Here is a 47,861-nt window from a genome sequence, read left to right on the forward strand (position 1 = left end):
GCGGCCGTCCGGGGCGGCGAGGGTGAGGGTGCGGCCCCGCACCGTCCAGGTGAGCGGGCCCGTGCCGAAGAGGCCGGTCAGGGCCCGTTCGACCTCGCCCGCCGGGCCCTCGCAGGCCATCCGGGTGCTGGTGACGGGCCCGAAGGTGACGGTGGCGCCCTCGACGGCGACCGGGGCACTGAACCGGTTGCAGCCGAGGCTGCCGCCGGCGGTGCCGTCGGGGGCGAGGCTGAACCGGGCCCGGCCGGCCGCCCCGGCGGGGACCGGCACGCCGTCCAGGGCGGTCACGGTCCATTCGGTCGCGGTCAGCGGGGCGTCCGCCACCGGGGGCGTGGCGGAGCTCTGCACGGTCGCGGCGGTGTCACTCCCGTCCTGCGGGGCGGCGGTGCAGCCGGCGAGGGCCAGCAGGAGGGCCAGCCCCGCTGCGGCGGGCCCGGCGGGGAGCCTGGGGATGCGCATGCCCCTGGGACGGTCCCGGCCCCCGTCGGGTTCCCCCCTCAGCTCATCAGCGGCAGCAGCCCGGACAGGTCGGCCCGGTCGCCGCTGGCGCTGACCCGGGCGTCCGCCAGGGCCTCGGCCCAGCCGGTACGGCCCGTGGCGAGCCGGAGCCAGGTGAGCGGGTCGGTCTCCACCACGTTGGGCGGGGTGCCGCGGGTGTGCCGGGGGCCCTCCACGCACTGGACCACCGCGAAGGGCGGGATCCGCACCTCCACCGACCCGCCGGGCGCCTTCACCGCGAGGGCGTCGGCGAGCAGCCTGGTGCAGGCGGCCAGGGCCTGCCGCTCGACGGGGATGTCCAGGCCGGCGGCCCGGTTCAGGTCGTCGGTGTGGACCACCAGCTCCACCGTCCGGGTGACCAGGAAGTCGGCGAGGGTCATGTCCCCGATCCACAGGTCCATCACACGGCTGCCGGGGTTCGCCTCCAGGGCCTCGGCCAGCCGGGCGCCGGCCCGTGCGAACAGCTCGGGAACCGGAGCGCCCGTGAGGGTCTCACGGGCGGCCTCGGAGATCTTCCCGGCGAGGGAGGCGGTGGCGAAGGGCCACTCGACGGCGCTCAGCTCGGCGACGGCGGCCGGCGGCCGGGCCAGCCCCGCGGCGAGCGAGTCCGCGATCCAGGCGATGTGCCCGGCGAGGTCCCCGACGCTCCAGTCCCCGAGCCCACTGGGCAGCCCCAGCTGCTCGGGCCCCAAGTCCCCCACACCTTCGGCGACATGCCCGAACTGCGCGGTGACGGCCGCACGGATCTTCGCCTGGTCGTAGGTGCGCTGCTTCTTCTTGGCGGGCGACATGCCCCGACCCTACTGGGGCGGGGCGGCTGCCCGGCACGGCTGCCGGCACACGCGCCGAGGCCCCGCCCACAGGGTGTGGACGGGGCCTCGTACAGCCGGGGCGATCAGGCCAGGAGGGCCGGGATGGTCGCCTCGTGGGCCTCGCGGAGTTCGGCCAGGGGGAGGGTGAACTCGCCCTGGATCTCGATCTCCTCGCCGTCCACCACACCGATGCGGGTGGCGGGCAGGCCGCGGGCGCCGCACATGTCGGTGAAGCGGAGCTCCTCGCTGCGCGGGACCGACACGATGGCACGGCCGGCGGACTCGGAGAACAGGAACGTAAACGCGTCCAGGCCCTCCGGGACCACGATCCGCGCACCGTTGCCGCCCTTGAGGCAGGACTCGGTGAGCGCCTGGATCACGCCGCCGTCCGACAGGTCGTGCGCCGCGTCGACCATGCCGTCGCGGGAGGCGGAGATCAGGATCTCGGCGAGCAGCTTCTCGCGGCCCAGGTCCACCTTGGGCGGCATGCCGCCGAGGTGGTCGTGGACGACCTGGGACCAGGCCGAGCCGCCGAACTCCTCGGAGGTGTCGCCCAGCAGGTACAGCAGCTGGCCGGCCTCCTTGAACGCCATCGGCGTGCGGCGGTTGACGTCGTCGATCACACCGAGGACCGCCACGACCGGGGTCGGGTGGATCGCGGTGTCGCCCGTCTGGTTGTAGAGGGAGACGTTGCCGCCGGTCACCGGGGTGCCCAGCTCCAGGCAGCCGTCCGCCAGACCACGCGTGGCCTCGGCGAACTGCCACATGACGCCCGGGTCCTCCGGCGAGCCGAAGTTCAGGCAGTCGGAGATGGCCAGCGGCTTGGCACCGGTCGCGGCGACGTTGCGGTACGCCTCGGCCAGGGCAAGCTGCGCGCCCGTGTACGGGTCGAGCTTGGCGTAGCGGCCGTTGCCGTCCGTGGCCATGGCCACGCCGAGGTTGGACTCCTCGTCGATGCGGACCATGCCCGCGTCCTCGGGCTGCGCCAGGACGGTGTTGCCCTGCACGAACCGGTCGTACTGGTCGGTGACCCAGGACTTGGAGGCCTGGTTCGGGGAGGAGACCAGCGCCAGGACCTGCGCGCGCAGCTCCTCGGAGGTCTGCGGCCGCGGCAGCGCGTTCGCGTCGTCCGCCTGGAGGGCGTCCTGCCAGTCCGGACGGGCGTAGGGGCGGTGGTAGACCGGGCCCTCGTGGGCGACGGTGCCCGGGGGCACGTCCACGATCTGCTCGCCGTGCCAGAAGATCTCCAGGCGCTCGCCTTCGGTCACCTCACCGATGACGGTGGCGATGACGTCCCACTTCTCGCAGATCTCCATGAAGCGGTCGACGTGCTGCGGCTCGACGATCGCGCACATGCGCTCCTGCGACTCGCTCATGAGGATCTCCTCGGGCGAGAGCGTCGCGTCGCGCAGCGGGACGGTGTCCAGCTCCACGCGCATGCCGCCGGAGCCCGCGGAGGCCAGCTCGGACGTGGCGCAGGAGAGCCCGGCGCCGCCGAGGTCCTGGATGCCGGCGACCAGCTTCTCCTTGAAGATCTCCAGGGTGCACTCGATGAGGAGCTTCTCCTGGAAGGGGTCGCCGACCTGGACGGCGGGGCGCTTGGTGGGCTTGGTGTCGTCGAAGGTCTCGGACGCGAGGACCGAGACGCCGCCGATGCCGTCGCCGCCGGTGCGGGCGCCGTAGAGGATGACCTTGTTGCCCGGGCCGGAGGCCTTGGCGAGGTGGATGTCCTCGTGCTTCATCACGCCGATGCAGCCGGCGTTGACCAGCGGGTTGCCCTGGTAGCAGGCGTCGAAGACGACCTCGCCGCCGATGTTCGGCAGGCCCAGGCAGTTGCCGTAGCCGCCGATGCCCGCGACCACGCCCGGCAGGACGCGCTTGGTGTCGGGGTGGTCGGCCGCGCCGAAGCGCAGCGGGTCCACGACCGCGACCGGGCGGGCGCCCATGGCGAGGATGTCGCGGACGATGCCGCCGACGCCGGTGGCCGCGCCCTGGTAGGGCTCGATGTACGAGGGGTGGTTGTGCGACTCGACCTTGAAGGTGACCGCGTACCCCTGGCCGACGTCGACGACGCCGGCGTTCTCGCCGATGCCGACGAGCATGGCGTCGTTCTGCGGGACCTTCTCGCCGAACTGCTTCAGGTGGACCTTGCTGCTCTTGTAGGAGCAGTGCTCGGACCACATGACCGAGTACATGGCGAGCTCGGCGCCGGTGGGGCGGCGGCCGAGGATCTCGCGGATCCGGGCGTACTCGTCCTCCTTGAGGCCGAGCTCCTTCCAGGGCTGCGCCGCGTCCGGGGTTTCGGTGGCGTTCTTGACGGTGTCGAGGCTCATGCGCTGACCAGCTTCTTCAGGACCGACGTGAAGAACGGGAGGCCGTCGGTGCGGCCCGTCCCGATCAGCGGCTCGACCGCGTGCTCGGGGTGCGGCATGAGGCCGACGACGTTCCCCTCGGCGTTGGTGATGCCGGCGATGTCGCGCAGCGAGCCGTTGGGGTTCACGTCCAGGTACCGGAAGGCCACTCGGCCCTCGGCCTCCAGTTCGTCGAGCGTGCGCTCGTCGGCGACGTACCGGCCGTCCATGTTCTTGAGCGGCACGGAGATCTCCTGGCCGGCGGTGTAGTCGCCGGTCCACGCGGTCTCCGCGTTCTCCACCCGCAGCTTCTGGTCGCGGCAGATGAAGTGGAGGTGGTTGTTGCGGAGCATCGCCCCCGGCAGCAGGTGGGCCTCGGTGAGGACCTGGAAGCCGTTGCAGATGCCGAGGACGGGCATGCCGGCCCTGGCCTGCTCGATGATGGTCTCCATCACCGGCGAGAAGCGGGAGATGGCCCCGGCGCGCAGGTAGTCCCCGTAGGAGAAGCCGCCCGCGAGGACGACCGCGTCGACCTGGTGCAGGTCCTTGTCGCGGTGCCACAGCGAGACCGGCTCCGCCCCCGCGAGGCGGACGGCGCGCAGCGAGTCACGGTCGTCGAGCGTTCCGGGGAACGTGACGACACCGATGCGAGTGGTCACCCTCAGGCCTCGACCTTCACGGTGAAGTCTTCGATGACGGTGTTGGCGAGGAACGTTTCGGCCATCTTGTGGATGCGGTCGAGGGCGGCCTGGTCGACCGGTCCCTCCACTTCCAGTTCGAAGCGCTTCCCCTGGCGGACGTCGGCGATCCCCTCGAAGCCCAGGCGCGGCAGTGCACGCTGCACCGCCTGGCCCTGGGGGTCGAGGATCTCCGGCTTGAGCATGACGTCGACTACGACGCGTGCCACTGGCACTCCCGATGAGGTGGTTGGTGCAAGGCGGTTCCCTCAGCGTACCCGTCCGAAATTTCTACGCGGGTAGATATCGCCCGGGGTCACCCGGGCCGCGGTTTCGGCTTCACCAACGCTTCGCAAAATCCACCGGAAAACCACTCGCCCGGCATTGCGGCGGGACACGCGGGAGGAATTAACTGGGCTTCGCAATTCAATGGGAATCGCGGTACAAAGGAATCAGCCGGGGCCGTAACATTTGCCGCCTCACGGCGGGGACGGTTTGCCGTATTCCGCCGAAACCTCCACACAGGCGACATCACCGCACGTCAGCGCGCGGCGAGGCGCACGAAGGGACCGATATCCGTGGCGCAGCGCGTAGTAGTCACGATCTCCGACGACCTCGACGGCGGGGAAGCGGCGGAAACGGTGACGTTCGCCCTGGACGGTAAGTCCTACGAGATCGACCTCAATGTGGCGAACGCAGAGAAACTGCGGAAGAGCCTGGAGCCCTTCGTGGCCGCCGGCCGCCGCCAGTCCCGCTCGGGCAAGGCCTTCAAGCACACCACCGTCGCCCCGGACCCGGCGGTCGTCCGGGCCTGGGCCCGCTCCCACGGTCACGACGTGCCCCCGCGCGGGCGCATCCCGAAGGCGGTCTACGCCGCCTACAACGACGCCCACTGACCCCGGATTTGCCATGCACCCCCTCTGATCGGCTAGTGTGTGGATCACGCCGAGGGGCCAGGCCGAAAGGCCGGGAACCGAAGTCGTGCGGGTGTAGTTCAGTAGCAGAACACCCCCCTTCCAGGGGGGAGGCGCAGTGTGCAATCCCTGTCACCCGCTCTGCATCGCTTTACCGACCACGGTCGTGGATCAGGTAGAGTGAGGCACACAGTGAACGGCCCACAAGCCGTCGCTGGACATGCGGACGTAGCTCAGTTGGTAGAGCACCACCTTGCCAAGGTGGATGTCGCGCGTTCGAGTCGCGTCGTCCGCTCAGACGACAAAGGCCCCGATCTCCGATCGGGGCCTTTGTCGTTGCGGCGTACGGTCACGCCGATGTGGCGCAGCCCACTCCCGATGACAAATGTCATCGGGAGTCGTGACAGCGCGCACTGCTCCCCCGCCCGGCCCGCCGGGAGCCTTGGAACATGACCACCGACACAGTGATCCAGGCGCGGGGCCTCCGCCGCGGCTACGCCGGGGGCTTCGAGGCCGTGCGCGGCATCGACTTCTCCGTCGCCCGCGGCGAGGTCTTCGCCCTGCTCGGCACCAACGGCGCGGGCAAGACCTCCACCGTCGAACTGCTGGAGGGACTCGCCGCCCCCACCGGCGGCGAGGTCCGCGTGTTCGGGCTCGACCCGTACGCCCGCCGGGGTGAGGTCCGCCCGCGCACCGGGGTCATGCTCCAGGAGGGCGGCTTCCCCTCCGACCTGACCGTCGCCGAGACCCTGCGGATGTGGGGCGGGGTCACCACCGGCGCCCGCCCGGCCGGGGAGGTGCTGGAACTGGTCGGACTGGTCGCGCGGTCCTCCGTGCGGGTCAAGCAGCTGTCCGGCGGCGAGCGGCGGCGGCTCGACCTGGCGCTGGCCCTGCTGGGGCGGCCCGAGGTGCTGTTCCTCGACGAGCCGACCACCGGAATGGACCCCGAGGGCCGCCAGGACACCTGGGAGCTCGTCCGGGAGCTCCGGGCCCAGGGCACCACCGTGCTGCTGACCACGCACTACCTGGAAGAGGCCGAGTCCCTCGCGGACCGGCTCGCGATCATGCACGAGGGGGAGCTGGTGCTGGCCGGCACCCCCCGGGAGGTCACCGCGACCCGGCCGTCCCGGATCCGCTTCACCCTGCCCGACGGGGTGCCCGCCGGACGGCTGCCGCTGGCGCTGCGCGCCGCCGCCGACGGCCCGCACGTGGAGATCCGAACCGGCCGGCTCCAGGCCGACCTCACCGCGCTGCTGCGCTGGGCCGAGGAGGCCGGGGTCGAACTGGCCGGGCTCGACGCCCGCCACGCCTCCCTGGAGGAGGCCTTCCTGGAGATCGCCCGGAGCCGTCGCGGCGCGGCCGCCGGCGCCCACCGCACCGACGACACGACGGCGGGGACCCGATGAACGCGCTCGCCCTGGACCCCCGCCGGCTCGCCGCGCTGGGCCGGTCCGAACTGACCCTGCTGGTCCGCAACCGGGCCACGCTGAGCGTGGCCGTGCTGATGCCGGCGTCGATGGTCCTCGTCCTGCGCACGATCGCCGGCGGGGACACCGCGGCCGCCGTCGCCGAGGCCACCCTCACCGGGGGCATCGGGATGGTGCTGGTCCTCGTCGTCTACATGAACCTGGTCTCCGCCTACGTCGCCCGGCGCGAGGAGCTCGTCCTGAAGCGGCTGCGCACGGGCGAGGCCGGCGACCTGGAGATCCTCACCGGGACGGCGCTGCCCTCGGCGGTGATCGCCCTCACCCAGATCGCCGTCCTCGCGGTGGCCGGGGCCGCGGTGCTGGGCGCCCCGATGCCGCAGCACCCGGCGCTGCTCGTCGCGGGCGTCCTCGGCGCCCTGCCGCTGCTCGCCGGACTGGCCGCGCTGACCAGCGCCTTCACCCGGAACGTGGAGACCGCGGGACTGACGACGCTGCCGCTGTTCCTGGTGACGGCGATCGGCTCGGGGCTGTTCGCGCCGACGGACTCGCTGCCCGACGTCGTGGCCTCGGTGTGCGAACTGCTGCCGCTCAGCGGGGCGATGGCGCTCGTCCGGGCCGGCTGGAGCGGCGGGGCCGGGGGCTACGAGCTGCTGGGGGCCGCGCTCACCACGCTGGCCTGGATCATGGTCACGGTGTTTGCTGTCCAGCGGTGGTTCCGCTGGGAACCGCGCCGTTAGACGAGGGAAGAGCCGGGGGGACGGGCCGTGTCGAAGCTGACCGGGTGGTGGAAGAACCGCAGCAGTGCGGGCAAGGTCGAGGTGTACACGCGCTGGTCGTTCCACTTCTTCGTGCTCGTGGAGATCCTCTCCTTCGGGTCGATGGCCTTCACGGTCCGCGACCCGGCCTCCCCGAAGCCGCTGGCGCCCGCGGTGGCGGCCTTCCTCGCGGTGTGCGCGCACGCCCTGCTCGTCGGGTTCCTGTCCTCCAGGGCCCTGGACGGGGTGACCGGCCGGCGCGAACGGCCCGTGCGGCTCGCGGTGGCCACCTCGGTCGTCACGGCCGCCACCGTCCTGCTCCTCCTCGGCCTGCGCCGGTTCGGCTGGCTCCACGAGGCCGCGACGCCCGGACTGGTGGTCGGGGTGAGCTGCTTCGGCTGCGGATCCCTCGTGCTGACCCTGCAGAAGGTCCGCCACATGAGGCTCGTCCCCCTGGCCGCCGCCGTGGGGACCGCGGCGGCCGTCGCCGCGCTGGGCCTGCCGCTGGAGGAGGCCGTCGGGTACTTCATCGGGGTTCTGCTGACCTGCGCCTTCCTCGCCTTCACCTGCGGCTTCTCCGGATGGCTGCTGCGCACCGTCTACGAGCTCGACCAGGCCCGCGAGGTCCAGGCCCGGCTGGCGGTCGCGGAGGAGCGGCTGCGGTTCGGCCGGGACCTGCACGACGTGATGGGCCGCAACCTGGCGGTGATCGCCCTCAAGAGCGAGCTGGCGGTGCAGCTGGCCCGGCGCGAACGCCCCGAGGCCGTGGACCAGATGATCGAGGTGCAGCGGATCGCGCGGGAGTCGCAGAAGGAGGTGCGCGACGTCGTGCGCGGCTACCGCGAGGCTGACCTGGCCGTGGAGCTGGAGGGTGCGCGCGGGGTGCTCAGCGCGGCCGGGATGGACTGCCGGGTGGAGTTCGCGACGGCCGGGCGGGAGCTGCCGGGCGAGGTGCAGTCGGCGCTGGGCTGGGTGGTCCGGGAGGCGACGACGAACGTGCTGCGGCACGGGGACGCCCGCAGCTGCCTGATCCGGCTCACGGACCGGGAGGCTCCGGGCACCCTGACGCTGCTGGTGGAGAACGACGGGGTGCCCGACGCCCCGGCCGGACCGCCCGGATCAGGGCTCGCGGGCCTGCGGGAGCGGCTCGCGGCCGTGGAGGGGATCCTGCACGCCGGACCGGCCGGGGGCGGCCGGTTCCGGCTGCGGGCCGAGATACCCCTGGACGCACGACGAGTGGAGGTGCGGGCGTGAGCCCCGTACGGGTACTGCTGGCGGACGACGAACACCTGATCCGGGGCGCACTGGTCGCCCTCCTGGGTCTGGAGGACGACCTGGCGGTCGTCGCCGAGGCGGCCTCCGGGCCGGAGGCCCTCGCCATGGCGCGGGCGCACCGGCCCGACGTGGCGGTGCTGGACCTGCAGATGCCGGGGGCGGACGGTGTGAGCGTCGCCACGTCGCTGCGGACCGAGCTGCCCGACTGCAAGGTCATGATCGTGACCAGTCACGGGCGTCCAGGGCACCTGAAGCGGGCCCTCGCGGCGGGGGTGCGGGCCTTCGCCCCGAAGACGGTGTCGGCGCAGCGGCTGGCCGAGCTGATCCGTACGGTGCACGCCGGAGGCCGTTACGTGGACCCGGAGTTGGCGGCCGACGCGATCAGCGCGGGGGACTCCCCGCTGACGGCCCGCGAGGCGGAGGTGCTGGAACTCGCGGCCGACGGGGCGCCCATCGCGGAGATCGCGGAGCGGGCCCGGCTGTCGCAGGGGACCGTGCGGAACTACCTGTCCTCGGCCGCCATGAAGCTCGGCGCGGAGAACCGTCATACGGCAGTGCGTCTCGCCCGGTCCCGGGGTTGGGTATAGTAGGCATCGCGCTGAGGCGCACAGGCGGACATAGCTCAGTTGGTAGAGCACCACCTTGCCAAGGTGGATGTCGCGCGTTCGAGTCGCGTTGTCCGCTCAGTGAACGAAGGCCCCGATCGGTTGATCGGGGCCTTCGTCGTATCAGCTCCAGGTCTGGCCGGTGAGGCGCTCGTAGGCCTCGACGTACTTGGCGCGGGTCTGCGCCACGACGTCCTGCGGGAGGACCGGCGGCGGGAGCTCGCCCTTGGAGTCCCAGCCGGAGGCCGGGGAGGCCAGCCAGTCGCGGACGTACTGCTTGTCGAACGAGGGCTGCGTGCGGCCCGGCTGCCACTGGTCGGCGGGCCAGAAGCGGGAGGAGTCCGGGGTGAGGACCTCGTCCGCGGCGACGAGCGTGCCGTTGTCGAAGCCGAACTCGAACTTGGTGTCCGCGAGGATGATCCCGCGCTCGCGGGCGATGTCGCGGGCGCGGCCGTAGACGGCGAGGGTGGTCTGGCGCAGCAGCGCCGCCGTCTCGGCGCCGGTGGTGCGGGCGACCTCCTCGTAGGAGACGTTCTCGTCGTGGTCGCCGACCTCGGCCTTGGCGGCCGGGGTGAAGATCGGGGCGGGCAGCTCGGAGCCGTCGACGAGGCCCTCGGGAAGGGCGAGTCCGCAGACCGTGCGGGACTGGACGTACTCCTTGAGGCCGGAGCCGGTGAGGTAGCCGCGGGCCACGCACTCGACCGGGACCATGTCGAGGCTCTTGCAGACCAGCGTGCGGCCCTCCCAGTCGGCGGGGGCGCCGGCGGGCAGGTCGGTGCTGATGACGTGGTTCGGGACCAGGTCCGAGAGCTGCTCGAACCACCAGAGGGAGAGCTGCGTGAGGATGCGGCCCTTCTCCGGGATCTCGGTGGGCAGCACCCAGTCTGCGGCGGAGATGCGGTCGCTGGCGACCATGACGAGGTTGCCGTCCTCGCCGCGGTAGAGGTCGCGGACCTTGCCGGTGTGGAGGTGGACGAGGCCGGGCACCTGCACCGGCTCGGGCTTTTCGACGAATCCGGGCACGGGGTCTCCCTGTGGTTCTGTACGAGCGCGGGGCGCGGGACCATTCTCCCGCACGGGGTGCCGTGCCCGGGGCAGGGGGGGGTGGGCCGGTCGTGGGGCCGGTCCGGCCGCTCCGGGGTCGGGGCGTCCCGTCAGTCCCGCTTGCAGATCCGGTCGAGGAGGTTGGCGGTCGCCCGCTGGATCCGCTCGTCCACGTGTCCGGGGCGGTCCAGGGCCGGGGACCAGGCGAAGGTGCCGGAGGCGAAGACGAGGGCCCCGCCGGGGGCCCGGTAGAGGGAGGTCTCCTGGTGGCGCTTGGCGCCCTCGCCGTCGAGGTACGGGGAGTGGGCGAGCAGGATCCGGTCCTGGTGCTCGGGGAGCTGGGTGCGCGGGAAGTACCGGTCGGCCTCACCCGCGACCAGGCCGTCGAGCTCGTCGTTCTCGGCGGCGCCGGTGGAGTCCCAGAGCCAGTGCGTGGCGTTGCGGACGATCAGGGGCGCGGGTTCCGGGACCCGGCCCGCGTACTGGATGCCGAGCAGCTGCTGTTCCGGGCGGTCCACCTCGCGCCACAGGCTGGGGCGTCCGGGGCCGCGGCGTTTTCGGCAGGTCAGGAGCCGGTCGGGCACCCCGGAGGGGGAGGGGGCCAGCTCGACCTGCCAGTACATGGTGTTGGCGGAGAGGAAGACGAGCGAGGTGCCGCGGTCGCGGGCGCGCTCGACGGTGCGGCGCATGGGGAGCGACCAGTACTCGTCGTGCCCGGGGAAGACCAGGCCCCGGTAGCGGGTGGGGTCGACGCGGCCGGCGTGGAGGTCGCGGGTGTCGGCGTAGGCGAGGTCGTAGCCGTAGCGCTCGGCCCAGCGGATGAAGTCGTAGGCGTGGCCGACGTGCAGGGGCAGCCCGGCGCCCGCGTAGGGGCGGTCGAAGGAGACGGTGATGGCGGCGTCCCGCTCGCCGAGCAGCCGGCCCTCCTCGTCCCAGGCGTGGTACAGGCTGGCGCCGGTGTGACCGTCCTCGGGGTAGAGGTTGTAGGCCTGCCAGGTGATGTCGGGGAGCAGGAGGAGCAGGTCCGCGGGATGGTCGTCGCGGACCGTGAAGGGGATGTGGGAGCGGTAGCCGTCGGCGGTGGTGAGGACGGCCACGTACGCGCCGACGCTCCAGTACGAGGGGATCTGGAGCCGCCAGGACTGCCACCAGTGGTGGCAGGAGACCGTGCGGTCGGCGGTGAGCGGGGGCGGCTGGACGATGCCGGACAGCCGGGGGCTGGTGGTGATCTTCGAGGCGCCGTCGCCGCCGTAGTGGCCGATGCGGTAGACGTCGACCTGGAACTGCTGGGGCGGGTCGACGGTGATGTGGAAGTCGATGGCCTCGCCGGGGGCCACGGCTCCGGTGGAGCTGAAGCCCTTGATCTGCCGGCGCACGTCGTCGGCGGTACGGGGGCCGCCGCCACGGTGGGCACCGGGCTTCTGGCCGGGCGCCAGGGCGGGGTCCACGTACCAGGGGACGACGTGGCCCGTGTCGTCGAAGTACAGCTCGCTGCCCCGGAACCAGGGCAGCGGGCCCTGGCCGAAGGGGTCGTTCACCGCGTGCGCGAGCGCACCCGACTCCCAGCGCCGGATCTGGTCCGCACCCATTCCGCTCCCCTCCCTCGCTCCCCCGAACGCGTTCTCGACACGGTGGCGCGGGCCGGGTTCGGACACCCGCGTCGCGACCGGTCCCAGCACATCACATAACGCACTCACTCCGTCACCGTTCGTCGTGAATTGACGGGAATGGAACCTGAGGCGCCGCTTTGCATGGCGCGGCGGGTTGGCGCCGGGGTGGCCCGCGGTGGCGCGGAGCCCTTGCCCGGCCGGGCGTGCCGGCGGGCTCGGCGGCGTACGGGGGCACCTGCCGCCGGAGCGGTACGGCGGGCGGGCAGGGCGGGGGGATGGCCGGGACCGGCGCCGGGGCGGGGCGACGGGCGGCCGGGCCGGGGGATGACCGGGACCGGCGCCGGGGCGGGGCGACGGGCGGCCGGGCCGGGGGCTGACCGGGACCGGCGCCGGGGCGGGGCGCTCAGACGAGGCGGACGGGCTTCTCCGGGCGGACGCCGAGCTCGGCGAGCCATTCCCGCAGGGGCTCCGGGTCCCCGTCCTCGACGAGGGAGAGCACCCGGGCGGCGAGGTCGGCCCGCCGCTCGCCGCCGACCAGCAGCACCGGGCCGTCCAGCCAGTCCAGTCCGGGGTCGGCCCCGGCCGAGTCCACGGCCGCGCAGCAGACCAGCGCGGTGACGTGGTCGGCCAGCAGGTCGCGGCCGCTGCGCGGGGGCTGGAGCGGGAACAGGGGCAGGGTGTCGGCGCCCCCGGACCGGCCGCCGGTGCCTGCCGTACGGGCTCCGGCGGTACGTTCCTCCCGCGCGAGGTCCCCGCTGAGCCGGCCGGCGAGGGCCTCGCCGGCGGCGCCGTCCCCGGCGGGGTCCGTGAGGTAGCCGAGCACCCGCTCCAGCGTCGGCCCGCCGAAGGCGTCGGCGGTGGCGGGCGGCTTCGCCGGGGCGGGCGCGGAGGGGGCGGAGTGCGTGGAGGGCGCGGGCCGGGCGGCGGCCGGAGCGGGGGCCGCCGACTCCGGGCGGGGCGTGCCGGAGGCGGCGGGGAGGCCCGGGCCCGCCGGGACGGACAGGGCGTCCAGGGCGGCGTGGAGGCGGGCCGCCTCCGTACGCCACTTGCGGTCGACGACCTCCTCCGGGTAGGCCGCCCAGTCCACCGGCGACCAGTCCGGGCCGGCCTCGGCCGGACCGCCGTGGAACAGCCGGGCCGCCAGCAGCGAGGCGGCCTCGTCGATCATCCCGGGCTGCTCCAGCAGGTCGCAGGCGGGACGCTCCCCGAGCCGCGAGGCGAAGCCTTCCGCCAGCCGGTCGCGCCGGGACAGTTCGGTCAGGGCGGAGACGACCCCCGCGTCGAGGTGCGCGGGCCAGCGGCCCATCCGCCAGGCGGGCAGCGCGACCCGGGTCAGCAGCCGGTCCCAGCCCGCGTAGGCCAGGCCGACCTGCTCCTGGGCGACGGTGCGCATCCCCTGGTCCACCCCCTGTGCGCGCTCCGAGGCGGCCGCGGCCACCCCGCGCTCCATCTCGGCGGCGTCCTGCCCGCACAGCCGCAGCAGCAGCCGGGCCGGGCGGCCGACGAGCCAGCCCAGTCCGGGCCGGCCGCCGACGTCCGCCGCGGCGTCGAGGCCTCGTACGAAGCCGCGGGCGTCGGCTATGTCGGGGTGCGCGGAGGGGCCCGTACCGGCGACGACGGGGGCGAGGAGGGCGCGCAGCTCCGCGACGCGCATCCACCACAGGAACGGCGAGCCGATCACCAGCACGGGGGCCGCGCCGGGCTCCGACTCCGGGCCGGCGGATATCCCGCCCCGGCGGTGCGCGCCGTGGCTGCGGTCCTCCAGCCAGCTGTCGCAGTCGGGGGTCAGGGCTATCGCGGAGGGCGCGGGCACGCCCATCCGGTCGGAGAGGTCCCGTACGAGCCGGTACAGGTCGGGCGCCGCGGCCTCGGGCAGCGGCACGGTGGGCGTCACGGCGGGGCTCGCCCGCAGCACCACGGCGCCGAAGATCCCGCCCGCCAGCAGCACGAGCACGGCCACCGCGCAGACGGCCAGGGTCACGGAGGGCCAGGGGTCGCCGGCCAGCCGACCCGTCAGCCGGGCGGTGACCAGTACCACGGCGAGGGCGGCGGGCAGCAGCACGGCCGCCATCGCCCGGCTGCGGACCCGCAGCACGGCGAGGGCCCGGGAGCGCGCGGACGGCACGCCCACTTCTGCGATCGAACCGGTTCCGGACATGGCCGGACCTCACCCCCTCTGCCCTGCGGCGGCTTTGCTCACTCCCCCACTGTGACACCCGCCACTGACATCGCAATGCCGGTGGGCCATGTGCCGGAATGCTTGCGCCGCACCCTAGTTGGGGCGCACGCGGCCGTCAGGCGGACAAGGGGACCATCACCCGATGGAATGGCTTTGGGTAAAGGTGGGTGCACTCGAGCGCCGCTGGAGGCAGGCGCACGCGGGCGCACGCGAGGGCCCGGCGCGCGCGGTCGCGCACCGGGCCCCCGGTGGCCCACAGGCCTGCTGGTCAGCGCCCCTCGGCCGCCTTGGCGGCGATGTCCGTGCGGTGCTGCGCACCGTCGAGGCGGATCCGCGCGACGGCCTTGTACGCCCTCTCGCGCGCCTGCGCCAGGTCGGAGCCGGTCGCCGTCACGGACAGCACGCGGCCGCCCGCGCTGACGACGGCGTCGCCCTCCTGCCGGGTCCCGGCGTGCAGCACGTAGGCCTCCGGCCCGTCCTCGGCGGCCACCTCGGCGAGGCCCTCGATCGGGTCGCCGGTGCGCGGGGTGCCGGGGTAGTTGTGCGAGGCGATGACCACCGTGACGGCGGCCTCGTCGCGCCAGCTCAGCGGCGGCAGCGCGTTCAGGGTGCCGTTCGCGGCGCCCAGCAGCACGCCCGCGAGGGGGGTCCGCAGCCGGGCGAGGACCACCTGGGTCTCGGGGTCGCCGAAGCGGGCGTTGAACTCGATCACGCGGGTGCCGCGGCTGGTGAGGGCGAGGCCGGCGTACAGCAGCCCGGAGAAGGGGGTGCCGCGGTGGCGGAGCTCGTCCACGGTCGGCTGGAGGACGGTCTCCAGGACCTCGTCGACCAGCTTCGGGTCGGCCCACGGGAGCGGGGAGTACGCGCCCATGCCGCCGGTGTTGGGGCCCTCGTCGCCGTCGAGCGCGCGCTTGAAGTCCTGCGCGGGCTGGAGCGGCAGCACGGTGACGCCGTCGGTGATGGCGAAGAGGGAGACCTCGGGGCCGTCGAGGTACTCCTCGATGACCACGCGGTCGCATCCGGCGGCGTGCGCCCGGGCGGCCTCGCGGTCCTCGGTGACCACGACGCCCTTGCCGGCGGCCAGGCCGTCGTCCTTGACCACGTACGGGGCGCCGAAGGCGTCGAGCGCCGCATCGACCTCCTCGGCGGTGGTGCAGACGTAGCTGCGCGCGGTCGGGACGCCGGCGGCGGCCATCACGTCCTTGGCGAAGGCCTTGGAGCCCTCCAGCTGCGCCGCCGCGCCGGACGGGCCGAAGACGGGGATGCCGGCCGCGCGGACGGCGTCGCCGACCCCGGCGACCAGCGGCGCCTCCGGGCCGACGACGACCAGGTCGGCGCCGAGTTCGCCGGCGAGCGCGGCGACCGCGGCACCGTCGAGGGCGTCGACCGGGCGCAGCTCCGCCACCTCGGCGATGCCGGCGTTGCCGGGGGCGCAGTACAGCGCGGAGACGTCGGGGTCGAGGGACAGAGAGCGGCACAGGGCGTGTTCGCGGGCGCCGCCGCCGATGACGAGGACCTTCACGCCGCCCAGGGTAGCCCGGACGGCGTGGCCGGTTTCGTGCGGCCACCCATATACCGGGCGTCTACTCGTTCGTGTATTCCTCCACAACGGTCGCTCCGAGCTCGCGCACGATCAGGTCGTGTCCGGTCAGGGCGCTGTCGACGAGGTCGGGGTCGTCCGCCTCGGGTACGTCGTCCTCGGGGGCCACCGGCGGGGGCGCCTGCTGCGCAGGGGGCTGCGGCGCGGGGGCCGCCTGCGGGGGCGGCGGCTGCGGCGACTGCTGCTGGGGCGCGGGGGCCTGCGCCGGCGGCGGGCTGTACGCGGGCGCCGGGGGCGGGCTGTAGGCCGGGGCCGCCGGGGCTCCGTAGGAGGGCGCCGACGACGCGGGGCCCCCGCCGCCGACGACGGCGTCGATCTTCCAGTGGACCTGGAACTGTTCGGCCAGCACCGCCTTGAGGACGTCCTCGCTGCCGCTGCTCGCGAAGTTGTCGCGGGCGCCGGGGTTGGGGAAGCCGAGCTGGAGGGTGGTCCCGTCGAAGCCGGTGACCTGGGCGTTCTGGCTGAGCAGGATCCAGGTGAAGCGGCGGCGGTTCTTCACGGCCTCCAGTACGCCGGGCCACATCGCCTGCACCTGGCCGACCCCGGCCGCCATCTCGGGTGAGGGCGCGGCGGGGGCGGGCGCGGCGGGACCGGCCTGCGCCGGGGCCGGGGCGGGCGCGGGGGTCCGTACGGGGGCACCGCTGCCGGGCGCGGCCGCGGTGGGCCAGGCCCCGGCGGCGGGCGCGGCGGCGCCCGCACCGGCGCCCGGCCAGGCCCCGGGAGCGGAAGCGGAGGGAGCGGGAGCCGCAGCGGGGGGAGCACCGGCGCCGGGCTGTGCCGCCCCGGGCCACGCCCCGGGCGCCTGCGCGGGGGCACCGCCGCCCGGCTGGGCGGCGCCGGGCCAGGCGCCGGCCGCCTGCGCGGGAGCGGCCGGAGCCGGGGCCTGTATGGGCGCCGGGGCCGGTACCGGGACGGAAGCGGGGGCGGGGGCAGGAGCCGGAGCCGGTACGGGCTCTTCCGCGGACGGGCGGACGGCGGCGCGCGCGGCGGCGACCCCGCCCGCCGGGCCGGCCGGGGCCATGCCGTGCGCGTCGGGCGCGGGCACGTAGCCCATGGCGGGCACGGCGGCCGGGGCCGCCAAGGCGGCGCCGGCGCGCGGGCCACTGCGCTCCAGCCGGTCGAGCCGGGCCTGGACGGACCGCTCGTCGTCGAAGGCGGCCGGGAGCAGCACCCGGGCGCAGATCAGCTCCAGCTGGAGGCGCGGCGAGGTGGCTCCGCGCATCTCCGTCAGGCCGGCGTTGACCAGGTCGGCGGCGCGGCTGAGCTCGGCGGCGCCGAACACCGACGCCTGCGCCTGCATCCGCTCCACCACGTCGGCGGGGGCGTCGATGAGCCCCTTCTCCCCGGCGTCGGGCACGGCGGCCAGGATCACCAGGTCGCGCAGCCGCTCCAGCAGGTCGGCGACGAAGCGGCGCGGGTCGTTCCCGCCCTCGACCACCCGGTCGACGACCTCGAAGGCGGCGGCCCCGTCCCCGGCGGCGAAAGCGTCCACGACGGAGTCGAGCAGCGACCCCTCCGTGTACCCGAGCAGGGAGGTGGCCATGGCGTATGTCACACCCTCCTCGCCCGCGCCGGCGAGGAGCTGGTCCATGACGGACATGGAGTCACGCACGGAACCGGCACCGGCGCGCACGACGAGCGGGAGCACCCCGTCCTCGACCGCCGCCCCCTCGCGCCCGCACACGTCCCCGAGGTACTCGCGCAGTGTCCCGGGCGGCACGAGCCGGAAGGGGTAGTGGTGCGTACGCGACCGGATCGTCCCGATGACCTTCTCGGGCTCGGTGGTCGCGAAGATGAACTTGAGGTGCTCCGGCGGCTCCTCGACCACCTTGAGCAGGGCGTTGAAGCCCGCCGAGGTGACCATGTGGGCCTCGTCGATGATGTAGATCTTGTAGCGGCTGGACGCAGGCCCGAAGAAGGCCTTCTCGCGCAGGTCGCGGGCGTCGTCGACACCACCGTGCGAGGCGGCGTCGATCTCGATCACGTCGATGGACCCGGGGCCGTTGCGCGCCAGGTCCCGGCAGGACTGACACTCGCCACAGGGGTCGGGGGTGGGACCCTGCTCACAGTTGAGGCAGCGGGCGAGGATGCGCGCGCTGGTCGTCTTTCCACACCCGCGCGGCCCGCTGAACAGGTACGCGTGGTTGACCCGGTTGTTCCGCAGGGCCTGCATCAGAGGGACAGTGACATGCTCCTGCCCGATGACCTCGGCGAACGACTCGGGGCGATAGCGGCGGTACAGCGCAAGGGACGACACGTCTACGAGGTTATCCGGGCCCACCGACAACAGCCGCCCGCCGCCGCCCCCGGAACGCAAAGGGCCCCCCACGCACCCGCCAGAGCCCACTTACCCTTGCTGCCTTCCGGCCCTGGGGGAGTTGGGTGAGATAGCGCCACGTGAGGGGCTGGGCCCCACAGTAGCGGATGGAACCCCCCGGAATCGAGCCCGCCCCGGCCGCCCTCCCCCGACCCGACCCCTGATCCGGATCGTGTTCGCGAGCACCCCTCAACGTCTTGTATTGTTTGCGGCGGAGGATTCGCCTAGAGGCCTAGGGCGCACGCTTGGAAAGCGTGTTGGGGGCAACCCCTCACGAGTTCGAATCTCGTATCCTCCGCACTCGCCCGCCAGGGCAAACGAAGGACCCGACCGCTCAGCGGCCGGGTCCTTCGTCGTTCCGTGGTTGCAGTTTTGGTTGCAGTTCCCGGCTAGCGCCCGTCGAGGACAGCCCGGCACACGTAGCAGTACATGGCGGCGTTCCGCCCGTAGCGCCGCATCAGCTGGCCGCAGCCAGCGCACAGCCCGAGCTCCCACGGCGGACACCCCAGCGCTGCGGAGGCGGCGGCGCGTTCCACGGTGGTGATCCGCATCGGGTCGCGGGAGCGCTGGACCGGCATGCGGGGAAGCGTGAAGCCGCCGGTCGGCTGGTCGAGATAGCGGACGGGTCGGCCGTCGCTGACGAACCAGCCCTCCTCTCCGGCTCGGCAGGCGCGGTCGATCTCCTGCTCGGCGAAGGTGATCACGTCGTCCTCGTCCTCGGCCGGGGCCGTCGGGAGAGGAGTCTTCTCACCGATGAGCTCCTGCCACAGCGCGCGGCCATCGGCCGAGACCCACATGTGCCGACCGGCGCGGCCTCTCCCTCGGTTGGGCACGTAGACCGGGACGCTGTCGCCCGTCGCGCTCTGCAGGACCAGGTCCTCGATGTGGACGGGCTTCCGCTGCGGGAGACACAGCGCGGGCACAAACCAATCCGCGTGAATCGCGCCACAGTGACCGGCGCCCTCGCTGATGACGCAGTGGCGCTCGCTGCTCGGGACACACTTCTGACTTCGAGGTGCCTGTAGCCACCGCGGATCACCATCTCCTTGCCGTCGGCGATGTCCTTCCACGGCATGTCGTCGACCCGCGCCCAGGGAGCCCGGTCGATCAGGGAGACCGTCCGGTCCTTCGCCACCCAGAGCGGGGTGATGCCGTGCTCCCTGGCGTTGACCGAGCGCCGGTGGACGCTGCTCGGACTGAGGTGGTGGTACTGGATCTCCCAGCCGATCCGTATGCCGCCGGGCCCGACGACGACGGCGTCCGAGACGCTCCGCCGGTTGGCCATGGGAACCTCGGCCTCGGCGCCCAGGCCGTACCGCGCGGCGGTCTCGACGACCCGTTCCTTGGTCGCCTTGTGTTGCGCGCTCTCCGCCGGGGTCGCCTTATGCGTGATCGGCAGGTGCGAGGCCACGAGCGGCCGCCGACCCCCGACCCGGCCTCGGCGGATGAACATCCACGGCGACTTCCCGCCGGTCTCCGACAGGCATTCCCGCCCGTCGTGGTGCGCGAGACATTCGAGCAGCTGCGGGTCGCGGTCAGAGACCCTGGCGGTGATCTCCCGCAGCAGATCGGGACGCCCCGGGTGACCGAGGTCAGGCAGGGACAGATTGATCTCTAGGCCATATCCGGTGTGCCACACCCCATTTGCCATCTCTCCACCATAGGAAGGACCACTGGTACTCCAACAGGGCGCATGCTCAGAGGTGTTGGCAGCACTTGCCCTGCACTACCGACCAGCCCGGAGGCGAATCGAGCAGCCGGAAGGACCTTCGAACTCCCAGGTGGACAAAGGCTCCGCGACAACCTGCCTCAATCCCGCCGAGTCGTGCGTGCGGATGTCCGAAACCAGCCGCAATGACTCCACGAGCGTGAGTAGGATCACGCTTCATTCGCGCGGCCAGGCAGGGCCGCACGTAGTGTCTGCTCACCCGCTCTCCAGGTCGTGAAGGTGGATGGATGACGGCTCCCACAATCGGGACGTTGCTTCTGCAGAACAGGTACGAGATCACCGCGGGTCCGCACACAGGTGATGGCGAATCCCAGGTCTGGGAGGCTTTCAGCGACGGCTACACGTACCTGCTCAAGACGTGGACGTACGAGGGTGACCAACCGGACAGGGTGCAGCGCGCCCTCTGGGACCACGAACTGCGCACCCTATACAAGATCGCGAGCAGTCCCAGGGCAGACGACGCCCTGGTCGTGCTGAAGGACGCCGGCCTCGACCGGGGACACAACTGCTTCGTCATGGTCCTGGAGGCGCCGGGCTACGAGCGCGTCGCCACCGCGCTGCGACGCCGGGCACGCTACCCGTGGCTCTCGAACCGCGGGACAGCCGCCCGCGAACAGTTGTGGAACGGCTTACGGCGCGTCGCCACAGGGCTGAACCTGCTGCACGAGCGACAGGTCCTGCACCGGGGCGTGGACCTCGACTCTCTCTTCTTCGACGAGGACCTCGGTGCCGAGTCCCTGCGACTCGGCGGCTTCGAGTGGTCCGTCAAACTGGGCCGTCCGGTGGGGACCCAGCCCCCTGTCGGCTGGCCGGTTCCACCCGAGCGCACCACGGGGGGCGTGACTGCCTGGCGTCAGGACGACGACTGGTTCGCCTTCGGCATCCTCTGCGCACGGCTGCTCCTCGACCTTGAACGCTTCACCACCAATCCCCCGCCCGAGCGTCACGCACGGGTGCTCAAGACCATCGACACCGCCAAGGCCGAGCTGACCGAGGCCGAACGTAAGCTGCTGCTGGACCTCGTCGCCGAAGACCCGCTGGAGCGCCTGACCGCGCCATACGACATCATCGGCCGGATCCAGGACATTACGCGGGCCCTGGCGAACCCCCTGCGCACCCAGCAGGAAGATGCCCAGTACGTCCTGGCCCTCGATCTGCGGCGGCCGGAGTTCATCGATCACCTGATGGACAGCGGGCTGCGCGACCACCTGCGCCTCGACCCCATGGGGACCTTCATCCCTGGGGACCCGATCCACCGGAAGGAGGCGTGCGAGTTCGTCCGTCAGGACCTGCAGAAGCCCCTTCTGTACGCCGTCCCCAACAGGCCGTACTTCATCCTCGTCGGCGGCAGGCTCAGCCTGAGGATCACGCCGCACCGGGGGAAGGACGGCACGTCCAGCTGGCAGGTCGCGGACTGCCGGTCCGCCCAGCCGCTGCTCTACAGCGAGGGCGACGACAGCTTCCGCGAACTCCCACCCGGCCGCGTGTTCGCCTATGCCAGAGACGAGGTGGCCCGCGACCGTACGATCGCGCAGAACGCCACGTCGTGGGAGCTCGCGCTACCGAAGATCGATCGCAGTGCCCAGGTCTCGCGCGAGCTCGGCCGCTTCCACGAGTTCGTCCGAGTGAGCAATCAGATCGAGCTGCTCCTCCTCGACTCGCAGATCTTCCCGTACGAAGTCGTCCGCGCCCCGTGGCAGGAGGACGGCGTGGAGCGGGCCGTGGTCAAGGAGCGCGCGCGCCCCGAAGGACACGAGATCTTCGAGCCGTTCCGCGTGGACCTGATCGACTTCCTGCAGAAGGAGGTACGGGGCAGCGACCGCAAGGTGATCCTGTCGGGAGCCCGCGACGGCGCCCGCCTCAAGCTCCCGCCCCGGGACCCCCAGTCCGACGACGACGGCAACGTGTGGCAGGTCGACGACATGGACCAGGCAACCGAGTGCATCACCCTCAGCCGCCCGGGCCTGAGCAAGGGTCGGGTGAAGCTGGAGAAGGAGGGGTTCCTCCGCAGCGCTGGCATGCCCGGGCAGATCAGTCTGTTCCGGCGTCGCAAGAAGGCCATCGACGCCCTCGACCAACACGGATACCTCCTGCGCTCGCTGGCCACCCCGAGCCACGTCCGCATGGACACCGGCGCCTCCGAGCTTCCCGTCGAACTCGATCACGAACGGGTCGACGAGCCCAAGCGGGCCAGCATCGAGGACATCCTGCGGGTTCGCCCCATCTACACGCTGCAAGGGCCGCCAGGCACGGGCAAGACCACCCTCGTCGCCTGGCTGCTGCGCGAGATCATCACCGAGGATCCCGTCGTCCAGGTGCTGGTCACGGCCCAGGCCCACGGAGCCGTCGACGTGCTCAGGTCGAAGGTGGGCGAGGCGTTCCAGGACGTACCCGAGGCCGACAGGCCGCTACAGATCCGGCTGCGGGGCCCGCACAAGGCCGGAACCACCCTGCCGGAGGACGGCGTCGAGGGCGTGGCCAGGCAGGTGCTCCAGCGCAGCATCTCCCAGCTCGAAGCCATGAGTTCGCCCAGCGAGGTGCAGCTCGCCTGGCTGGACGACGCGAAGGCCATGGTCAGCGAGATCAACATGATGCAGGAGCAGGGGGACCTCGGCCCCCGTTCGTCGGACTTCGTCGAGCTGGTCAAACGCGGCGCGAACCTCACGTACTGCACCACCAGCGCCGGCGACCTGGTCGCCCTCGCCGCTGGTCAGGCGTTCGACTGGTCGATCGTCGAGGAGGCGGGCAAGGCGCACGCGTTCGACCTCGCGCTGCCACTGCAGGCAGGTCATCGCTGGCTGCTGATCGGTGACCACAAGCAGCTGGACCCCTACCGATACGAGGACTACCACAAGGGAATCGACAAGCTGGACCCGGTGGCGCACATCCTCGGCCGCCTCAAACCACGCGCGTCCGGCATGCTCGACCAGGAATGGCTCGACTCGTGGGAGCGCCGCAGCCAGGCGGACCGGGACGAGTTCCGCGAGTACTCCAAGGAATGGCTGAAGACCTTCCACCGTCTGTACGAGTACTGCGCCGTGGCCACGGGTGCGGACCGTCTCGTCACGGACACAGAGGCGAAGGGAGCGTCTGCGGGGCAGTTGATCGGCCAACACCGCATGCACCCGGACATCGGCCGGCTGATCTCCGAGGCGTACTACCAGGGGCGGTTGATGAATCGCACCCTGGACAAGCAAGGCGAACCGGTCGAGCGGGTGCGTCACGGTTTCCACACCCCGAGCGGCCTTCGTGACCGTGCCGTGGTCTGGCTCGACGTGCCGTGGTGCCGCGACGATGCCACCACCCATGAGGTAGGTCCGAACAGCGGCCAGTCGAAGTACACCAATCCTTCGGAGGCGCGCGCGCTCGCCAACTTCCTGCAGACCCTCGGACCGGACGGCGGGTGTCAGGGCAAGCTCGCGGTGCTGGCGCCGTACTCACGGCAGGTGAGCCTGCTCAGCAAGCAGTTGCGGGACACGCCCCTCCCCGCTGGACTGCAGGTCCAGCTGGGTCTCAAGGCCGAAGCGGACAACAGCAACCGGTTCCCCGCCCACACGGTCGACTCCTTCCAGGGCAACCAGGCGGACGTCGTCGCCATCAGCCTGGTCCGCAACAACGAGAAGGAGATCGGTCACGGCCTGGGATTCCTCGACGACCCGGGCCGGATGAACGTGCTCCTCTCGCGGGCGGAGCGCCTGCTGATCCTCGTAGGGTCCTGGGACTTCTTCCTCCACCAGGTGCAGGCAGTACGTCTCGAAGACGAGTCCCAACCCCTGTGGTCCTTCAAGAAGATCGTCACCCTGCTCGACGAATGGTTCCTGGATGGCAGGGCTCTACGTATCCCGGCTGACCTCAGGGAGCACTCGTGATCGTCCTCGTACCCGTGAGCATGTTCAGCGTCAACTTCAGCGTGGCCCGGGGCCGCCCGTACAGCCGTCTGGAGCGGCGGGTTCTGGAAGAGATCGCCGCACAGGCAGGTGTCGCCCCCAACCAGGGCGCGACACTGACCTCTCTGTGCGACACCTTCCGCGTCCACGAACGGCTGATGGTCGAAGCCGTGGTGACCCTGGTCGGTGCGGGGTGGGTCGCCGTCACCAGCGGCCGGGAGGCCACTTTCGTCCTCACCGACGAAGGGCAGCAGGCGTGCTTGTCCGGCAAGGACCCGGCATCGGTCGTCGTGGCCCCTGCCGCGCCCTGCACCGTGGTCCTCGATCGCACGGCAGGACAACTGGCCAGGCGAGGTGAAGTGCTGACCGTCTCGAAGCAGGAGGCACGGCCGGACCTCAACCCGTCCACACCCTTGCGCATCGTGCGCAACGCACTGGACGAGTCCCAGATCCAGAAGCTACTGCCCCGAAATAGCGGCGAGTGGGTGCGCAGCATCGGACGGCCCCGGCTCGTGACGGTCGACCGATTCCTCCCCGTGCGCGTCGACCTCGTCGACCGGTTCATCACGGGGCTCCCGCGGGGCTGGCACCAGGCTCTGTCAGCCGAGATCCTGGCAGTGGCACAGGCCAGGAAGGAGGAGTTGGAGAGCGTCCCGGACGTCCAACCGGCGCCACAGGCGATCGCCGTGAAGGTGGCGCCTCCGGCACAGGCCCAGGTGCCGGCCACCGGCCCCGGGCGCCGGCCGACACCGCTGAGCATCCCGGGGCGAAAGCCTGCGGCCGCCGCGCTCGGGGCCGCAGCGGTACCCCAGACAAGCGCCTCCTTCCCATGGCTCTACGGCACCGAACCCTTCGGAAGCAGCGATGACGGCCCCACGGACCAGTCGACCGAAGCGGCCCTGTTCTCGGAAGTGTCCGGCGAGGAGGCCCACCAACTCGTGATCGCCGAGGCACTGGCCACGGCGGCGAACCACGTCCTGATCGCCTCACCCACGGTGAACATGGAGAGCCTGTCGAAGCTCGGCGACGCCATCCAGGCTGCGGTGGCGCGCGGGGTGCGCGTGGACATCCTGTACGGCGACACGGACGAGGGAACCAACGCGCAGAACATCGTCGAGCTGCTACACCGGATCGGCTACCACGCCGCAGAACGACTGGGCAGGGATCTCCTGAAGCCGGCCAGGGAACGAACGGGCAGCGGTGCGAGCCTCCTGATCTTCGATGGGAGGGACGGAGCGCTCGAAGCGGTCATCGGTAGCTACGCATGGGTCGGGTCACCCGGATCGGGGCAGGCACGCTCCGTTCACATGGGCGGAACCGAGTTCATGGCCCAAGTGGCACGGGCAGCCGCAGGTCTGTGGACGTGGAGCGGCGATCCGGATTCCGCCGACCGCTGGCGACATGTGGCGGACCGCTGCCAGGACGACACCGCCGTCTCCGCCGCCCGGGGAGACCGTTTGAAGGATCACGTCCTCGCCGAACTGATCGTGGACGACGAGCATGCACGGGTCGCGCAGGGCTCCGACGACGGTGCCTTGCGGGTTGGCGGTGCTCGCCGACACAAGAGTGGGTTCGCTGCAGGCTTCCGCGGAATCTCGGCGGTGATCCGCCGCCCGGATACCTTGGCCATGCCGTAAGAGCGGTCTCCCACGTCGCTGTGCCATCACGGAGGCGTTGGGGCTCCTCACGAGGGGCGGCGGCCCGCGAAGTCGCATGCCTGGGAGCTGATCTCCCCCCACGGAGGGTGCCGGAAGGAAATCCGGCACCCTCACGGGCACGGCATTGGCTTGTCCAACATCACCACTCGTCGGTGTCGCCGTACTTCCCCGGGTTCCGGGCGCGGTCCACGGCCTGTGCACACGCCTCGGCGAAGGCCGCCTCCACAGCGGTCTTGTCCGTGCCGCGCACCTGGGCCTCGACCTCCTGGCCCGTGCCGGGCCGTCGGGCCGTGCGCCAGGCTGAGGCGCGATCGGTGTAGCGATCGGTCTCGAAGCCCCAGGCCGGCACCGACCACTGCTCCGGGACCCCGGTCGCCGCGCGTTCCCCGCCAGGGAGAAACAGAGCTCGGGCGTGGAAGACCACCGCCCGCTCGGGTACCCGGTCGCGGATGGCGCTCGCACCGCCGGGGCCATGTTGTTCCCAGCGCCAGCGATCCCATTCCTCGACCTCGGCAGGGTGGTCGGGCCAGTCCTCGCTCCACCGTGCGACGACCTCGTCGGCGTGCTCGCGGTGGAGGAAGGGCACGGGCCGCTCGCCGAGGCGGGCAACGTGGACCACCAGCTCGGCGGGAACGGGGCTCTGGCCGGCCTTCGGCGCGGCAGCCGCCTGGCCCGTGCCCCACAGGAGGCCGCCGATCTTGTCTGCGGTGTCCTTCAGGACGCGGCTGGTTAGGTGTTGGTAGCGGCGGCGCATCCGGGCGGACTTGCCGGGTTCCCAGCCCATGATGGCGTCGACGACCGCGTCCGGAACGCCGAGGATGAGCAGGACGGTCGCCGCGGTGTGGCGGGCGTCGTGGAGGCGAGCGTCGCGAACGCCTGCGGCTTTCAGCAGCTCCTTCCACTTGTGGTAGTCGGTGTTCGGGTTCAGGGGCTCGCCCGTGGGCGACGTGAAGACGTACCCCTTCTCGGTCCACAGGTCTCGGGCAAGGGCACGCTCGCGGGCCTGTTCCTCCTTGTGCTGGCGCAGAAGCTGGAGCAGCTCGTCGGGGGCGCCGATGGGCCGCTGGCCGGCGCGGGACTTCGCGTTCTTCGTCTCCCGGCGGGTGTTGATCTTCTGCGGGCAGAAGCCGGGCTTACGCCCGCAGCGGTCGCCGCAGCCGTGCTTATACCGGGGCCGCAGCCGGCCACGGCGAACGCGGATCACGCCGAGCTTGAAGTCGACGTCAGTCCACTGCATGCCCAGGACCTCGCCCTGGCGAAGGCCGAGCGCCAAGGCGATGACCCAGCGGGCGGTGTTGCGGTGCTTGGCGGCCTCGGCGAGCAGGCGCTGGACCTCCTCGACCGTGTAGGGCTCGACCTCCTCCTCTTCCAGCCGCGGGGCCTTGGCGATCGTGGCCGGGTTGACCGTGAGGTGGGCGCGGCGGACCGCTTCGTTGAGAGCGGTGCGGACGGTGCGGTGGACCTGGTGGGCGGTGCCGGCGGCGCTGCCGGACTCCTGCATCTTCTTGTAGAAGCGCTCCAGGTGCTCGGGCTCGAGCTTCGCCAGACGGTGGGCACCGAGGCCGGGTATGAGGTGGTGGTTCACCGCGACGCGGTAGCCGTCGATGGTGTTCTCCGAGACGTGCGCGGCGGCTATGTTCTCCACCCAGTGCATCAGCCACGTCTCCAGCGTCCAGCTCTGACCGACCTTGCGGACGGCTCCCTTGTCACGCTGCCGTTCCAGCTCGCGTACGAGCTTGGTGACCTCGGTGCGGGTCTTGCGGCTGACGTGGCGCCGGTCGGGATTGCCGTTGTCCTTGGTCCCGACGGTGACGTAGCCGTGCCATCGGCCGTCCTTGCCCTGGAAGATCGACGAGGCGCCGTTGGGCTGGCGGGACTTCGGTGCGGAGGCTCGCGTCACGCGGCGGCCCCGAAGTCGGTCGCCGACAGACGACAGGCCAGGAAGTCGTTCACCGCCTCTGCTGGGATGCGGCGCAAGCTGCCGATCTTGACGGAGTCGATTGCCCCTGACGAGACGTATTCGTACAGCTTGGTCCGGCCAATGCCGAGGCGACGTGCGGCTTCGGCGACGGTGAGGCCGACGAGGGTGGTGTCGCCCTGGTCGCTGCCGCGTGCGGCTATGAGCGCGCGGAGCGAGTCCTCGGGGACGTCGAGGAGCTGAGCGATCTGTGCAAGGGGCAGGGAGTGCTGGGGCAAGGGTGTGCTCCTCCTCCGGCGCACGCGGTCACAGGGGCGGCAACCCTCGCGGACCAGGCCGGTGGTGATGTTCAGGGATGGGCAGTGCTGATGCGGTAGGGCATGGGGGCACGTTTCTCGGCCACTGCAGCCCCGAGGCGTGTCCCGCCGAAAGCCGGACGTCACGGGCCTACCCGCGCGCTCGGCCTCGTGGCCCCGCTCATTCAGGGGTGCTGGCGCCTCCACGCGTCTTCTTCGCGGTGCATCAGCTGTTCGAGTTCGGCCTTCTGCTCATCGCCGTAGCTGGCGAAGTGCTTCAGCTCGAACTCGATGTGGTCGAGCTCGCGTTCCAGGATCCGCGCGTCACGCTGCACACGCGTGAGCGCAGCCCGCTTGGCAATGCGCTCGCGGACAAGACCGCGGACCACCGCGTCGGCATGCTTCATGGGCGGCGCGGTCAGCTCGTCCATGGTGAGGCCGAATACCTGGCAGAAGCCGAGCGCCTCGTCGAGATTGACCCGGCGTCGCGGCTTGCCGCTCTCGATGCGCCAGATCGCGGCCTGGTTAACCGGGTGACCGGCCTCGGACATCTTCTCGGCCAGGGCGACCGTACTCCAGCCTCGCGCCTCACGTTCCTGCTTGATGCGATCGGCGACGTAGTCCTCAGGCACAGGCCGGTCCGGGCCCGCTGCGCGCGCCGTGCCGTCTTTGCTGCTCATACCCACCTCCTCCCTTCAGGGTGACCCCAGGAGCCACTGCGACCACGGTCAAGAGTGAACACCGTTGCGGAGCCGAATGCAAGTCATTGCATTATCGAAACTCCTGGGTATGCTGTCCGTCCACCCCCGAACGCCGGGGAACGCAGACGAACATGAAAAAGCCCCCGGTGCTGCGAAGCACCGGGGGCAAAGCATGAACCCTCGAAACCGCCCATCCCTGAACGATCGAACCGGCCCGCCGGGGTTGCCGCCCCATATGGCCAGCCGGGTGAGGAGCTCTATGCCCCAGGGTACGACCCTGCCTCCCCAGACGCCATCCCACTTCGACGAGGACCCCTCGCCGCTGGAGCCGCCCTTCAACGTCGACGCCGAACGCGCGGTCCTCGGCGCCTGCATGCACAAAGCCGACGTCATCGACGCGGTCCGGCCCATCCTGGGCGACGACGCCTTCTACCGGCCCGCCCACGAGACGATCTGGCGCGCGCTCCTCGCCCAGCGCCGCGAGGACAATCCCACCGACCCGATCGTCCTCACCGAACTGCTCCAGCAGCAAGGCGACCTACAGCGGGTCGGCGGTGCCGCCTACGTGTTCCAGCTCGCCGACGCGCCCTACGGCACCGGCAGCGCCGAGCATCACGCGGAGATCATCCGCCGGAAGGCCAACCTGCGCCGCCTGGTGACCTCCGCCGTACGCACCCTCCAGCGGGCCCAGGAGCCCGGCGCGGATCCCGAGGCGATACGCGCGGAGGTCGAAGCGGAAGTACGCGCCGAACGCGAGCGCGCACTCGCCTCGGGGCAGGGACGGCTGTCCCGCTTCGCCAAAGACGGATGGTCGTTCGTCAAAGAGACCGGCGCCGACACGGAGCCCTTGTGGGGCACGCGCGAGAAGACCGCCTGGGCCTCCGGCGAGAGCCTGATGATCGTCGGCGCTCCGGGTGTCGGCAAGACCACGCTGGCCCATCAGGTGGTCTTCGCCCGCCTCGGCTTGCAGGAGACCGTCCTGGAGATGCCCGTCGCTCCCAGCCGACGGGTGCTGTACCTGGCGATGGACCGTCCCAAGCAGATCGCCAAGGCCATGGCCCGCCGCGTCTTCCAGACCGACGAGAAGATCCTTCGGGAGCGGCTCGTGGTCTGGGAGGGCCCGCTGCCCGCCACCCTCGACAAGGAGCCCGACCTCCTCGCCGACCTCGCCGCCGCCCACCAGGCCGACACCATCGTGATCGACAGCCTCAAGGACGCGGTCAGCACGATGGTCGACGACAGCCTCGCGGTCGCCTTCCACAACGCCCGAAACCGGGCCCTGCGCGGCGGCGTGGAAATCATGGAGCTGCACCACCAGCGCAAGGCCAGTGCCGACGCGCCGCGCGGCCAGCGCCCCAGCCTGGACCAGGTCTACGGCTCCACCTGGTACGTCTCCGGCGCGGGCAGTGTCCTGTTCGTCACCGGAAAGGCCGGCGACCCCGCCGTCACCCTGCACCACCTCAAGACCCCCACCGGCGAGATCGGCCCCTTGGACGTCACCCACGACCACGTGCGCGGCACCACCATCGTCGACCCCACCAAGGACCCCGCCGTCCTGCTGCGCAACGCCCCGGGCGGGCTGTCCGCACGCGACCTGGCAACCATCCTCATCGGCGGCGGCGACCCCGACCGCGCCGACATCGAAAAGGCACGACGCCACCTCAGTCGGCTCGTCGACAGTGGCCTGGCAACGAAGGCCGACGGCATCGCCGGAGGGACCGGAGGCGGCCAGCAGGCCCGCTACTACCCCTCTGCCCGCCACCTCACCGCCGTCGGCTAACCCCCGCGCCGGCCCTGCTGAGCGTTCACGCGGGCGTACACGCACCCCTCCCGGACGCACAGGCCCACAACCCGCCCCAGGCGTGCACGCTCACCACAAAACCGCAGGTCACACGATCACGGAGGCGTACACGCCGTACACGCACCCAGGCGTACACGCGCGAGCCCCCCTTTAGAAGGGGGCTCGCGTGAACGCCCCCCGCGTGAACGCCGTGAACGACCCCAACACAAGACCCGCTTCCCCACCCTGGAGCCCCCCGCCTTGCACTCCCCTGCCCCGAGCACCCCGGCAGCCACACACGGCAACCGCCGCATCCGCGCCGGCATCGCCCCGCTCCCCGCCCACCCCGGCGGCCAAGGACGAGACCCTCACCAAAGTGACGGTGCTGCCGGCGCCCGCCGAGCAGCCGCACCCGCCGGGGGCCGTCACGTGAACCGCAGCGGACGCATCGCCCTCGTCCTCGGCTTGGTGGCCGTCGTCCTCATGGCCTTCCGGGTCTCGTGGAACGCGCTGTCCGACGTGGCCCGCGCCATTGGCGCAGACTCCACCGCCGCCCTGCTCTACCCGATCGTGGTCGACGGGCTGATGGCCCTCGCGCTGGTCTCCGCGCTCGTCCTGACCGGCACCGACCGCATGTTCGCGCTGCGGGTCTTGGCCGCCTACACCATCGCCAGCCTCCTGCTGAACTACGTGCACGGCCTCGTCCCGGCCCTGCACACCGCCTCGGTCCAATGGGGCCGACTGACCGACTGGGACACGGCGAACTGGGCCCTCGTACTGCTGGCGACCTCGCTCCCGGTCGGGTCGATCTACTTCGGATCGGACCTCGTGGCCAAGGTGCTGCACCACAACCCCGAGTCGGCCGACCCCGCAGAAACGGCCGCCGACCAGTCGGGCGACCCGCAAGCCGACAAGTCGGCCAGCGAGGAGGCCCCACAGTCGAGGTCTGACCAGGCCGAACCAGACCCTGGGCAGCCGACCGAGTCGACCGCCATGAAGGTCACCGAGCCACCTGCGACGAGGCCGACCGAGCCCGACACACCGGCCCCCGCTCCTGCTGCTCGAACACCCCGGTCGGCCGCCGTGGCTGAGTCGACGGGATCGGCCCCGCGTCGGGCGACCGGCCGGGTCCCCGCCGCCGCCAAGCCGACCGCCCACCGCAACCGCACCGACGCCGAAGTCCTCCACGAAGCCCAGCTTCTGACCGCCGACTGGAGCGACGACCAGCTGACCGCCGAGCGGCTGCGCACCACGCTACGGATCGGCCAGAAACCCGCCCGCCTCCTGCGCAACCAACTGCAGGCCGAGCGCACCGGCCAGACCCAGCCCGTCGTGGACGGCGGCATCAAGGCCGGGCCACTCGACGAAGCCGCCGCCCCCGCCGACACCGTCTGACCCCCGCAAACACACCGGCCCCGTCCTCCCGGCGCACCCCATGCAGCCGAGCACGGGGACACGAGTGCCGCACACAGCCAAGCACCCGGCACCAGCACCCCACGGAGAACCGATCCATGCACGACCCGAACCACGAACTCCCCACCCCCCAGCAGCACATGACTACCGATCCCAACAGCGCAGCAAGTTGTACCCAGAGCATTGCTCCCGTCGGGAGCAATGCTCTGGGCTCCCCCGCCCCCAGAGTGGCGGGAGGGGACCCGCGCCAGGGGCCGCCGGTCCTTCGGGATGCGGCCGAGGGCGGACCGCACCCGGGCAGGGACGGACAGCACACCTGCCACACCGCCCGCTGCACGCACACCACGTCGACCTCGTCGCACGTGCGCCAGCGTGAACGCCTGCGCGCCGAGAACAAGCGCATGCACCAGCCCAGCTGCCGCCTGAACGACGACGAATACCGGCTCCTCACCCACGCGGCGTCGGTCTGCCGGATGAGCGTCGCCGGCTTCCTCGCCCGCGCCGCACTGAAGGCCGCGCGCGACCTCGACCGCACCGAAGCCGAGATCGCCACCCGCCGGGAGATCGTCAGCGAGCTGTTCGCCCTGCGCCGGGCGCTCGGCCCAATCGGCAACAACCTCAACCAGGTCGCCACCGTCCTGAACTCCGGCGCCGACGCCCCGCACGCCAAGGCGGTCCTCGACGCCGTCCAGCGGACCGCCGAACGCGTGGACGCCTTCACCCGGCGCTACCTGGAAAGCGAGACCCCCACCGGATGATCCCCTCCATTCACAAGATGGGCACCCGCACCATCGGGCTGATCGGCTACCTCTACGGCCCCGGCACCCACGAGGAACACACCGACCCCCACCTCGTCGCCGCCTGGGACGCCCTGGCCCCCGACCCCGGCCGCGACCCGGCCGCCACCTACGAGGACCTGCAACAGCTCCTCGACCAGCCCGTCGAAGCCCTGCCCAAGTCGAGGTGCCCCACCGAGCACGTGTGGCACCTGTCCGTACGCGCCGCACCCGAGGACCCGATCCTGTCGGACGAGCAGTGGGGTGACATCGCGCGCCGCATGGTCGCCGCCACCGGCATCGACCCCGGCGACGGCGCCGGCTGCCGGTGGGCGGCGGTCCGGCACGCCGACGACCACATCCACATCATCGCCACCACCGTCCGCGAAGACGGCCGCAAACCCCGCCGCCACAACGAAGCCAAGCGCGCCCAAGCCGAGGCCCGCCTCATCGAGGCCGACTACAACCTGCGCCGCCTCAACACCGGCGACGGCACCGCCGCCCGCCGCCCCACCAGCGCCGAACGCCACAAAGCCGACCGTCACAACCAGGAACGCACCCCGAGGGAGACATTGCGCGAGACCGTCCGCCAGGCCGTGGCCGGCGCCCACAGCGAGGAGGAGTTTTTCGCCCGCCTCACCGCCTCCGGCCTCCTCACCCGGCAGCGCGTGGCACCGTCCGGGGACCTCCTCGGCTACACCGTGGCCCTGCCCGACGACCGCAACAAGCACGGCGAACCCGTCTTCTACTCCGGATCGAAGCTCGCCCCGGACCTCTCCCTGCCCCGCATCCGCGAACGCTTCACCACCCCCGCAGAAGCCTCGGGAGACGACAGCGGGCCCGGGCAGCCCGCCCTGCCGCCGGTGACCGGCCCCGCGTTCGCCCGGCGCAGGGCCAGCGCCGCCACATGGCAGGCGCTGCTGATCATCGACCAGGGCGACGACGGCGCGGCAGCAGCACAGATCGCCGGCGCCGCGGAAGTCCTCGACGCGCTCGCCAAGACCTCCGCCGCCCACACCCGCAAGGAACTCCGCGACGCGGCCTTCGCGTTCGAACGCGCCAGCCGCTCCCACGTGAAGGCCGTACGAGGGCACGACCGTGCCCTTCGGCAGGCAGCCCGCGACCTCATCCACAGCGGACCCGCCCTCGGCCGCGGCGAAGACGGCGCCACCACCGCCATGCTCATCGACATGGCGTTCTTCCTCGCCACCACAGCGGCGAACTGGCACGCCAAGAAACACCACGCCCAGCAGGCAGCCGCCGCCCGGCAAGCCGCCGAACACCTCCGCGCCGCCTACCAGGCAGCCGCCACCCAGCCCATGGGCGCCCTCCGGCAGCGCGGCCAACGCCTGGCCCTGCACGTTCAGCAACGACAGGCCGCATTCGTCCACCAGGCGGTGCCGGAGCTGGCCGAACGGATCCTGGCCGAGCCCGGCTGGCCCGCCCTGGCCGCCACTCTCACCGACGCACGGAAGGCTGGATACGACCCGGCCGCCTTGCTCGCCGAAGCCAGCCGACGGCGCGAGCTCGACACCGCTGACTCGATCAGCGATGTCCTCGTCTGGCGGCTGCGGCGCAGCGCCCACCTGCCCGCCGCCCCCGAAGCTCCGCACGAGCGGTCTGCCCGAGGCGGCAGGGGCACACCGCCTGCGGCACCCGCCGCACAGCCGGCAAGCAAGGCCGCAAGCGACTCAACGCGACGGCGCTGACCAGACAAGAGCGGCTGAAGGTAACCGACGATCCCCGGTTAGCCAAACCGGGGATTCTCCAGACCATTGATGCACACCCACCCCACCCCTTCGAGGAGCACCTCTATGCCCGCAACTCCCCTGCGCCCCCACATCATGGCCCTGCTGTTCGACATGGACTTCGCCCAACCCGGACGCGCGCCTTCCACCACCTCGACGGGCGCCCCTTCACCAAGGAGGAGCAGGCCCTCGCCAACGAAGCCACCCTGGAAGAGTTCCAGGCCGCCGGAGCCAAGATCCACACCGAGGTGACCCAGGAGATCGCCGATCAAGCCCTGAACGACGCACTCGATCTCCTGCGCAAGTACTTCGCCCAGAACCCCGAAGTCGTCATTCCCTACATGACTGACGAGGACCGCGGCCAGTACGAGAGCCTCCTCACCATCGCCGCCGCAGACGGCGGCCGATTCCTCCCCCGCAGGAACTGACCACACCGAGAAAGCGCCAAAGCAGAACCGGCGGCCGGGCCTCTGCCCGGCCGCCGTCTTGCTGCACGAGGCACCGGGCGCCTCACACGGATCTGCCCCGACGGCCTCCGGTTGGACGGGGCTCGAGGAGGGTCGTTGTGACGCAGGAGGGCGGCGCCGGCACAGGAGTGAGGTTCCCCCGAGATGCGGGGATGGATGACAGAGGGTCAGATGGGTCTCATGAGAGGAGCCCAGACGATGCCTGCCCCGAGGAAGTACCCGCTGGAGTTGCGTGAGCGTGCGGTCCGGATGTATCGGGCCGCCGAGCCGAAGCCGGTGATCCGCCGTATGGCCGAGGAGCTTGGCGTGCACCACGAGGCCCTGCGGAACTGGATCCGTCAGGCCGAGGCCGACGCCGGTGAACGGGACGACCTGCTGACCACCGCCGAGAAGGAGGAGCTGACCGCCCTGCGGAAGGAGAATGCCCAGCTCAAGCGGGCGAACGAGATCCTCAAGTCCGCCTCGGCTTTTTTCGCCCAGGAACTCGACACGACCCGGCGAAGGTACTGACGTTCCTCGACGAACGCGGTGACCTCGGTGTCGAGCCCGTACTCCGGGAACTGTCCATCCCCTCCTCCACCTACTACCGGTGGCGCCGGGCCGAGAGGGAGCCGTGCGAACGCCGCCGCCGGGACGCCGAGCTGACCGGCCAGATCCGGCAGGTCCACGCCGACTCCGGCGGGATCTACGGCTCCCCGCGCGTGCACGCCGCCCTCACACGCGAGGGCACCCGCGTCGGCCGCAAGCGCGTCGAACGGCTCATGCGCCAGGCCGGCCTGGCCGGGATCAGCCCCCGCCGGGGCAAGAGCTTCACCCGCCGCGACCCCGATGCGGAACTCGCCCCTGACCTGGTGCAACGCGACTTCACGGCGGACGTGCCGAACCGGCTGTGGGTCACCGACCTGACCGTGATCACGACGCTGGAGGGCCCGTTGTGGCTCTCCGCGATCCGCGACGCGTTCTCCCGCCGGGTCGTGGCTTGGGAGACTTCCGCCCGCGCGGATGCGGACCTGGTCCTGACCACGCTGGAGTACGCCCTGGCCAGCCGCGAGCCCATTGCCGGCGAGCTCGTTCACCATGCCGACCACGGCTGCCAGTACACATCCGTGAAGCTCACCACACGCCTGGTCAGGGCCGGTATCCAGGCATCCATGGGATCGGTCGGCGACTCGTTCGACAACGCTCTCGCCGAGAACCTGTGGATGGTCATCAAGACCGAGTGCGTCCGCGGCCGCGTCTTCGCCACACGCGCCGAGGCGAACCTCGCGCTCTTCCAGTATCTCGACGGCCTCTACAATCCCCGCCGCATTCAGAAACGGCTCGGATACCTCAGCCCGATCGAGTTCGAGGAGAAGCACTACGCCAACCAGGCAGCGGCCGAACAAGCGAACCTGAAACCACGTCAACCCGCCCTGACCAGCTAGTCAGCACCTCCCGCGCAGCGGGGGAACCTCAGAGGCGTCACGGGAACACAGTCAGGCAACAGCCGGAAGAGCCTGAAGCCGGTCGCGGAACTCAAGGACCGACGGCACCCCGGCGTACGGCTCCAGATAGTCGCTGAACTTCGTCAGCCGGACATATGCCCGGTCGGAGCGGACGCGGTTCTCCAGCAGCTCCAGGCCGAGGTTGGCGGCGTCCAGGGCCCCGTCCAGGTCCCGGGCGGCCAGGCGTGCCGTGGCGAGGCGGCCAGAGCGTACGGCACGGTCGCGCGGGACCGCTTGGTCCACCGCGATCGCGAGGGCGCTGGTGGCGCGCTCGGGGAAGCCGGAGCGGAGCATGATCTTGCCCTCGGTGGACTTGAGCTGTGCTTCCCCGTACCAGCCCAGCCAGTCGGGGCGGTCGCCTTCGTGGTGGGCGCCCCATAGGTCGTAGGCCCGGTTGAGCGACTTGCCGGCCGCCTCGTGCTGGGTGTCTCGGGACAAGGCTTCGGCCTGGTGGAGGTAGAGGTACGAGGCCGCCGCCGGCGGGAGGGCCGTGGGGGCGTTGCCGATGGCGGTGTCGATGAGCTTCACGCGCGCGGCCGTGTCGCCCGAGTCGGAGATGTGGATGCCCATCTCGGCCAGGATGAAGGCGCCGAAGCCGTCGTCCTTCGCACTGTGTGCGCTGCGGAGGGCGCCGACGTAGTAGCGCTGTCCGAGGGAGCGGAGGCCCTTGTCGTAGGCCATCCATCCGGCGAGGTACGACACCCGGGCGGCTATCGCGTACAGGCGGTGTTCGACGGCGTCGGTGTAGCGACCGTGGTCGAGGAGGCCGCTGATCAGTGCAAGGTCGCTGGTGGCCTGGTCCAGGAGGCGGGCGCCGCCCATCTGGTCGTCGAGCGTGCGGAGGGTGTCCACGCGCGCTTCGATAGTGGTCACCATCGCGTCGGTGACGCGGTCGCCGTCGAATGCCGAGGCGAACGCCTCTGGCGCGGCTGCCCAGTTGGCCGCGACACCCGTCAGCGCAGCCCCGGTGATGGACAGGAATCCCCGACGATCCATGTGGCCGCTCCTGACCAGATCGGCAAATACCTTCACGGTACCGGCCGGAGTCCATGGGGCCACCAAGGCCGTTGACTCCCAAGCCGGTAGCCATCGGGGCCAGACCGCCGAGCGTACGTGGTCCTCGGGAACGCCCAGCAGGTCGGCGAGCACCAATTGCGCGTCCACGTCAGGTTCCTGCCCCTGCTCCCACTTCCAGACCGTCGTCCGGTTGGTGGCCAGTGGTACGCCCAGCGCGCTCCCGCGTTCGCACATGAGTCGGGCTAACTCGGCCTTGCCCCAGCCCTTGCCTTCTCGCACGTAGGTCAGCGGGTGCAGAGCCATCGGGTCAGACATCCCACCTCTCCCCTCAGGTCGGTAGTCAGGAGGCTACTCCCCGTGTGAGAAACGGGGGTTTCTCTCGCTGGAGAAACCCCCGGGAAACGTTCCGGGCGCGTGGTCCACGACCGTTCACTGGGCCTCACGCCGTTCGGAGTTGAGCACCCGGGCAACCGGCTTTCCCGCCCCGCTCCGGACGGCTCCCAGGACCGCAGCCCGTCATCGGCGCCCCTCACGCGGGTGACGGGCTGCACCACCCCCGAGGAGGTCGTGATGAGCCAGTCCCTGCCCGTACGCGCGCCCGGCACCAGCGGACGCCAGCACACCGTTCCCGAGTCGCCGGCCGGTCCGAGCCCGGCCCTCCGTGCCCGCGCCGAATCCGGCTGGGCGAGATTCCTTCGTCGCGGAGCAAGCGACCGCGAGGAGTCCGAGCGGTGAATCCGGTCGACTCCGAAGGCCGGGAAGACCACCCCCTCCTTCACCGCCGGGTCCGCGACATCGCGAGCCGGTGCGAGGGGGAGCTGACGGAAGTCATGCACGAGTGGCACGGCGGCCGGCTCATCCGCATCGCCTACATCCAGCCCGCGAACGGCATCGGCTGGTCGACCGCCGCCGACAACATCGGGCCCGCCCGATGAGGCAGCGCCTCGCTGTCGTGGCCTACGTAATCGCCGTTACCGCGCTCGTCGTCACGTTGGCCATCGCCGGAACCCCGGACCACTAAGAAATGGGAGGAGCACCATGAGACGTACCGCGAACCGCGGGTTCAACCACCGCCAGGCCGTGACCGAGGAGTGGTTCCGCACCCGGGTTCTTCCCCGCGTTTCCGGCGCGCGGTTCCTGCCCTACCAGGTGCGGCAGCTGCGGAGCGAACACGTCCCCGCGATGCTGCGCGACGAGGACCGCAAGAGCACGGCCCGAATCGCGGTGGACCTGATGAGGGTCACCACGAGGTGGCGCTGCCTGCCCTTCCACTACTTCCGCTACGGCGGCTACCAGCGCGAGGTGTCCGCCGAGCGGGCCTGCTCGTACCTGCCGGAGTCAGCCCTGTTCCACCGGCTCCTTCCCCGCGTGAACCGCGACACGATCGAGCTGGACGACAAGACGTCCTGCAAGAAGATCCTCGCCTCGGCCGGCATCCCGCAGCCCGCACTGATCGCGAGCGGCGACCACCGCGCGGGTGTGACGTCCGACGGCGAGGCGGTGTCGCTGCCGGACGTCCTCGATCGCCTCTCCGGCTTCGGGCGCGTGGTGGTCAAGCCGTCCCGCTACTCCAGCGGTGGATCCGGCGTCGTGATCGTGCGACCTGGCGAGGACGGCTTCGACCTGCCGGCCTATGCGCAGCAGTGGGGTACGTGGCTGGTGGAGCAGCACGTGCCGCAGCATCCCGACCTGGACGTGTTGAACCCGTACGTCCTCAACACGTTCCGCGTGATCACCCTGCTGCGTGAAGGCGCAGCCGAGGTCCTGTACGTGATGTTGAAACTCGGCGGCACCGAGAGCACCACGGACAACTCGGCCTCCGGCGGCATGCAGATCCGAGTCCACCCAGACGGGCGACTCGACCGCCAGGGCTACGACCGGTACCTGAACGCCCACACCCGCCACGGGGGCAGTTCGGTGCCGTTCGCCGACCACCGGATCTCCCGCATGACGGAGGTCCGAGAGCTGGCCGAGCGTTGTGCCCGCCTGTTCCCGCAGGTGCCCTTCATCGGCTGGGACATCGCACTCACGCCCGGCGGTCCCGTGGTCATCGAGGGCAACAGCAGCCCTTCCCTCGCACACATCCAGCGCACCCACGGCGGCGTCGCGCTGGAGCTCGTCCCCGCGCTCCGCTCCGTGATGGATCGCCCGATCATCTGACCAGGAGTTCTCGTGGAAAACCTGAAAATGCAGGCCCGTGCCGCAGCCGGGGGTCTGCTCAACACGCTCAAGACGATGCCCGAGGTCCAGGCGCTCTACGTCCTTTCCTCCTCGGCCGTCGCGCCGCGCAACGTTACGCGGTTCAGCACTGACTCCGACTTCGACCTGGCCGTCGTCCTCGACGTCCCGATCAAGGAGGACGAGTGGAGGCCGCGGCCGGCGGACACGTACGCCCTGGTCCGGGACCGGCTCCCCGCCTGGGTCCCGGAGTTCAGCTTCCACCTGCCCGTGCCCTGGGGACGCATGGAGGTCAACGTCCATCAGCTCCTCTTCCAGTACGAGGCCGACCCGCGCACGACGTGGAACAGCGACAAGTGCGACGCCTACGGGAACAAGGGCGAGCCGCTGTTCGACCGCGAGAACGCCTTCGAGGCGCTGATCTCCCACAAGACGCGGGAGCAGCTCGAACGGCTGGAGGGCGAGACCCACCGGCTGTACAACCGGATCACCTGGGACGTGCGTGAGATCCCGCTGCGCATGGCCCGGCGGGTCGGCGTGCCCACGGGCCACTTCGTCCTGTCGGGCGCGCTGGACGAGGTCGTCGACTGGATGTACGCCCGCTCGGGCCGGCTGCTGCCGAACATGAAGTGGAAGCTGTACTCCCTCGGCGCCCTCGGCCTGATCAGCGGCGAGCAGGAGAACCTGCTGATCGAGGCCCAGCAGTGCGACCCGCTGTCGATGGTCGACCTGGAGCGGCGATGCGAAGCCCTGGGGGAGTTCTGCCAGTCCGCCGGGGTGGACCTGAGCACCGGCGCGATCGCGACCGTGCGGAAGGCTTACCAGCAGGCCAACCACCACCTTCTCGGGGACGAGGCAGCGACTTTCGCCACCCTGCCATCCCCGGGATTCGTACCCTTCGGCGGGCGCGGCGGTTCCAGTTAGACGCTCATGTCCGGGCGTCAGTACGCTGCGTGATCCGCTTACACAGGAGGCATGATGTCGATCAAGGTCCACAACACGCTCACCAACCAGTCGGAGGAGTTCCGCCCCGAGCGGGAGGCCGAGGTGCGGATGTTCGTGTGCGGACCCACCGTCTACGGCCCGAGCCACGTCGGGCACGCGAAGACGTACACGCAGTTCGACTTCATCGCCCGGTACCTGGAAGTGAGCGGGTACAGGGTCACGTACCTCCAGAACATCACCGACGTCGACGACAAGATCATCCGGCGGTCGGCAGAGGAGGGCGTCCCGCCGGAGGAGATCGCGGCGCTCTTCGAGAAGCAGTACCTGGAGGACATGGCCGCGCTGGGGAACACTCGCGTCGACGTCCACGCGCGGGCCCACGACCACATTGACGGGATCGTGGACCAGATCAAGCGGCTGATCGAGCGAGGCCACGCCTACCAGCTCGACGACGGCTGGTACTTCGACCTGGCCTCGTTCCCCGCGTACGGCAAGCTCTCCGGCCGCACCGACCTGCGACCCGAGGACTCGGTGTCGCGGATCGACGACAACTCGAAGAAGCGCAACCCGGGCGACTTCGCGCTGTGGAAGGGCCGCAAGGACGGCGAGCCGTTCTGGGAGACCGAGCTTGGCCCGGGCCGGCCGGGGTGGCACATCGAGGACACCGCGATCACGGAGACGTTCTTCGGACCCTCGTACGACCTGCACGGTGGGGCCGTGGACCTCATCTTCCCGCACCACGAGGCTGAGGTGGCCCAGATGGAAGCCGCCTCCGGGATCGAGCCGCTGGCCCGCTACTGGATGCACACCGGTCTGCTGCGTGTCGACGGCGAGAAGATGTCGAAGAGCACCGGCAACTTCCTCACCATCCGGGACGCCCTCACCCGGACGGACTTCCGCACCCTGCGCCACGCCTTCCTCTCCCAGCACTACCGCTCCTCCATGGAGCTGAACGACTCCACGCTGGAGCAGGCCCGAGGGGCACGCCGCCGGATCGAGAACTTCGCCCGGACCATCGACCCCGCGCACACGGACAGCCAGGCGAACGCCGCACGCGCCGCCGATGCCTGGAAGGAGATGCGTGAGCGCCTGGACGACGACTTCGACACCCCCGGCGCCCTCGCCGTCCTGTTCCAGTACATCCGCGAGCAGAACCGCATGGAGGAGCCGGCCGGCCCGGCCGCTACGCGGCTGATCGAGGACGTGAACAACCTCTTCGGCACCTTCGACATCACCGGCCCCACTCAGAGCGACGCCGCCGTCGACGAACTCGTGAAAGAGCGCGACCGGCTCCGTGCGGCGAAGAAGTTCGCCGAGGCCGACGCGATCCGAGACCAGCTCACCCAGCAGGGCGTGATCCTCGAGGACTCGCCCGAAGGAACCCGTTGGTGGAAGGAGCACACCTCATGACCTGGAAGAGCCGCTTACCGCTCGTCGTAGAGAGCGCGATCCCCCTCAGCCTCTGCGGAGCGCTGATGGACCACGTGAAGAACCACACCGCCCGCCCGCGTACCTACCAGGGCGTCATCGACGAATCGCTGCGCAAGAGCGAGTACGTCGAGATCCCGACGCACCTGGAAGAGGCGGTCATCTCGCACTGCGCCGCCCAATTGCGTGGCCACTTCGAGATCGCCCCGCAACGGATACCCACCCAGCCGGCGGTCGTCTACCGCTACGGCCCCGGCGTCGGCTTCGTAGCCCACCACGACGAGGTCACCGACATCGAACGCGAGCGGGCCCGGACCAACGGACAACCCGTCGTCGGCGGCGACCTCACCCTCGTGATCTGGCTCAACACCCCTGACTCCTACGGCGGCGGCGAGCTGTTCTTCGAGAACCCCGCCCGGGAGATCAAGCCGCCCTGCGGCACCCTGGTCGCCTTCCCGGCCACCCGCGACCACATCCACGGCGTACGGCCGATCACGAGCGGCGAACGCATCACTCTCGTCGTACGCATCGATGCCGAATGCCTTTGAGCACGGCCCACTTGCCCTGCCAGAGCGGGCAGCCAAGATGCCAGGATGAGCGGCATGACGACGATCGACGGTGAGGTAGCGCCCGGGTTCGAGCCGGTCCGCAAGGCGTTCATGGAGAACTTCACCCAGCACGGGGATATCGGCGCGGCCGTGTGCGTCTACTGGCACGGCCGGCCGGTGGTCGACCTTTGGGGTGGCGTCGCCGACCCCGAGACCGGCCGTCCCTGGACACGGGACACCCTGCAACTGGTCTACTCGGCGACCAAGGGAGCCACCGCGACCGCGGCGCACATGCTGGTCGAGCGCGGACTGCTGGACCTTGACGCGCCGGTGGCGAAGTACTGGCCAGAGTTCGCGGTGAACGGCAAGGCGGACATCCCCGTCCGTTGGCTCCTGTCCCACCAGGCCGGCTTGGTCGCCCTGGACCAACCGCTGCCGCTGGCAGAGGCACTGTCCTGGGGGCCCATGGCAGCAGCGCTGGCGGCGCAGCGTCCCCAGTGGACTCCGGGCACTGCACACGGGTACCACGGCCGAACCTGGGGCTGGCTGGTCGGCGAGGTGATCCGCCGGGCCTCCGGCCGCTCACCAGGCCGCTTCTTCGCCGACGAGATCGCGCGCCCGCTCGGACTGGACTTCTTCATCGGCCTGCCGGCGAGCGAGCGCGACCGGGTCAGCCGCATGGTGTACCGGCGACCGGCGGTAGACCTTACGGCGGTGCCGGCCGAGTCGGTCCCCGAGGAACTCCGCGAACAGGTCGCCGCTTGGCGGGACCCGAACTCCTTCAGCAACCGGGCGTTCGCCGTCACCGACCCGGCCGCGATCGACTTCGACTCCCCCGAGGTGCAGGCCGCGGAACTCCCGTCCTCCAACGGCATCGGCACCGCACGGGCCCTCGCGCGCATGTACGCCGCGCTGATCGGCGAAGTGGACGGCGTGCGCCTGCTCGCCCAGGAGACCCTGTCCTCAGCCATCCAGGAGCAGGCCAACGGGAAGGACCAGGTCATGGTGATCCCGAGCCGATTCAGCACCGGATTCATGCTGCCCACGGAGGGCAACCTCATGACCGGCCCGAACGCCTTCGGTCACACCGGCCGCGGCGGCTCGCTCGGCTTCGCCGACCCCGCCCACGGCATCGCCTTCGGCTACGTCATGAACCACATCGTCAGCGGCTCGGACGATGCGCGCGCGGCTTTGCTGACCGAAGCAGTCCGGAAGTCGCTGACCAGATCAGCCACACCCCGGGAAGATCATCTGGGTGGAGGCTTCCACTCGTCCCAACAGCGCCCTGAGTGAGACCGGCTTCGGCGGTAGTCAGGCCACTCCGATACCCATCGGTCGGGTCCTGACGGGCCTACGCCAGCTGTAGCTTCATGACCCGGTCCCACACCTCAGGCGAGCCTGAGGTGTGGGTATCGCGCCGAGCCTCGTCCCCCGATGGCCGGTATTGGCCGGGAAACCGTTGATCTGCCCATTCCCGGGCATCGGCCAGGCGGCTAGTGAGTAGAGTTTGGCCGGTTCGGGTTCAATGCCCCCGCACCAGACGGCGCACGGGGGCTGGCGTTGGCGGAATGGTGGTTGCCGTGAGCATGGAAGAGCTTGCCCAGAAGGGGTACCTGACCCCGGAGGGGGTTCGAGGCAAGCGGTTTGGTGACTTCGAGGTCCTGGAACTGGGGGCCACAACGGTCGCCAGGCTGTCCAAGGCGGGCTTGGAATTCACACCGGCCAGCAGCGTGTCTTTTCCCTGCGAGCGGTACAAGGCGCCCAAGCGCGTCAGCCTGTGCAAGCCGGACAATGTATATGTCCATCGAGTTGCCGGCCGACTTGTTCCGATTGCGGTGGCAGAATGGAAGGACAAGTCGCGCCTGCGCAAGGCTGGCGATGAAGTAGCGGCAGCCGAGCAGGCAATTATCGGCGCCCTTGCCATGGGTGTGCGATTGGCTCTCACCACGGATGGCGAACGGTTCCGCTACATCGACGCCGCCGCTTCTGCCACAGCGGGAAAAATCGTGGAGATCCCGGAAGTCCGAGACTTCACTCCATCCGTCCTCTCCGACCTCTATCGAGGCGAATCGGATGTGGAACGCGATCCCCGGCCTCTTTCCGAAAAGGTCTGGCAGATTATTTGGCAGGCGACGAAGGCGGAGCCTAAAGACTGCCTCCTGACGTTCGTCGAGATCTTCATGCTGAAGTTCCTTTCCGACAATCTTCCGCTCTCGGTCCTCCCGGCAGATTACCGGTTCGACGTCCTACTGACTGCGCCTGACGAGTTCGCTCGCAACAAGGGATGCAGCCAGATCGAGTACTACGTAAACAGCATCCGCCCTCGAATCAAGCAGATCTTCGCCGAGCGCCTGATCGTTGACGACGATAAGGTTCGCAACGTATTCGGACTGGCCACGATCACGTCGTACACGTCGATCATCAATGGCTTTGCATTCCTCCGCTCATCGGTAACCACAACCATCTCGTCCTACAACAGAACCTTCTGCGAGATCCTCGACGAGTTTCAGGGGTTCGGTGCGCTCACAAACATCGACCCGGAATTCAAGCTCCGCCTGTACGAGACCTTCTTGAAGCGCTCGGCACGCCAGCAGCGCTTGGGGCAGTTCTTCACGCCGCGGAACATCGTCAAGCCGATGGTCAAAATGGCAATGCTTAATACTCTGCCCGATGATTCGATCGTGCTGGACCCTGCAGCCGGCGTAGGCGGCTTCCTGCTCGAGCCACTGCTCTTCCCTGACGCACTTCCAGGAAATGTCACGTTTTCTGATGGCCAGCCCCGCCAGAGGGTCAAGCTCATCGGAGTGGACGTAGACGCGTCCACGAACATACTGGCCAAGGCCAACATGTTGCTGCACCTTGCCGAATCGGTTCGCGATCCGCAGACGACGCCAGAGGCACTGAACCAGGCGCTGGTAAACACGTTCCTCCTGATGAATGATAACGAGACCCTGGGGGGATTGCTCTATCCTCCGCGGAACTCCGTGGATGTCATCCTGACGAACCCTCCCTATGTGACACAGGGGTCATCGATCTACCGAAAGGAGATCGAGCATGTGGATGGCAAGAAGAATGGCGTATTCCTGGAGGAGTACTACGACACCGGCGGCCTCGGAGTCGAGGCTCTTTTCCTTCGATACATTTCCGGAGCACTCAAGCCCGGGGGTCGGGCTTTCGTAATCGTCCCCCTAGGCTTGCTCAACCGCACGGCACAGAGGATGAAGAAGGCTCTGCTGAGCGAGTGCAACATTCTGGCCAGCATCCAGCTACCGCGAAACGCCTTCTTCAACACCGCACAACCGACGTACATTCTCGTGCTTGAGCGGCGCAGGGTAAAGACACAGTCTCGCCCTCCTGTTTTCTGCGGAATCGCTCGCAGCATCGGTGAAACGCTCGACTACGAGCGAGTCCCCACCCCCAAGGAAAATGATCTCGCTGCGCTGGCTGACTTGTTTGTCCACTACAGCAATAACGGGACGACTGAAACCGTCTCCCGCCCCACCCGCTACGAGGACTGCCCGTTCGCGAAAATCGTCCCCGCCAGCGCGTTCGACCCCGACGAACGCTGGGACGTTATCCGTCACTGGACCGATGCGGAGCACGTCGAGCTGGGCGAGCGCTCAGACACAATCGACCGCGCCGAGTTCATTGACCTCGCGACCGAGACCCTGCAGGAGCTGATCGACGATCTCGGCCAGGCCAAGGCAGAGCTGGCCCTACTGCAGAGCGGGAATTCCGCAAAATTCGCCTTGTCTGATTCCTCTCGATTCCAGGTTAGGTCGGGAATTAGAATCAGGAACGTCGACCTTCGCGATAATCCGGGTGACGTGCCCGTCTATTCGGTTTTCACCCGACCCGAAACCGTCAAGGGAATGATTGACCGCGACTGGCTGGACGAGCGCGGGGTGGAACCGGAGCCGTATCCATCGGTCACCGTGATGGCCACGGGCGCCTCGGCCGTCGGCATGGTCTTCTACCGCGAGGCTAACTGCGTGATGACGGATGACGTTGTCATCGTCCAGCCGTGGCCGAAGCCGGCCGAGGATGGGCAGCTCGAGCTCGGCGAAGAGGACGGGCAGCTAGAGCTCGGTGATGGGGCACAACAAGAGTCCACGACCTCGGATGCTGAGGGCACCGAGCCTCAGGACCGGGACGGTGAAGCGGCAGAACCCCCAGAGCATGACATCGACCTCGGCTACCTGGCAGTCGCCTTGGCTCAGACGATCGCGCAGGGGGGCTATCTCTACGAGGCGAAGCTCTACACGAAGCGCGTCGCCCAGCTGACGATCGAGGTGCCTGTAGACGCCGAGGGGAAGCCAGACATCGAGCGCCAGCGCCAGATCGCTGCCGTCGTCAAACGGCTGGACCAAATCCGGTCCAAGCTGCAGGAGACGGGCATCTGGAGCAAGGGCGTCCGCCTGGCCTGACGGCACCCCACGAGAGCAGCCCCTCCGGCTGACCGGTCCTCCGCCTCAAGCATTGGCTCTGTTCCAGCCGCCTCTGCATCCTCGGCCAGCGCCCGAACCGTCGGAGTACTGGTTGCAGTTCTGGTTGCATTCGCCTCCGTCCGGAGCCGTCCAGAGGGAGGCGATGCACAGGCTCCGCCACAGGTCAGGACGGGTACGACCCTAGCCGGACGGCCATACGAACATTTGGAAAGCGTGTTGGGGGCAACCCCTCACGAGTTCGAATCTCGTATCCTCCGCCAGTGCCTCACCGGGCACTTGAAGGCCCCGACCGGGAAACCGGCCGGGGCCTTCTGCGTTGCGTGGTCTCAGTTCCAGTCTCGTTTATTTGCCTCGTAACCGGATGTTTCGTGCGTTCCGGCCTCTATGGCCTATCCCTCGTACTCCCAAGGGTTCAGCAGGAGTGCGCCCGATCGCGCCAGATGCTTGATGTTGCGGCTCACCAGCGTCCAGCCGTTCGCCAGGGCGGTGGCGGCGATCAGCGCATCGGGGGGGATCGATGCCGGTTCCGGCACTCTTGAGCCTCCGGTGAGGAGCGAGGTAGGCGAGTGCCTCCCGCTCGCCGACGGCGGCGATCCGGTCGCGGTACTGATCGCGGATGTCCGTGAGCGCCCGCTCGAAAGCCGTACGCCGCACCGGGCCAGGTGTTCCCTCAACGCCTGCTTCGATCTCCGCAACCGTGATGACGCTCAGGTAAAGGGCAGGAGACGGAACCGATCGAGCCCATGCGACGACGGCCGGGGCGGGCTTCGGCCGGGTGGTGATCTCGGCGACCACATTGGTGTCGAGTAGATGGATCACTCGCCGTCCGCCGCATCGTCGTAGGACCGCTGCCCGAACGCCAGACCTTCGAACGGGGCCGCCGTAAGCCGCTCAAAGAATCCGTCGCTGCCCAGGGTCGCCCAGCGGTGAAGCACGTCAGGCAAGGCATCGATGTCGGTGTCGGCCAGCTCGGCATCGAAGTGCCCGAGCTGGTGCTCGGGCAGAGACCCCCGGATCTCCCGGATCGTCCGCACCGGATGGGACTGAGGATGGGACTGCTCGGGTTTGCGCGGCGGGAGCGGCAGATTCGGGGCAGTGCTCATGATCGGCTCCTCCACGCTGTGGTCACGGGCTCACGCCTGAAGGCCACCCTAGGCCGGGCGGCCCTGGAGAAGGTCGGAACCGACCCGGATCCAAGCTTCGACGGGACCCATCCGCCGAGTCGCCGCCGACTGCATCTGGCAGTCGCCGTCCAATACGTTGAAGGCCCCGACCGGAAAAGGCGGTTTCTAGGGGTCGTTGCAACACGTGGTCGTGTTGATCAGGCCGCGAGCAGTTTATGCAGGCGCTCGGCTGGGGTTTCCCAGCCGAGCGTT

At 70.4% G+C, this 47,861-nt stretch carries 38 protein-coding genes, 4 tRNA genes and 1 other RNA gene (1 of these 43 only partly in view); 25 read left to right on the forward strand and 18 right to left on the reverse strand.

Going from position 1 to position 47,861, the window contains the following annotated elements; all coding sequences use genetic code 11:
- The 5 genes from ACFY15_RS32525 to purS form a co-directional block, all read right to left on the reverse strand.
- Positions 1 to 459 carry the 5' portion of an META domain-containing protein gene (locus ACFY15_RS32525; protein ID WP_390686015.1) on the reverse strand. The gene continues 36 nt to the left of window position 1, outside the view, so 459 of the gene's 495 nt are visible here — the first part of the coding sequence; its start codon is at positions 457 to 459; its stop codon lies off the left edge, out of view.
- Between the two features lie 38 nt (positions 460 to 497).
- Positions 498 to 1,289 (reverse strand): sterol carrier family protein, encoded by a 792-nt coding sequence (locus ACFY15_RS32530; protein WP_390686016.1) that lies wholly within the window; start codon positions 1,287 to 1,289, stop codon positions 498 to 500.
- Between the two features lie 104 nt (positions 1,290 to 1,393).
- Positions 1,394 to 3,643 (reverse strand): phosphoribosylformylglycinamidine synthase subunit PurL, encoded by a 2,250-nt coding sequence (purL, locus tag ACFY15_RS32535; RefSeq protein WP_390686017.1) that lies wholly within the window; start codon positions 3,641 to 3,643, stop codon positions 1,394 to 1,396.
- Entirely contained in the window at positions 3,640 to 4,320 is a 681-nt protein-coding gene (gene purQ, locus ACFY15_RS32540) for a phosphoribosylformylglycinamidine synthase subunit PurQ (RefSeq protein WP_031156354.1), read from the reverse strand. The genes purL and purQ overlap by 4 nt, the downstream gene beginning before the upstream one ends.
- Before the next feature lie 2 nt (positions 4,321 to 4,322).
- Positions 4,323 to 4,574 (reverse strand): phosphoribosylformylglycinamidine synthase subunit PurS, encoded by a 252-nt coding sequence (purS, locus tag ACFY15_RS32545; RefSeq protein WP_008740952.1) that lies wholly within the window; start codon positions 4,572 to 4,574, stop codon positions 4,323 to 4,325.
- Between the two features lie 342 nt (positions 4,575 to 4,916).
- Here purS and ACFY15_RS32550 point away from each other — a divergent pair, with 342 nt between their 5' ends.
- The 8 genes from ACFY15_RS32550 (at position 4,917) to ACFY15_RS32585 (ending at position 9,393) form a co-directional block, all read left to right on the forward strand.
- Positions 4,917 to 5,234, forward strand: a complete 318-nt coding sequence (locus ACFY15_RS32550; RefSeq protein WP_390686018.1) for an Lsr2 family protein — start codon at positions 4,917 to 4,919, stop codon at positions 5,232 to 5,234.
- An 87-nt stretch (positions 5,235 to 5,321) separates the two neighbouring features.
- Positions 5,322 to 5,393 (forward strand) — tRNA-Gly (locus ACFY15_RS32555).
- An 81-nt stretch (positions 5,394 to 5,474) separates the two neighbouring features.
- Positions 5,475 to 5,547 (forward strand) — tRNA-Gly (locus ACFY15_RS32560).
- A 154-nt stretch (positions 5,548 to 5,701) separates the two neighbouring features.
- Positions 5,702 to 6,658: an ABC transporter ATP-binding protein gene (locus ACFY15_RS32565; protein WP_390686019.1), complete on the forward strand. Its 957-nt coding sequence runs from the start codon at positions 5,702 to 5,704 to the stop codon at positions 6,656 to 6,658.
- The gene (locus ACFY15_RS32570) at positions 6,655 to 7,416 is read left to right on the forward strand and encodes an ABC transporter permease (protein ID WP_390826579.1); all 762 of its coding nucleotides are present in this window, start codon (positions 6,655 to 6,657) and stop codon (positions 7,414 to 7,416) included. The genes ACFY15_RS32565 and ACFY15_RS32570 overlap by 4 nt, the downstream gene beginning before the upstream one ends.
- Positions 7,417 to 7,443: 27 nt before the next feature.
- Positions 7,444 to 8,688 (forward strand): sensor histidine kinase, encoded by a 1,245-nt coding sequence (locus ACFY15_RS32575; protein WP_390686021.1) that lies wholly within the window; start codon positions 7,444 to 7,446, stop codon positions 8,686 to 8,688.
- Positions 8,685 to 9,296, forward strand: a complete 612-nt coding sequence (locus ACFY15_RS32580) for a response regulator transcription factor (protein ID WP_390686022.1) — start codon at positions 8,685 to 8,687, stop codon at positions 9,294 to 9,296. The genes ACFY15_RS32575 and ACFY15_RS32580 overlap by 4 nt, the downstream gene beginning before the upstream one ends.
- 24 nt (positions 9,297 to 9,320) lie before the next feature.
- Positions 9,321 to 9,393 (forward strand) — tRNA-Gly (locus tag ACFY15_RS32585).
- Between the two features lie 44 nt (positions 9,394 to 9,437).
- Here ACFY15_RS32585 and ACFY15_RS32590 read toward each other — a convergent pair.
- The 6 genes from ACFY15_RS32590 to ffs form a co-directional block, all read right to left on the reverse strand.
- Positions 9,438 to 10,337 carry a phosphoribosylaminoimidazolesuccinocarboxamide synthase gene (locus tag ACFY15_RS32590; RefSeq protein ID WP_390686023.1) on the reverse strand — a complete coding sequence of 300 codons (900 nt, stop codon included), beginning with the start codon at positions 10,335 to 10,337 and terminating at the stop codon, positions 9,438 to 9,440.
- Positions 10,338 to 10,468: 131 nt separating this feature from the next.
- A complete protein-coding gene (locus ACFY15_RS32595; RefSeq protein WP_390686024.1) occupies positions 10,469 to 11,947 on the reverse strand; it encodes a N,N-dimethylformamidase beta subunit family domain-containing protein in 1,479 nt (492 codons plus the stop codon).
- A 424-nt stretch (positions 11,948 to 12,371) separates the two neighbouring features.
- Complete coding sequence (locus ACFY15_RS32600; protein WP_390826580.1) at positions 12,372 to 14,126, reverse strand: hypothetical protein; 1,755 nt, start codon at positions 14,124 to 14,126, stop codon at positions 12,372 to 12,374.
- A gap of 289 nt (positions 14,127 to 14,415) precedes the next feature.
- Positions 14,416 to 15,669: a phosphoribosylamine--glycine ligase gene (gene purD / locus ACFY15_RS32605; RefSeq protein WP_390826581.1), complete on the reverse strand. Its 1,254-nt coding sequence runs from the start codon at positions 15,667 to 15,669 to the stop codon at positions 14,416 to 14,418.
- A gap of 61 nt (positions 15,670 to 15,730) precedes the next feature.
- On the reverse strand, positions 15,731 to 18,004 hold the full coding sequence (locus ACFY15_RS32610; protein WP_390826582.1) for a DNA polymerase III subunit gamma and tau: 2,274 nt from the start codon (positions 18,002 to 18,004) through the stop codon (positions 15,731 to 15,733).
- Positions 18,005 to 18,061: 57 nt separating this feature from the next.
- Positions 18,062 to 18,156: signal recognition particle sRNA small type (gene ffs, locus ACFY15_RS32615), an RNA gene on the reverse strand.
- A 121-nt stretch (positions 18,157 to 18,277) separates the two neighbouring features.
- Between ffs and ACFY15_RS32620 the strand changes: the two genes are divergently transcribed.
- Positions 18,278 to 18,362: transfer RNA gene (locus ACFY15_RS32620), tRNA-Ser, on the forward strand.
- A 91-nt stretch (positions 18,363 to 18,453) separates the two neighbouring features.
- On the opposite strand, the gene ACFY15_RS32625 is transcribed toward ACFY15_RS32620, so the two are convergent.
- On the reverse strand, positions 18,454 to 18,987 hold the full coding sequence (locus tag ACFY15_RS32625; RefSeq protein ID WP_390826583.1) for a hypothetical protein: 534 nt from the start codon (positions 18,985 to 18,987) through the stop codon (positions 18,454 to 18,456).
- Between the two features lie 1,057 nt (positions 18,988 to 20,044).
- Between ACFY15_RS32625 and ACFY15_RS32630 the strand changes: the two genes are divergently transcribed.
- Together ACFY15_RS32630 and ACFY15_RS32635 are read left to right on the forward strand one after the other, a co-directional pair.
- Positions 20,045 to 23,662, forward strand: coding sequence for an AAA domain-containing protein (locus tag ACFY15_RS32630; protein WP_390826584.1), 3,618 nt, complete (start codon positions 20,045 to 20,047; stop codon positions 23,660 to 23,662).
- Complete coding sequence (locus ACFY15_RS32635; protein ID WP_390826585.1) at positions 23,659 to 25,317, forward strand: hypothetical protein; 1,659 nt, start codon at positions 23,659 to 23,661, stop codon at positions 25,315 to 25,317. The genes ACFY15_RS32630 and ACFY15_RS32635 overlap by 4 nt, the downstream gene beginning before the upstream one ends.
- 160 nt (positions 25,318 to 25,477) lie before the next feature.
- Here ACFY15_RS32635 and ACFY15_RS32640 read toward each other — a convergent pair whose 3' ends face one another.
- From ACFY15_RS32640 to ACFY15_RS32650, 3 genes are all read right to left on the reverse strand, one after another.
- Entirely contained in the window at positions 25,478 to 27,238 is a 1,761-nt protein-coding gene (locus ACFY15_RS32640) for a tyrosine-type recombinase/integrase (protein ID WP_390826586.1), read from the reverse strand.
- Positions 27,235 to 27,534 (reverse strand): helix-turn-helix domain-containing protein, encoded by a 300-nt coding sequence (locus tag ACFY15_RS32645; RefSeq protein WP_390826587.1) that lies wholly within the window; start codon positions 27,532 to 27,534, stop codon positions 27,235 to 27,237. Before ACFY15_RS32645 ends, ACFY15_RS32640 begins: the two co-directional genes overlap by 4 nt.
- A 203-nt stretch (positions 27,535 to 27,737) precedes the next feature.
- Positions 27,738 to 28,232: a helix-turn-helix transcriptional regulator gene (locus ACFY15_RS32650; protein WP_390826588.1), complete on the reverse strand. Its 495-nt coding sequence runs from the start codon at positions 28,230 to 28,232 to the stop codon at positions 27,738 to 27,740.
- A gap of 280 nt (positions 28,233 to 28,512) precedes the next feature.
- Here ACFY15_RS32650 and ACFY15_RS32655 point away from each other — a divergent pair, with 280 nt between their 5' ends.
- The 7 genes from ACFY15_RS32655 to ACFY15_RS32685 all read left to right on the forward strand — a co-directional run bounded on the left by ACFY15_RS32655 (position 28,513) and on the right by ACFY15_RS32685 (position 35,861).
- Complete coding sequence (locus ACFY15_RS32655; RefSeq protein ID WP_390826589.1) at positions 28,513 to 30,033, forward strand: DnaB-like helicase N-terminal domain-containing protein; 1,521 nt, start codon at positions 28,513 to 28,515, stop codon at positions 30,031 to 30,033.
- A gap of 429 nt (positions 30,034 to 30,462) precedes the next feature.
- Complete coding sequence (locus ACFY15_RS32660) at positions 30,463 to 31,428, forward strand: DUF2637 domain-containing protein (protein ID WP_390826590.1); 966 nt, start codon at positions 30,463 to 30,465, stop codon at positions 31,426 to 31,428.
- 380 nt (positions 31,429 to 31,808) lie between these two features.
- Positions 31,809 to 32,204, forward strand: a complete 396-nt coding sequence (locus tag ACFY15_RS32665; protein WP_390826591.1) for a plasmid mobilization protein — start codon at positions 31,809 to 31,811, stop codon at positions 32,202 to 32,204.
- Positions 32,201 to 33,931, forward strand: a complete 1,731-nt coding sequence (locus tag ACFY15_RS32670) for a relaxase/mobilization nuclease domain-containing protein (protein WP_390826592.1) — start codon at positions 32,201 to 32,203, stop codon at positions 33,929 to 33,931. Before ACFY15_RS32665 ends, ACFY15_RS32670 begins: the two co-directional genes overlap by 4 nt.
- A 287-nt stretch (positions 33,932 to 34,218) precedes the next feature.
- Positions 34,219 to 34,398, forward strand: coding sequence for a hypothetical protein (locus tag ACFY15_RS32675; RefSeq protein WP_390826593.1), 180 nt, complete (start codon positions 34,219 to 34,221; stop codon positions 34,396 to 34,398).
- A gap of 237 nt (positions 34,399 to 34,635) precedes the next feature.
- Complete coding sequence (locus ACFY15_RS32680; protein WP_390826594.1) at positions 34,636 to 34,947, forward strand: transposase; 312 nt, start codon at positions 34,636 to 34,638, stop codon at positions 34,945 to 34,947.
- A 50-nt stretch (positions 34,948 to 34,997) separates the two neighbouring features.
- Positions 34,998 to 35,861, forward strand: coding sequence for an IS3 family transposase (locus ACFY15_RS32685; RefSeq protein ID WP_390826605.1), 864 nt, complete (start codon positions 34,998 to 35,000; stop codon positions 35,859 to 35,861).
- A gap of 51 nt (positions 35,862 to 35,912) precedes the next feature.
- Here the strand turns inward: ACFY15_RS32685 and ACFY15_RS32690 are convergent, their stop codons facing one another.
- On the reverse strand, positions 35,913 to 37,253 hold the full coding sequence (locus tag ACFY15_RS32690; RefSeq protein WP_390826595.1) for a helix-turn-helix domain-containing protein: 1,341 nt from the start codon (positions 37,251 to 37,253) through the stop codon (positions 35,913 to 35,915).
- A 416-nt stretch (positions 37,254 to 37,669) separates the two neighbouring features.
- Here ACFY15_RS32690 and ACFY15_RS32695 point away from each other — a divergent pair, with 416 nt between their 5' ends.
- The 7 genes from ACFY15_RS32695 (at position 37,670) to ACFY15_RS32725 (ending at position 46,464) form a co-directional block, all read left to right on the forward strand.
- Positions 37,670 to 37,873, forward strand: coding sequence for a hypothetical protein (locus ACFY15_RS32695; RefSeq protein ID WP_390826596.1), 204 nt, complete (start codon positions 37,670 to 37,672; stop codon positions 37,871 to 37,873).
- Positions 37,874 to 37,976: 103 nt separating this feature from the next.
- Entirely contained in the window at positions 37,977 to 39,098 is a 1,122-nt protein-coding gene (locus ACFY15_RS32700; RefSeq protein ID WP_390826597.1) for a sugar-transfer associated ATP-grasp domain-containing protein, read from the forward strand.
- A gap of 12 nt (positions 39,099 to 39,110) precedes the next feature.
- Positions 39,111 to 40,040: a hypothetical protein gene (locus ACFY15_RS32705; RefSeq protein WP_390826598.1), complete on the forward strand. Its 930-nt coding sequence runs from the start codon at positions 39,111 to 39,113 to the stop codon at positions 40,038 to 40,040.
- 51 nt (positions 40,041 to 40,091) lie between these two features.
- Positions 40,092 to 41,471: a cysteine--tRNA ligase gene (cysS, locus tag ACFY15_RS32710; protein WP_390826599.1), complete on the forward strand. Its 1,380-nt coding sequence runs from the start codon at positions 40,092 to 40,094 to the stop codon at positions 41,469 to 41,471.
- The gene (locus ACFY15_RS32715; protein ID WP_390826600.1) at positions 41,468 to 42,037 is read left to right on the forward strand and encodes a 2OG-Fe(II) oxygenase; all 570 of its coding nucleotides are present in this window, start codon (positions 41,468 to 41,470) and stop codon (positions 42,035 to 42,037) included. The genes cysS and ACFY15_RS32715 overlap by 4 nt, the downstream gene beginning before the upstream one ends.
- 54 nt (positions 42,038 to 42,091) lie before the next feature.
- Positions 42,092 to 43,330 carry a serine hydrolase domain-containing protein gene (locus ACFY15_RS32720; protein ID WP_390826601.1) on the forward strand — a complete coding sequence of 413 codons (1,239 nt, stop codon included), beginning with the start codon at positions 42,092 to 42,094 and terminating at the stop codon, positions 43,328 to 43,330.
- A gap of 293 nt (positions 43,331 to 43,623) precedes the next feature.
- Positions 43,624 to 46,464 (forward strand): class I SAM-dependent DNA methyltransferase, encoded by a 2,841-nt coding sequence (locus ACFY15_RS32725; protein ID WP_390826606.1) that lies wholly within the window; start codon positions 43,624 to 43,626, stop codon positions 46,462 to 46,464.
- A 410-nt stretch (positions 46,465 to 46,874) separates the two neighbouring features.
- On the opposite strand, the gene ACFY15_RS32730 is transcribed toward ACFY15_RS32725, so the two are convergent.
- Both ACFY15_RS32730 and ACFY15_RS32735 read right to left on the reverse strand, forming a co-directional pair.
- On the reverse strand, positions 46,875 to 47,018 hold the full coding sequence (locus tag ACFY15_RS32730; RefSeq protein WP_390826602.1) for a hypothetical protein: 144 nt from the start codon (positions 47,016 to 47,018) through the stop codon (positions 46,875 to 46,877).
- Between the two features lie 282 nt (positions 47,019 to 47,300).
- Entirely contained in the window at positions 47,301 to 47,588 is a 288-nt protein-coding gene (locus ACFY15_RS32735; protein WP_390826603.1) for a hypothetical protein, read from the reverse strand.
- Between the last annotated feature and the right edge of the window lie 273 nt (positions 47,589 to 47,861).

Source organism: Streptomyces sp. NPDC001373 (assembly GCF_042895815.1).
Lineage (GTDB): Bacteria > Actinomycetota > Actinomycetes > Streptomycetales > Streptomycetaceae > Streptomyces.

What these genes read in the sequence shown, in the direction of transcription:
- ACFY15_RS32530 (WP_390686016.1), bottom strand. Translation starts at nt 1,289, where the DNA reads ATGTCGCCCGCCAAGAAGAAGCAGCGCACCTACGACCAGGCGAAGATC.
- purL (WP_390686017.1), bottom strand. Translation starts at nt 3,643, where the DNA reads ATGAGCCTCGACACCGTCAAGAACGCCACCGAAACCCCGGACGCGGCG.
- ACFY15_RS32565 (WP_390686019.1), top strand. Translation starts at nt 5,702, where the DNA reads ATGACCACCGACACAGTGATCCAGGCGCGGGGCCTCCGCCGCGGCTAC.
- ACFY15_RS32570 (WP_390826579.1), top strand. Translation starts at nt 6,655, where the DNA reads ATGAACGCGCTCGCCCTGGACCCCCGCCGGCTCGCCGCGCTGGGCCGG.
- ACFY15_RS32595 (WP_390686024.1), bottom strand. Translation starts at nt 11,947, where the DNA reads ATGGGTGCGGACCAGATCCGGCGCTGGGAGTCGGGTGCGCTCGCGCAC.
- ACFY15_RS32600 (WP_390826580.1), bottom strand. Translation starts at nt 14,126, where the DNA reads ATGTCCGGAACCGGTTCGATCGCAGAAGTGGGCGTGCCGTCCGCGCGC.
- ACFY15_RS32650 (WP_390826588.1), bottom strand. Translation starts at nt 28,232, where the DNA reads ATGAGCAGCAAAGACGGCACGGCGCGCGCAGCGGGCCCGGACCGGCCT.
- ACFY15_RS32655 (WP_390826589.1), top strand. Translation starts at nt 28,513, where the DNA reads ATGCCCCAGGGTACGACCCTGCCTCCCCAGACGCCATCCCACTTCGAC.
- ACFY15_RS32670 (WP_390826592.1), top strand. Translation starts at nt 32,201, where the DNA reads ATGATCCCCTCCATTCACAAGATGGGCACCCGCACCATCGGGCTGATC.
- ACFY15_RS32680 (WP_390826594.1), top strand. Translation starts at nt 34,636, where the DNA reads ATGCCTGCCCCGAGGAAGTACCCGCTGGAGTTGCGTGAGCGTGCGGTC.
- ACFY15_RS32690 (WP_390826595.1), bottom strand. Translation starts at nt 37,253, where the DNA reads ATGTCTGACCCGATGGCTCTGCACCCGCTGACCTACGTGCGAGAAGGC.
- ACFY15_RS32700 (WP_390826597.1), top strand. Translation starts at nt 37,977, where the DNA reads ATGAGACGTACCGCGAACCGCGGGTTCAACCACCGCCAGGCCGTGACC.
- cysS (WP_390826599.1), top strand. Translation starts at nt 40,092, where the DNA reads ATGATGTCGATCAAGGTCCACAACACGCTCACCAACCAGTCGGAGGAG.
- ACFY15_RS32715 (WP_390826600.1), top strand. Translation starts at nt 41,468, where the DNA reads ATGACCTGGAAGAGCCGCTTACCGCTCGTCGTAGAGAGCGCGATCCCC.
- ACFY15_RS32720 (WP_390826601.1), top strand. Translation starts at nt 42,092, where the DNA reads ATGACGACGATCGACGGTGAGGTAGCGCCCGGGTTCGAGCCGGTCCGC.
- ACFY15_RS32725 (WP_390826606.1), top strand. Translation starts at nt 43,624, where the DNA reads ATGGAAGAGCTTGCCCAGAAGGGGTACCTGACCCCGGAGGGGGTTCGA.
- ACFY15_RS32735 (WP_390826603.1), bottom strand. Translation starts at nt 47,588, where the DNA reads ATGAGCACTGCCCCGAATCTGCCGCTCCCGCCGCGCAAACCCGAGCAG.